Origin of the sequence: Leucothrix pacifica (assembly GCF_003172875.1) — a bacterium.
Lineage (GTDB): Bacteria > Pseudomonadota > Gammaproteobacteria > Thiotrichales > Thiotrichaceae > Leucothrix > Leucothrix pacifica.
This window is the reverse complement of record NZ_QGKM01000019.1, coordinates 1-57,671: the sequence shown is the minus strand read 5'-3', so window position 1 is coordinate 57,671 and position 57,671 is coordinate 1. Positions and strand designations below refer to the sequence as shown.

Sequence of the window (57,671 nt, the reverse complement as noted above, 5' to 3'; positions counted from 1 at the left end):
CTGAGTAATACATAGCAAGACCTAGGCCAAAATTTGAATTTCACATAAGCAAGCTTTTAAAACACATTTTTTAACGCAGTCAGCGACCTTGAATCATCGACAAAACACACCTTAATCATTAATTAAATCACAAAAACGATTCATTTGGCACTATCTTTGTGCGCACCCATCGACACCAAGCACATACACAGTGCATTTAAACGATAACCGATAACACTCTACTGAAATTTTAATTTCATTGACTATTGGCCTCATGTTCAGCCTCGGAATGTCGTAAACTTGCAGACCGGCCAGATAACAAAAACAGTCATGACGCATAAAAAACACATTACGCTCGAAAGCATTATCGCTAAACACTACGATGCGCTTCCCACGGCGGAGCGAAAACTTGCCGACACGGTGCTGGAATTCCCGGGTGAATTGGCCGCTTACACGGCCACTGAACTTGCTGAAATTGCAGGCGTGTCAAAAGCAGCGGCCACGCGATTTTTTAAGCGACTGGGGTTTAATCACTTTGAAGAAGCCCGCCGTTTGGCAAGAGACTCAAAAAACTGGGGGTCTCCTCTGTATCTGCAATCCAAAGACGAGCAACCTCAGTCTGCGGATCAGCGGATCGCGCACTATCTGGATGAAGAGCAGCAGAACCTGAGAAAGACCTACCACAGCGCAACGCTCTCTGAGCTTGATGTCATTTGTGAGCAACTCGTAAAAGCCAAACGCGTGTGGTTGCTGGGATTTCGAAACAGCCATTATATTGCGTCGTATGCACGCTGGCAGTTCATACAATTTCGTTCAGACGTGCACCTGCTCCCTGCCAATGCCGGTGAAACAATGGCCGAGTACATTGCCGATTTGAGGCCGGATGACATGGTGATTGTGATTGGCGTGCGCCGTCGCGTAGACCCGCTCATCAACATCATGCAAGCCATAAAACAGACCAAGGCCCCTATCCTGTATTTAACAGACCCGACCGCCGGTAAAACTTCCGCTTACGCCCGTTGGACCATCAAAATCCCGGTCTCCAGCAGCTTTTTATTCGATAGCTACACTGCGCTGATGAGCTTTACCCGCTTACTCGCGATCGAGACCTTCCGGGTCTCAGGGGAGTCCGGGCGCAAGCACTTGAAAAACATCGAGCGCATTCATGACACACTTAATGAGTTTGAATAATGATACCCATCATAAACCTAAACGGACGCCATGTACTCTGTGGTGTAATTGATTAAGTGCTGCACGCGGCGGGGAACATGGCGACTGGATGGATACACCACATGAGCCGATATGTCCTGCGGCTGCCAATCCGGTAATACACGCACTAGTCGTTTTGCCAGCAAATCTTCTTTAATTAACCACGTTGGCAATAACGCCACACCCAAGCCCATACAAACGGCCTCACGAATACTTGTGACGCCTTCAGTGGTCAACACGGGCGACACCGTAATCGTCTGTTTGTCGCCATTTTGGTGATGCAACACCAGTGGGCTGGTTTCCCCAAACTGACGGGTGTTTAGAGATACCCAAGGCCAGCACGCGATGTCTTGCGGGGACTGAGGCACCTGACCATTTAAGCGCTCAGGCGCACAGACTATCAGCCTTTCAATCCGCCCAAGCGGTCTCGCAATGATGCTGTCATCCGTCACATCGCCGGCAATAATCCCCATGTCATAGCCCTCTTCAATCATGCGAATCGGACGGTTTGAGTACGACAGATCAATACGGATTTGGGGGTTGGCATCAATAAATCCGGCCAGCATGCGACTCACCACAGACTGTCCAAAGTCGATGATGGAAAAACATTGAATATGACCTTTGATCTGCGCCTGCTCGTCCTGCAACCTTGCATCAGATGCTTCTACCAATGCAATCACTGACTTTGCATCCGACAGCACCTGATGCCCCACGCTCGTAAGCTTCATCCGGCGGGTATCGCGGTTGAGTAAGGTCGTGCCCGCGGCTTGCTCAAGTGCTTTAAGCTGCCGGCTGATGGTCGGCTGAGTCGTGTTAAGCCGCCTTGCAGCAGCAGATAAGCTGCCACTCTCAATAACGCAGACAAACGTTCGTAATAACGGGATGTGATCAAATACATTCATACGAAAAGCGTATATCAGTTATTAGCTTCATGCACCTTCTAAATACCCACTCTCCGTGCGATATTTTTACTCCGAATACACACACTGATGAGGTGAAACTATGACTGCTCAATCTTCCCCAAAGGTCGCCATTGTGACCGGCGCATCCCGCGGTATTGGTGCGGCTATCGCAACGTCACTCGCACAGGATGGCTGCTGTGTGGTGGTAAACTATGTGAGTAATGAAGCAGAGGCCCATCAAGTCGTGGCGAGCATTGAGCACCAGGGTGGCCGGGCGGTTGCTATTCGTGCAAATGTCTCTGTGTTGGCCGAAGCGGCCGCATTATTTGATCAAACCACGGCTTTTTTTGGTGGTGTGGATGTCTTGGTGAATAACGCAGGCATTATGCAACTCTCGCCTATCGCAGAAGCCGATGAAGCAAGCGTCGACCAACAGATCGCCGTGAATTTGAAAGGCACATTGAATACCTTACAGCTTGCGGCTAAACGCCTGAGAGAAGGAGGCCGCGTGATTAATCTGTCCAGTAGCGTGGTGGGCCTGAAACTGGAAACTTACGGTGTATATGCCGCGACGAAGGCCGCGGTTGAGTCGCTGACAGCGATCCTATCGAAGGAGTTACGGGGCCGGAATATTACGGTGAACGCCGTTGCGCCCGGCCCCACGGCGACGGATCTTTTTCTGGAGGGTAAGCCACCGCAACTTATCGAGAAGTTATCTAAAATGCCGCCATTAGAACGACTGGGTGAACCGGAGGATATTGCCCGCACCGTGACTTTTCTGGCAGGCCCTGACGGCCGCTGGGTGAATGGTCAGGTGCTGCGTGTGAATGGGGGGATTGTTTGATCAACTCAGTGCACAACGCTAGAAAGCGCAGTTCATGAGTAGCGTAGCCCATCAATCAACAACATGGTAAGTTAACGATCCCTAAAACGCTTTTGGACACTGGACCTTGACCAAAAAACTCACCTTAAAAGATATCGCTAAATCTCTCGGTGTATCGACAACAACCGTCTCTAATGCATTTAACCGACCGGATCAGTTATCAGCTAAGTTGCGGGATCATATCGTGTCTTCGGCGAATGAGCTGGGGTATTACGGTCCGAGTGCTGCGGGTAGAGTTCTCAGAACCGGCCGCAGCAATACGATAGGTATTATCAATCATGCCGAATTTAGTTATGCCCTAAAAGATCCGTTGGCAGTGAGTTTTTTGCAAGGCGTTGCCAGTGTCTGTGACCGTGAAAACATGAGTATGATGTTACTACCGGGTATTGGTCGCTCTGATAAAGAATTCCCTGCATTTGATGCGATGGTTGACACCTTCATCATACAAAGTTGCTTCATTACTGATGACTTGGTCAAACGCGTTTTAGCACAAGGGTCACGAGCCATCATGGTTGATGGAAAAATAGATGGTCTCGCCCGTGTAACGATCAGCGATAAAGCCTCTGCCCATAATGCTGCTAAACACCTGCTAGACCAAGGTCATGAGCAATTTGCCATCTTATCTTTTCAGCTAAATGCTACAGAGCGTGACAATCTGTTCTCCTTAGAGAAGCTAAATCAATCCAGACACTATGTTGCGATACAGCGCCTTGAAGGTTACTTAAGCGCTTTTAAAGCTGCGGAAATACCGCAACAACAGATTCTGATCAAAGAGTGTGCAGAGAACACAGGTGACGCTGCCTATCAAGTGAGCCTGGAAATTCTGACTAAGAAAAAACGACCCACCGCCATCCTCTGTATGAGTGATCGTTTAGCCATCGGTCTCATGAAAGCAGCCAATAAACTTGGCATTCAAGTTCCGGATGATCTATCGGTTATCGGCTTTGATGACATTGAAGCCGCAACTACCTGCACACCACCACTAACGACCATTGAACAACTCGGTTACGAAAAAGGCCAACTGGCTGCAGAACTAGCAATAAGCGATGAACAGCCGGAAAGTATCGAGCTGCCAGCCAAACTTGTCATTCGTCAGTCTACCAAACCACCCAAGAAATAATTCTCTTTGAATTAACTTGAACGATAAAGAAAATACTGTTAGCTTTCATCTTAATCGATAAAGAAGCACATACAGGAAAGGAAATGACTTTACAAAGTACAACTACGGAAAGTAGCTGGTGGCGTGGCGCTGTCATTTATCAGATCTACCCAAGAAGCTTTGCGGACAGCAATCATGACGGCATTGGCGATATTAATGGCATTACAGAAAAGCTAGATTACATCTCTGATCTCGGTGTCGATGGTATTTGGCTATCGCCATTCTTCACCTCTCCTATGAAAGACTTTGGATACGACATTTCAGACTATCGTGATGTTGACCCAATGTTTGGTACATTGTCTGACCTCGACAACCTGATCAGTAAAGCACATGCACTCAACCTCAAGGTCATGATTGATCAAGTCATCAGCCATACATCCGACCAACACCCTTGGTTTATCGAGTCACGCAAAGACACTATCAATGACAAAGCAGACTGGTATGTATGGGCAGAGCCACAAGCAGATGGCACACCACCCAATAACTGGCTATCCGTGTTTGGAGGATCAGCCTGGACCTGGGAGCCCGCACGCAAACAGTTCTACCTGCACAACTTCCTGAATAGCCAACCCGATCTTAACTTTCACAACCCAGCGGTCGTCAGCCAACTACTGGATGACATGCGCTTTTGGCTGGAGCGTGGTGTTGATGGTTTCAGATTAGATACAGCAAACTTTTATTTTCACGATAGCGAGTTACGGAACAACCCACCACGACCCAAGAACCTTGCGGCAGGTGGCGATATGTCAAATGATGTGAACTTGTACAGCATGCAGTCGCATATTTATGACAAATCACGACCAGAGAATATCGGATTCTTAAAACAGCTTCGTTCGCTCATGAATGAATATGATGGCCGTACTACTGTCGGCGAAATCGGAGATGATCACTCACTAAAGCTGATGGCTGAGTACACTTCTGGTGGCGATAAACTACACATGGCCTATACTTTTGACTTATTAGCGCACGACTCTGGCGCGGAATACCTTGAGTCTGTTATCGACTCTACTGAATCCATGATTGGTGACGGCTGGCCCTGTTGGGCCATGAGCAATCACGACGTGATGAGAGTAGCAACTCGCTGGGCTGATGGAGAAAATCAGCAGCATCTTATCAAGCTACTCCATGCAATTTTATTTAGCTTGAGAGGCAGTGTTTGCTTGTATCAAGGTGAAGAACTTGGCCTTCCTGAAGCGGATATCCCCTTTGAGCAACTTCAAGACCCTTATGGCATAACCTTCTGGCCCGAGTTTAAAGGACGTGATGGTTGCAGAACGCCTATGCCGTGGAATTCCACCGACAATCACGCCGGATTTTCACAGAACACACCGTGGCTTCCCATCCCATCGGAACACATGGACTTAACGGTCGAACAACAGTCTGCACACGAGGACTCCGTTCTAAATCACTGCAAAGCATTACTTTCCTGGCGTCAGCGTAGCCCGACCTTAGTAAAAGGCGAGATTGAACGACTTGAAGCACCTGAGGGGATACTGGCATTTCATCGTCATCTGGACGAACACAGAGTCACTTTAGTATTTAACCTAAGCAATCAGACAAAGCTGATTGGCGAAGAGTTACTGCACAAGTGGGGACTGGATGATTACTCTGCAAGCCTGCCAATCCATGCTTTTGATGGTGCTTGGTTGGAGCATGACGGAGACAACAATTGGGTAAACTTTTCTCAATTAACTTAATCGTTACAGATTTTTTACGAATATTAACTTAAACGTTACAGTTAATATTTGATAGTACGGGCATGTGACGTCTGTTCATGCCTTCAATGTGAAACCCCAGTATTGATTATGGGTGAGGAGGAGAAATAAATGACTATATTATTACGCCGTATAGGCATACTGCTAGCTGTTAGTAGCGCAGTAAGCACTGTTCAAGCAGCGGATGACAACTTAGAGTTTCATGGATACTTACGTTCCGGTATTGGCTCAAATAGCGAAGGTGGAGATCAGGCTTGTTTCAAGCTAGATGGCGCTGCGGCTAAATACCGTCTTGGTAACGAGTGTGAAACCTACGGTGAACTGTCTTTTGGTAAGAAAGTCTGGAAAAACGATGATGGGGCTTACTTCAATGTAGGGACACGTCTGGCGTTTTCCGTAGACCAAGCACAGGACTGGGAACAAGCAGACCCAGCTTTTCGCGAAGCTTACGTTGAAGCAGGTAACCTTTTTGGAGGTGTCCTTGAGGGGGCAAAGTTTTGGGCTGGTAAACGTTTCTACAATCGCCAAGACGCACACATCAATGACTTTTACTTCTGGGATAATTCCGGCCCTGGTGCAGGAATAGAGAACGTAAATGTAGGTATAGGTAAGTTATCGTATGCCATGCGCCGTAACACTTCGGATGATGATCGAGCAATCACTAGCCACGACTTCAAACTCAGTGGTATCAAAACCAACAAAAACGGCTCTCTGGATGTGGGCGTCAACATTCTCCGCTCCGATGAGAGTCAGGATAATTTTGAAGGCACTAATGGTAAGCAGTTTCACCTGATGCACACACAAAGCAATGTTCTGGGTGGCTTTAATAAACTCGCCGTTCAATATGGCTCAGGCTCAGGTGTAGGTTTAAACCCTTACCCCAATGACAGCGCAGACCCAGACGACAAAGTATTTCGCGTAACAGAGCAAATGGTTTGGCAAAAAGGTGAGAAGTTCTCTGGAATGGCCGAAGCGGTTTACCAAAAAGTTGAAGATGGTGACACGTGGATGTCGGTTGGCCTTCGCCCGACTCTGCATATTAACAAGCACTTCGGCGTGGGCTTAGAATTAGGTCATGACCGAGTAAAAGATAAAGACGGTGAAGTTCGCTCCCTAAACAAAATTACCTTAGCACCTTACCTGTCGCCAACTGCAAATTTTTGGTCTCGTCCACAGCTTCGTGCCTTTGTTACCTATGCAGACTGGGACGATGAAGCTCAGGCAAAAGGGGTTGCTAACGGCGTATTCGGAACGAATACCCATGGCATGAGCTATGGCTTTCAACTGGAATCTTGGTGGTAAAAAATGGCCCAAGTCACCTTACGCAACATTTGTAAATCATTTGGCGATATAGAGACCATTCACAATGTTGATCTGGACATTGAGAAAGGTGATCTTTGTGTGTTTGTCGGCCCGTCAGGCTGTGGTAAATCAACCATACTTCGCCTGATCGCCGGACTTGAAGAAATCACCAGCGGCGACTTAAACATGGGAGGTGTGCGCGTTAATGAATTGCCACCAGCAGAGCGTAGTATCTCAATGGTGTTTCAATCGTACGCGCTCTACCCTCACATGGACGTGTTCCGCAATATGGCATTCGGCCTGAAGATCGCGAAAAGGCCGACTTCCGAAATAAATGAAAAGGTGAACTGGGCTTCAAATATATTGGGACTTAACTCATATCTGGACGCCAAGCCAAAGTCACTCTCCGGAGGTCAACGCCAGCGAGTGGCAATTGGCCGGGCAATTGTCAGAAATCCCGACTTGTTCTTGTTTGATGAACCACTATCAAACCTTGATGCTGCGCTACGTGTACAGACTCGCATGGAGATTGCTCAGCTTCATCGTAAGCTCGGTGCCACCATGGTCTATGTTACACATGACCAGGTGGAAGCAATGACGCTGGCAACCCGGATGGTGGTATTACGAGCAGGCCGGGTCGAGCAAGTCGGCAAGCCAATGGATTTATTCCGTCGACCTTGCAACAAGTTCGTCGCGGGATTCATAGGCTCACCTAAGATGAACTTCTTAAAGGTGACGTTGATGCGTGCCAATGAGAAGGAAGCGATGGTACGCGATGAAGATGGAACCCTACACCATGTTTCAGTCGAAGCCACAAAGCTTTCATTGGGGGAGAAACTAACCTTAGGAGTACGCCCTGAACGTCTGGACTTGGTTGACTCCGCCACTGACAACACCATCAAAGGATGCATCTTGATGGTTGAACGCCTAGGTGATCAAACGCTCATCCATGTCAAAACAAGCTCTTCGACGGATCACTGCATAGCTCGTATACCCGCAGAATCAAAAGTTGAGCTTGGCGATACGGTATACCTCAAGGTTAAAAGCCACCATTACCACTTATTTGATAAAGACGAACAAGCTTGTCATCGCTTACTGCCCGATGAAACTTAAGCGATTAAGCACCGTTCGATTCATGACAATCATTGAAGGAAATCACTATGATTAAACTAAAGAAAATAGCATCCGCCATCGCAATTACTTTCACTCTGGCGACCGCAAGTACTGCATATGCACTGGATGAAGGAAAACTCCTTATCTGGGTCAATGGCGACAAAGGATACAATGGAATTCAAGCAGTTGGTGACGCCTTTACCAAAGAAACCGGTATCGAAGTCAAAGTAGAACACCCTGAAAATGTCACTGCAAAGTTCCAACAAGCAGCTAGTGCCGGTAAAGGCCCTGATATCTTTATCTTTGCCCACGATCGCATCGGAGAATGGAACGGCAGTGGCTTGCTTGCCAGTATCAACCCAAGCAAAGAACTCAAAGCGTCGATTAGCCAAAAAGGCTGGGATGCTTTCACAATCGGTGACAAAGTATTTGGTTATCCGATCTCTTTTGAAGCGGTAGGATTAATCTACAATAAAGACTTAGTCTCCACGCCACCAACTAACTTCGATGAAGTGCGTCAGCTTGATAAGGAGCTGATGAAACAAGGTAAAAAAGCAATTCTATGGGATTACAACAACACCTATTTCACATGGGGAATGCTCGCTGCTGAGGGTGGCTACGTTTTTAAGAAATCAGATGACGGATACGACACTACCGATATTGGTGTAAACAGCGATGGAGCCATCACCGGTGCAGCGGCTCTGTCTCAACTAATTAAAGATGGCGTTATGCCCAAAAACGCTAGTTACGCTGATATGGAAGCTGGCGTCAACCAAGGCAAGGTTGCCATGATGATCAACGGCCCGTGGGCATGGTCCAACCTAGAGAAAAGCGGTATTAACTTTGGAGTAGCACCCATTCCAGCCGTTAAAGAGCAACCCGGTAAACCCTTTATTGGCGTACTCGGTGCGATGCTGAATCGTGCGAGTCCGAATAAAGAACTTGCCGTTGAGTTCTTAGAAAATTCACTACTTACCGTTGATGGTTTAACGACAGTTGATAATGATGTTGCATTGGGTACACCGGCTAACAAAGCATTTTTTGAAAAGCTTTCAGGCAATGAAAACATAGTCGCCACCATGAAGAATGTGGAACTAGGCGAACCGATGCCTAACGTGCCAGAAATGGGCAAGTTCTGGTCGTCAATGGAATCCGCACTACAGAACCTGACACAAGGACGGCAAACTGCAAAAGAAGCTATGGACCAAGCAGCTAAACGTATTGGTGCCTCACCAGAAAAAACCGCGAAGAAGTAACTACTTAACCCTACTTGGTGGCAGGTGCTTTTCGCCTGCCACGTTTTTTTTGGAGCAACACCCTAAATGAGCAGTGTACACCCCTTTCCATTACAACCTCGTGTACCGTTTGGTAAATACCTTTTGAAGTGGTCTGCGCTACTCTTTAGTAGTCTGATACTGCTATACATCGTTTCAATCATTTACCTAACGGGTTACTTCGTACTCGCTTTTATAACATTAGTCATATACTGTCTGACGCTATACGTCTACTTGCACAAACCTTTAACAGCCTACCGCTACTTGTTGCCAGGCCTGATCGGCATAAGCGTGTTTGTTATTTTTCCACTGGTTCATACCATCAATATGGGACTGACGAACTTCAGCTCCAGTAACCTTTTAGACTATCAACGAGCAAAACAGTATTTCTTAGATGAGCGATATATCTCAAGTGACAATCAGCTTGCATTTACCTTGCATAAACACAGTGATGGCTACCAACTTAAGTTGAGTGGTGAAGACAAAGTCTACACATCACCACCCATTTCGTTGGGCGGGCCACAGCAGATTACACTGAGAGAGCAAGATGAAAATTCGTCATTTACTCTCGGTGACGAAATACCAATGGGCCAGATCATCAAACTGCGTGAATCAATAAAGCAGCTTAATTTAACCCTACCTAGCGGCCAACAGCTTGGCATGCAAGGCCTGCGTCGTTTTGCTATGAGCAGCCCGCTTTATAAAGTATTTGAAGGTGAGACACTAATTAACACACAAACAAATGCCATTCTTACACCTAATTTTGACACTGGTTTTTTTGAAGATGAGAACAAAAAGCGGCTTACACCCGGATTTAAAGTATCAATCGGATTAGATAACTATTACCGAATATTTGGCAGTGCAGACTTTCAAGAACCCTTCATAAAAATCTTTCTATGGACCGTCGTATTTTCAGCATTGACTGTCCTGTTCACACTAGTGATTGGGGTATTACTTGCAGTGCTGCTTAACTGGGATGCACTGAGATTCCGTACACTTTATCGCACACTATTATTCCTACCCTACGCTGTACCAGGGTTCATCTCAATTCTGGTTTTCAAAGGGCTCTTTAATGAAAATTTTGGTGAAATCAACCTGATATTAAATAGCTTGTTTGGAATTAGCCCGGGTTGGTTTAGCGACCCAACGCTGGCCAAAGTTATGCTGGTTCTCGTGAACACTTGGCTCGGCTACCCCTACATTATGATCCTCTGCACAGGGTTATTAAAATCCATTTCAGGGGAAATCTATGAGGCAACTGCTATCGAAGGATGCAGTCCGCTTCGAAATTTCTGGAGCATTACCTTACCACTGATCATCAAACCGCTTTCACCCCTGTTGGTTGCGTCGTTTGCATTTAATTTCAATAACTTTGTACTGATTTCATTGCTGACGGGTGGTCGCCCGGACTTTCTGGACTCACAAGTACCCGCAGGAACAACCGATATATTAGTCACCTACACCTATCGTATAGCCTTTGAAGACTCTGGCCAAAACTTTGGCTTAGCCGCAGCAATCTCAACCATCATCTTCGTTATGGTCGCGATAATGTCAGTCATTAACCTCAGAATGGCTCGTGTAAATGAGTCTGGCAGAAAACCGTAGGAGTACATAATGGCAATTGTTACAGGTAAAAGAAACTTACTAAGCCACCTTGCTGCACATGCTGGAATTCTCATATTTCTGGCACTGGTGCTTTTTCCTTTCTTCATGATCATTTCAATCTCATTGAGACCAGGAAATTTTGCAGTCGGTAGCTTAATCCCTCCCGAAATTAGCTTTGAACACTGGAAGCTTGCGCTGGGAATTTCTTATGAAGATGCACATGGAAACTTAATTAACCCGCCTTTTCCGGTACTCACCTGGCTCTGGAACTCGGTCAAGATAGCGACAATCACAGCATTCCTGATTCTCGCCTTATCGACAACATCGGCTTACGCCTTTGCTCGCATGAAATTTCGTTTTAAAGGCGCTGTGCTAAACAGCATTTTATTGCTTCAGATGTTCCCTGCTGCACTCACACTGATCGCTATCTTTTCTATTTTTGATACCTTGGGAGAGTATATACCCTGGCTCGGAGTCGATACACATGGTGGTTTAATCCTATCCTATCTAGGTGGTATTGCTCTACATGTCTGGACTATCAAAGGCTACTTCGAGAGCATCCCAGTAGACATCGAGGAAGCAGCGAGCGTTGATGGGGCGAATACCTTTCAGACCTTCCTTTATGTATTGCTACCGATGGCTGTTCCAATTTTAATGGTTGTTTTTGTTCTGGCATTTATTGGAACACTGATCGAGTATCCCGTAGCATCTATTTTACTGCACCAAGAAGACAACTTAACGCTTGCCGTTGGGTCTAAGCTTTTCTTATACGAGCAGAATTATCTCTGGGGTGACTTTGCAGCTGCTGCAGTACTTAGTGGCTTACCGATTACAGCGGTGTTTTTGCTTGCTCAGAAATGGATTGTCTCAGGGTTAACTGTTGGGGGTAGTAAGGGGTGAATGCCCCCCACTGGTCACTTGCCAGCAACATACGTTTTTTCTGGTTTTTAGAACATCGTGTTGTTGTTGGCTGACTCTTTAGGAACCTCTTGGATTGAATCCCAGTGCTCTACAATTTTTCCTTTTGAATCAAAACGAAAGAAATCCATTGTGACGTATTCATCACCACCCGGCCACATTTGCCTTGTGTGAAGCGCAACCAGATTATCCTCTGCGATTGTTCTCAAAAATTCGATGTCCTTATTTGGGTACTCTCGCGACATCTGTTCAAAGTAATCTATAAAACCTTTTTTGCCATCCGCAACGACGGGGTTATGCTGGATATAGTCATCTCCTACATAAAGCTCTACCGCTTTCGCTGGCTCTCCCAAATACGCCATTTTATAAAAGGCAACAGCACTTTTTTTATTCTGCTCCAGACTTGAACTCATGACCCAATGCGTAAGTCCTACACTGTTTACAAGTTGGTGGAAAATGTTTTGAAGTCCTTTGAATGATCTTCGTGAGAGGCATAAAACTCATGCCTTAACGATAGCCAACAACAACTCATTCGCTATAATACCCCACACTAATCCAGCCCGGCATACACCATGAATACCCTAAATGAAGCAATATCCAGTCTGACAGTCGATGAGCTAAAAAAGTACCTCTATCTCGTTCCTGACGAAAAAGGCGGCAGTAAAAAAGCCCAGCTGGTAGAACGTATTAGTAATGGATTGATCGGATCTAAATTGCAGGCTCAATATCAACAGCTGGATCAGCTGCAAAAGCTGGCAGTTGCAGAGGCACTGTATGATTCAGAGCTGCGTTTAAATCTAGATCGGTTCAGTGCCAAATACAAGGATTTACCAGAACTATCGATTGCACCGGAAGGGCGGAGTTATAGTACCTATAATTATATCCCCTCACGCTTGCGCCTGTTTCTATATGGTACTGACCGTTACAATTTTCATCGTACCGATAATCTGTATATACCTCATGATCTGGCAGAGCAGTTACGAGCCTTTGTAGCAAAGCCGGCTGCCTTCAAACTTAATAGTTATCAGGTACTACCCACGGCTAATGACGACGAAGAAAAATTAACCATTCGTCTTTGTGAACAGGAGGCTTTAATTGATCTGCCAACTATTTTCAATTTGTTGCAACAAGGCAAACTGAAAGCCAGCGCAAAAACCGGTCGCGGCTCTGCAGCCACTAGCAAATTACTGGCAAATACACTGCACAACGGTGATTTTTATTCGGAAACCGCAGCTGATGCGCAGAAAGCCTTTGCCTGGCCGTTATTATTGCAAGCTGCCAAGCTCGCGCAGGTCAGTGGTAGTAAACTGGAGCTCAGTAAAACAGGTACCCGCCAACTCGCCCGCGACTCCGCTGACACGCTGCGTTTATTGTGGCAGCGTTGGCAAAAAAACACCTTGCTGGATGAGTTCAAGCGTATCGATGAAATCAAAGGCCAAAACGCCAAAGGTCGGGTAATGACAGCTGTTGCACCACGACGTAAGGTAGTGGCTGAAGCATTGACTCACTGCCCAGTCGGAAAGTGGGTAGATGTTGATGACTTCTTTAATTACATGGTTGCTTGTGAGTTAGATTTTGAAGTCACTCATGATTTGTGGAAGTTATACATCTGCGATCGTGAATACGGCATGTTAGGTTATTCAGGCTTCCACGATTGGTCATTACTACAGGGCCGTTACATTCTCTGCCTGCTGTTTGAATATGCTGCAACACTGGGCATGGTCGATGTGGCCTATGTGTCGCCGGATAATGCGCGTGATGACTTCCGAGGAAATTGGGGTACGGATGATCTGGACTACCTGAGCCGCTATGACGGACTGTATTATTTCCGCCTGAATAACCTTGGTGCTTATTGTCTGGGTTTGGCTAGCAGTTATGAACCACCGGAAAATAAGTCGGATTGCACATTCAATGTATTGCCCAGCTTGCATGTGAACCTGGCTAGCGGGCAACCGACACCAGAAGATAAATTACTCCTCGATACTTGGGCGATCGAGGAGGCGGACAATAGCTGGAAATTGGATAAGGCAAAAACTATTCTGGCGTTGGAACGCGGGCATGATATTGATACCTTGCAAACTTTCTTGCAGGGTAAGGATGATCAACCGTTACCGGAAGCTGTCGAGGCCTTTTTAACTGTGTGCCGAAAACAAGGCACTGCGCTGAAAATGCTCGCCCCCGCCCTACTCATAGAGTGTAGTACCACGGCAATCGCCAAAACACTGGCAGAGCATAAGGAGACAGCACAGCTGTGCCAGCGTACTGGTAAGAAACAACTGGTGGTGAAGCAGATACACGAGGAAAAATTCCGCACAGCAGCGCGTATTGTTGGGTTTGGCATGGTGTAGGAAACATCAAGCAACTCTTACGTTGATGGGTTATTCGATGCTATTCAGACGAGCAAGAATTAGTGGGTTTTCTCCACCTCAAACCCCACCACATTGCGCTCATCTTTACTAAATTCCACCCCAATCAAGTAAATCGGTTGGTTTAGCTGGCGATACTTATCCGCATAGGCTTTATCTTTAATTTGCTGAAGCGCATTACCTTCTGGCACTAATTCCACGACCTTAAATTCAAAGATATACACCTGATCATTAAACTTAAGCGTCATATCAATACGTCCAAGGTTAGTGCTGTCTTCAACAGTGACATTCAGACCTAGTGCAGCAAAGTAAGAATAAAACACACTGGCGTAATACCCTTCATAGTTCTGAATCTCATTCCGCGAATACCACTGATGTGGAATACTCGCAAAGAAGCCGCGAAACAGTTGCTTCAACCCATCAAAATCATTCGCCAATAATAAGCGGTAAAGCTGACCACTCTGCACGGCTTGACCGGATTTATCCTTAACCAATGCGGAGAGCAAATTCTCGTTAAGACTTTGGTACACTTCGCGGTTGGGATAACCCAACGAGTAATAGAGCTGCCCTCCTAAGTTATCTTCCTCTTTGATTGTCAGATAACCAGTTTGAAATAGCAGAGCCTCCGTAGTGATGTCATCCACATCAAAACTCGAAAGCATGGCGCTACTGCTGTACAGATGATTGAGTTTAAGTGTTGGGATCTGACGCTTAAAAAGTAGATCAACCAAAAACGTTGGAGTACCGGTTTCAAACCAGTAATTGTCAAACTTGCGATTATCAAACAACTTTAAAATATCAAACGGGTTATAAACGCCTTCGCCCAACCAGTTATAGCCGTTATACCACTCTTTGATTTGTTGACGATCCAGCCCTGCTAACTCAGGAGCAAACACTGTATCAATATCGTTGTCGGTATATCCGCAAATAGTGGAGTAGCGTGAGTCCATCGTAATGTCATTCAGATTATTCAGACCTGAAAACAAGCTCACTTTTGAAAACTTACTGACACCCGTTAAAAAGCTAAATTTGATGTGTGCATCGTAGTCTTTGATGGTGCTATAGAAGCCGCGCAGGAAGTCACGGTTTTCTCTGGCTAAATCAGGCTGGTTTATTGCGTCTAAAATCGGCTTATCGTATTCATCAATAAGAACGACTACAGGCTGACCTACTCGTTTATGAATCTTCAAGATCAAGTCTGAAAAGCGACTACTTGCATCCTCAAACCGGCGCTCCGTGCCAAATGATTCCTCGAACTGAGTCAGTTGAGAGTGTATTGAATCATGCACGCCTGTTTCGCTGCTGTAGTGCTTACTACCAAAACTAAATCGAAGCACAGGGTACTTGATCGACCAGTCCCAATGTGGGTGTACCGCTAAGCCTTGAAACAGAGGCTCGTTTCCTTCGAATAATTCTTTTAGAGTGTCAATGAGAAGGCTTTTTCCAAAACGGCGTGGGCGCGACAGAAAGTAATGTGTGCCTTTTTCTATCAACGATAAAGCAAGATCAGTTTTATCTATATAATAGTAATCTTTCTGGCGAATTTTAGAGAGTGACTGAATCCCAAGAGGAAGCTGCTTTTGTGATGCCATGATTGTTGCTTAACCTTCAAGTAAGTAGCCTTAGTTTATCACGACTCCCCGTGACACGCTTATCAAACAAAGGCAGGATATAATTCAATCTAAGTTAGCAGCGATAAGTCTAACAGGTGCATAAACAACGCACAGATATCCTAACAACCATTAAATGTGACTAATCTGTCATGTGATGTTAAGGGTAGGTGCTTGATAAACGTAGTATTCTCCGCGACTGAAACATCAGCTTCATTTTGCTAGGGGGTAAACATGAAACGGGCGATTTTTTCTATTCTATTCACTTTTTCGGTAACGACAGGGGCTTATGCCGCGTGTCCGTGGCAGCACGTTGGTGCGGTCGGTATGGATATTGAGCAAGGGCGTGATTTACTAAAAAACTACGGTGCATGTCGCACTAACTGTAAAACCTTACAGGCCAAACTCGACAATAGCGTTCGCAAGCTTAGGCAAGCATCTGCTTGTGGCAGGCATATCGTCAGCGCACAGGATAAGGAGATGATTGATTTTATTTCCAGCCGTTCCCGACTGATAAAAAAACAAAAACAAGGACAGGTTTGGGCATTAAAATCGACACCAACACCCGCAGCCAAACCGATTGCGATTCCAAAGGATGATCCGGTTACAACAGAAGCGGCATTTGTACCGGTAGCACCTGCTGCCAATGCGAAACCAACACCTGCCACAACGTCAGCGATGAAACCACAAGCAATGCATGCACCGCAAATGGCAGCGGTTGCATCAGCCACACCACAGCAAGTAAGGCCAGCTGTCAATACTGCTCCGGCAGTACAACCTCAGGCACAGACTGCTCCGGTTGCTACAACAGCACCTTCCAGACAACCACAAGTCGCTCAGGCTCGCTCAACTACGCCAGCACCTCAACAAGCGGTTGCGGCCAAGCAAACTAAAATGGCGATTTCGAAAGAGGCTTATTCCGCGCTGTTTCTGGAGGAAGACAAAACACCACAGAAAGCCCAGCAGGCTCAACGCAACGCTGCCGCTCAACAGGGTTTGACCGCACAGCAAAAAGCGCAAAGACAGGCAAAACGTGACGCACAGATCAGAGCAAAGCAGCAAGCGAACCGCGAGGCCAAACTCAGACAAGTAGCTAAACAACGAGCCGATCAGCAACGCAAGCAAGCATTAATCAAGCGACAGCAGCTAAACGTGATTAAGGCAAAAAAACTGGCGATGCAGAAGCATTTGATGCAGCAGCGACTGGCTAGACTACGTTTGCAAAAACAGCGTGCATTACTGGCGCATCAAAACAGACTGCGTGTTAAACAACAGAGACTTGCCAGAGCACGTCGTCAGTAAAGGCTATGAGTGGGATTTGACCGCGGTAATGGGCCTTGCAATCAATGCCCAAAGACCGACCAGCCGGTGCGCTGCGTCAGCATTTCTAATGCGATGGTGCCCAAGTGACTATTACCAACTCGATCTAAGCCGGGCGACCACACGGAAATCGAGGCTTTGCCCGGTGCAACGGCCATAATGCCACCACCGACGCCACTTTTGCCGGGCAAGCCGACCCGAAACGCGAATTCGCCGGAGCCGTCATAGTGACCGCACATCATCATTAATGAGTTGATGCGGCGGGCACGTTGCTCAGACACAACACGTGCGCCGGTGCTCAGGTTCACGCCATCACTCACCAAGAACAGCGCGGCTTTTGCCAGTTGCTCGCAGGTCATGGCAATGGAACAATGATGGAAATACGCGCCCAGTACATAGTCCACCGGGTTTTTAAAGTGACCGTAGGACGCCATAAAGTGCGCAAGCGAGGCATTTCTGTCGCCAGTCAGCAGCTCGGATTGCGCGACTTTTTCATCGATAGCGATGGTATTGTCATCGGCAATAAATCGCACGAATTCTAAAATTTCTGCGATAGTTTCTTTCGGCAGGTGACCCATCATAATGGCGTCAACGACGGTAATCGCACCGGCATTAATAAACGGATTACGCGGCTTACCATTTTCCATTTCCAACTGAACGACGGAGTTAAACGGATCGCCGGATGGCTCACGCCCTACCCGTTTCCAGATAGCATCACCCAGTTTGCCAAGCGCCATTGTGGTGGTAAAGACTTTTGAAATACTCTGAATAGAGAACAAGGTGTGCGCATCGCCCGCACTAAACACCGTGCCGTCTGGCAAGGCCACGCAGATACCGAACTGATCCGGATCGACACAGGCCAGCTGTGGAATATAAGTGGCGACTTTGCCTTTATCAGGCATAGCCGTGACTTTGGCGGTAATGTCATCCAGTATCGCTTGCATATTGTCCATTGCGGAACTCACCCCATTGAATAAGCCCGCAATGGTAACGTGATTTTCATGACTTGCTAAGGGTTTTCCTTATCGAAGGCATGCTGAAGGTCTAGGCGTTTTCTATTTTTTCCTGCGCCAGCCATGCCTCGGCCTCAGCCACCTGATCAAGACTAAAAGCTTTGATTTCCATGCCCGGAATCACCACACCTTTGAAACCACTAACGGTTTTAATCCATTTTTCATCAGTGACAACAGCGGCTTTTTTGAATTTAAAGGCCAGACTAAATAATGATGGCAGGCGTGAAAACTCCACACCAATTGCCCCAAGTGATGGCCAGTGGAAATCTTTGACGGTGTACAACATTTTGCCCCCGCTGATATTGGCTGAGTGCTCTGCCAAATCATCCAGCGCTTGCCTCATAATGTCAGCGTCGATGTCGCCGTTCAGTTCGATATCGACACGGTTGTCGCCATTGGGCGTGACTGTAAACATAATCGCTCCTTGTATTGCCTTATATAGTTTGGACAAGTGATTCGGCAATTAGTTGTTGTATGAGGTTTGTGAGTCTGCGCCCTGACCATTAATTATTTATCTCAGGCTTAGGACTGGTTGCTCTGTTGCTATTATCGTCAACCTAACACAACTCTAATACCAACTTACTCCTCCCAAATCTTGATTAACTCCAACGTCGCAGCCTGATAATCCTCCGCTTTCGTAATGGCCGTAATCATCGCCACCGAACCCACGCCAGTTGGCTTTAACGCTTTCGCCCGCTCCCGATCAATTCCCCCAATCGCCACCAATGGATAATGCCCGTCCAGCAGCTTCACCCAACGCTCAACCGCAGCAGGGCCTTGCGGAACCCACGGCATATCTTTGCTGGTTGTGGCATAAATCGGCCCCAGTGCAATATAACTGGGATTCACCCAACGTGCTCGGGCCACTTCGGTATAACTGTGTGTGGAAACGCCAAGATGACAACCTGATGCAGCGATTGCCTGATGGTCCGCATCATACAAATCCTCTTGCCCCAAATGAATGCCATACGCACCGTGCTTAATCGCCAGCTGCCAGTGATCATTAATAAACAGGCGAATATTGCGACCTGCACAAACCTTCACCGCGGCTGCAATTTGCTGATCCAACTCATCCCACGTTGGAGGGTTTTCAACATCCGTTTTTAAGCGCAGTTGGATAGTTTTGATACCGCAATGAATCAGCTTCTCCACCCATTCCACGGAGTCAACGACAGGATAAATGCCTAGTCTTTGGCTGTCACACGCTGGCAATTGCAGACGCGGTGTTTCCGGTGATTGCGGCGTCATTAATGGAAAATCCTGATAATCCACGCTCCAGTCATTCGGGTCGATATCACCTAAACGCGCCTGATAAGCGCCATTGGCAAGCACAGCATTGCGAATACCCCGACTCACTAAAGTTTTGGCCAAGACAATGGCATCAGTAATGGCGTAACCTTGCGCAGTTGCACACGCCATGGCGGTGGCCAATAGACAGCCAGTGCCGAGCACATTAGCCTTATCAGGCCAACGCTTTCCGATGAGCCAGAAGTGCAATTCCTGACTGTAAAAATAGTCGCTGGATTCCTCGCTATCGGCAGAATAATGACCGCCTTTGAGCAGTACAGACCTGACTCCGATGGATAATAATTGCTTTGTCGCTGCCTCGATTTCTTCAATATCGGTTACTGGCATACCCGTTAACTGCGCCAGTTCATTCAGGTTTGGCGTCACCACATCTGCCAGAGGAAGCAGACGTTCAAGCAGCATATTTTCGCCTTGCTGCGTGAGCAAACGCGCACCAGAGCTCGCCATTATCAGGGGATCAACAATCACACGCGGCGGCTGACCTTGCGCTTGCAATGCTGCGATTCCTTCACACACCGCCGCAATAGCAAACTCATCCCCCAACATACCAATTTTAATCGCAGCGAGCGGTAAAGCATCCTCTCTAAGCAAGGCTTGTTGCACGCTTTGGAACTGCGCGCTTATCTTTGTTGCACCCAACACGCCCATATCGCTGACACTGGTGGTGTTTTGTGCGGTCACCGCGGTCACCACCGTATACGCATGCATGCCCAGCGCATGGACTACGCGCCAGTCTGCCTGCAGCCCTGCACCACTTGGGTCAGTGCCGCCAATTAATAATACCGAGGCTGCGGCTTGTGGCTTGGAAACGGATAATGAAGTGCTCATAGTTTTCTCTAGAATGAGTTGGTTTTAATTCAGAGGGTTCGCTGGGGTCGCAGGCTATTTTCAAGCTTTTGTCAGGCTCATTAATCTTTTCAGGTTCATCAGTTCTGATGCCAGAACGGCATGCCCAAGGTCGGTGTACTGGCTGATGCTGCCGCACGCGCTTCTATCATTCCGCTTAACCAGGCACTTCGTCCCGCAGCAATAGCATTGGCAAACGCTTCCGCCATCACCACCGGATCATGCGCTTGTGCCACAGCAGTGTTTAATAGCACCGCATCAAACCCCAGCTCCATCGCGCGACAAGCATCTGAAGGTTTACCCAGCCCCGCATCAACCAGCAGAGTCATATCCGGCAAACGTTCGCGAATCGTGGTCAGCGCATGCGGATTTAACAGACCCAAGCCTGTGCCGATTGGCGAGCCCCAAGGCATCAATACTTCGCAGCCGACATCCCGCAGTTTTTGACACAGCACCAAATCATCCGTGCAATATGGAAACACTTTAAAACCCATTTTTACCAAGGTTTCAGCAGCTTCCAGTGTCGCGAATGGATCGGGTTGTAAATTGTAATCATCCCCAATCACTTCCAGCTTTATCCAGTCCGTTTGAAATAGCTCCCGCGACATTTGTGCCAGGGTCACGGCTTCTTTGGCGGTATGGCAGCCCGCTGTATTGGGCAACAACTCGCAGCCACTGGATTTAATCAATTCCCAGTAATGATTACCGCCTTGCTGCTGCGGGGATTGGCGACGCAATGACACCGTGACTACCTCGGCTTTGGAGGCAGCAATGGACTGTTGCATGACCTCTGGCGATGGGTATAACGCCGTGCCAATAAAAAACCGGCTGCTGAGCGTTTTGCCATACACGTCCCAGCTGTCACTTATTTCAACTTGAGTTTCACTCATAGCGTCCTCTGCTCCTGTCGCTTCCATTTCCTTATCGACAGCCATATCAACCACCGACAATGGGCTGCAAGATATCAATTTTATCTGCGGCTTTGACTTCGGTATCCGCCCAGCGATCACGCGGTACAAAGGTTTGATTCACCGCAATCACCAGCATATCGTTGGGATCAAATCCCCATTCCTGCATGGCTTGCTCAAGCACTTGCGCGGGAGCGATGGTTGCGCGCTCACCATTAACACTGACTTCTAACATATCGACTGAATTACCTCATCCACCAACGCAGGCGCAAACAAGTAGCCATGCCGGAATAATCCATTAACCCGGATCAACTGCTGCTCTCGCACAATGCGCGGCAAATTATCATTAAACGCCGGACGCAATCCGGCTTGCAAAGATTCGATTCGGGCCTCTGAAAACCCGCTGTGCAAACTGTATAAGGCAGACAGCAACTCCAAGGCGGAACGCACCGTCACTGCGCCGCTATCATCACTTTCGATCTGTGTTGCACCGATGACGTAATGGTGGTTCGGACGTGGCGCGATATACAGCGGATAGCGTGGATGCATCAGGCGGATGGCGTGGCTTAGATTTACCTCGGGAGCACGGACACGTAGCACTTCACCACGCACTGATCGCAGATTTGAAAGATCGGCTTTACTGTCATTCCCCCGACAATCAAATACGTAATCAAAGTGTGATTTGCAGGCAGCGAGATAACCGTTTTGTGCGCTGAGTGTATTACTCTTAACGCGACCAATACTACTTTTATCGCTCACACCGCGAATGTCACCTTCCGGAAAATTCTCACATTCCAAACCTTCCAGCCAAGTGATCTCAGGCGCCTCATCAAACCATTTATTCAGCGCAGTATAGAGCGAGGCATTATCAATCACGCCCTCTTCCGGAAAGTATAAAGCCTGACGAAAAGCACCTGATAACTCTGGCTCAGTCTGCTGCACATCCAAAGCCGTCAAATATCGCATCGCACCAGCGGGTGCATCCAACTCAGCTTTATGCTTGAAGCGTTGCCAATCTGCCAAATCAGCATGATGTGCGACCACCAGTGTGCCTTGCTGATTAAAGCGGATTATTTCACCAGTATCCGCTTCCAGTTCCGGCAACCATTTGCGCCATAAATCCCACGACACCACACCGAGTTCCCGCGTTGCCGGATCAGTCGTCACCGCCTCGGTATAAGGTGCGACCATCGCCGCTGCGACCAGCCCCGTCCCAACAAAATCCCGCGACTGCCGATCACACAAAGTGACCGACACATCGACACCGAGATTCCGGCAGTGACTCACCAAGCGCCAGGCCAACAGACGTCCTGCCAGCCCTGCGCCAACAATCGCTAGCTTCATGCGTTTGGTGTGCTCTGCTCGTCTGGTGCGCGATAAATCACGCTGCCTTGCTTCACAAATTCAATGGATTTTTCTTCCATGGCTTTTTGAATCTGTACGCCTTGCACAACTTGCTCTTCACCCGTGCCAAACTCGTCACGAATTTCCTGAGTGATTTTCATGGAGCAGAACTTTGGCCCGCACATAGAGCAGAAGTGTGCCACTTTAGCTGACTCTTTTGGCAAGGTCGCATCGTGATAAGCACGCGCTGTATCAGGGTCTAAACCGATATTGAATTGATCCACCCAGCGGAATTCAAAACGCGCTTTTGACATCGCGTCATCACGTGCCTGTGCTGAAGGGTGGCCTTTGGCTAGATCCGCTGCATGTGCTGCGATTTTGTAGGTGATAATGCCAGTTTTCACATCATCACGATTCGGTAAACCCAAGTGTTCTTTTGGCGTCACATAACAAAGCATCGCCGTGCCGTACCAACCAATTTGTGCCGCGCCAATGCCTGAGGTGATGTGGTCATAACCCGGTGCGATATCCGTTACCAGTGGGCCAAGCGTGTAGAACGGCGCACCGTGACATAGGCGTTCTTGCTCTTCCATATTCTCCTTGATCTTGTGCATCGGCACGTGCCCCGGCCCTTCGATCATCACCTGAACATCATGCTCCCAAGCCATTTTCGTCAGCTCGCCCAAGGTTGCCAGCTCAGAGAACTGCGCCTCGTCGTTCGCATCGGCAATACAACCCGGACGCAAACCATCACCCAGCGAAAAGCTAATGTCATAGGCTTTCATGATCTGGCAGATCTCATCAAAATGCGTGTACAGGAAGTTTTCTTTGTGATGCGCCAGACACCATTTCGCCATAATCGACCCGCCGCGCGACACGATACCGGTCAAGCGATTCGCCGTCATTGGCACATAGCGCAGTAACACACCGGCATGTAGTGTAAAGTAACTCACCCCCTGCTCGGCTTGCTCGATCAAGGTGTCACGCACCAACTCCCATGTCAGATCTTCAGCCACGCCATTGACCTTTTCCAGCGCCTGATAAATCGGCACGGTTCCAATAGGTACGGGTGAATTACGCAGAATCCATTCGCGGGTTTCATGGATGTTTTTACCGGTTGATAAATCCATCACGGTATCGCCGCCCCAGCGCGTTGACCACACCATTTTTTCCACCTCTTCTTCGATGGATGAGGTGACGGCCGAGTTGCCGATATTGGCATTGATTTTCACCAGAAAGTTGTGACCAATAATCATTGGCTCAAGCTCTGGATGATTGATATTGGCAGGAATGACCGCACGACCCGCGGCCACTTCATCACGCACAAACTCTGCGGTGATTTCAGCCGGCATGCCCATGGAATTTCGTTGCGCGATTTCCGTTTGTGAGAGTTTAGCCAAGCCCATATTTTCACGGATGGCGATAAACTCCATTTCCGGCGTGATAATGCCCTGACGTGCATAGTGCATCTGAGATACATTGGCGCCAACTTTGGCAACTCGTGGTAATGGTTTATTGCTGAAAATCGGCAGGTCAGATTTAGCCTCTAACTGCTCACGGGTGAAGGTTGAGCTGAATTGTTTGAGTGGTTGCGTATCGTCCCGCGCATCAATCCATGCCTGACGATGGCGCGCTAAACCTTGCTGCAAATCAATGTCTGCCGTTGGGTCGGTATAAGGGCCGGAGGTATCGTAAATGCGTAGGGGTGGGTTTTCTTCGTATTCTGCCGTATCGCCTGAGCCACGTAACAGCGTTGGACTGAGCACCACTTCGCGCATCGGTACCTGCACAGTTCCGGCTTCATTGCTGACATAAATACGGCGCGAACCGGGTAAAGGGGTACGGGTAATTTCGTTAACAACAGTGGATTGCTGTATCTCGAGGGGTGTAACTGAACTCATTTTCCGACTCTCCGACAATCAATAAGGGGATTACTATTGTCGGAGCGAAAAACATGCGCGACGCACCAGAAATTTATTCCAGTGTGATGGTGGCATGGCAGTCGTCTGCCTTGTTTCCTACGACGGTACGAACCGTATCAGGTGCAACGGGTATGAATCTCAGCCCTTCACGAAAACGTGAGGGCACCCCGACAAGTATTATTTAAAATAGCAGAGAATTTTTAAGCTGGCTAGTGATATTAAACCACTATTATATATACAAAACGTATGGTTCGTCCCGTTGTTGCAAGAACATTTTTCGATGACGGGAGTGGGTCTGCGCTAATGTATTCGGAGTCCTTGTTGGGACGCCTTTGCATTCCCGCTCCACGATGAGTTCCGCGCCGGATTAACCGGAGCGCCTGTCTTATCAGGCTTAGATAAAATGGCACGCGCATCATAGTCCTTACATTCTCCCTACTACTATTGATGAGGCATTTTATTTCATCAATTTCGCCATAAGAGAAATTTTTAAGCCACTACAACTTAAATACTTAAATTAAATCTATAATGATTAAAATGAAAGAATCCGACCTATACCTCCCTCTAAAACACTACCTCGAAGGCCAAGGCTATGAGGTAAAAGGTGAAGTCCACCACTGCGATGTAGTCGCTGTTCGCGCCGATGAATCCCCTGTTGTTGTCGAACTTAAACTGTCTTTTAATCTCAGCATATTGCTACAAGTCGTCGAGCGCTTATCCCTGACTCCTACTGTTTATATCGGCATTCCGCTGGACACTACTATTTTGCGTACTCGCCGCAAACACGTCTTGAAGCTGGTCAAAATGTTGGGGCTCGGTTTGATAGTAATCGACCCAAAAGCGGGCAGTGTAAATACATTATTAGATCCGCAGGAATACAAACCCCGTGTAGTGAAGCGCAAGCAACAGCGATTACTGGGTGAGTTCAGCGCACGCGTCGGTGACCCGAACACCGGTGGCCAAGCCATGAAAAAGGGTCTCATGACCGCCTACCGGCAGAAAGCATTAAATATCGGTGACTACTTATTACAACATGGTGCCAGCCAACCCAAAGTAATCGCTGCAGCGATTGCAGAGCCAAAATCACGTGATATTTTGTACCGCAACGTTTATGGCTGGTTTGAAAGTGTGTCCCGGGGTGTTTACGACGTCTCTCCCAGAGGCAAAGAGGAGATCCCTGTCTGGCTGGAACAGCGACACAAACCTGCTAAGCTTGATGGCACCACCTGATAAGATCGCATTAAACCCCAAACCATCATTCTCCATCATTCTCTTCCTGCACCGACAACAATCGCTGCTAGTAAATTCTGGTCAACTTCCGCCCACACCGCTCCCGCCTTGCTTCGTGCTCTCTACTTTATTCCCTCTTGTTACCACTTTTCTTATTTACGTCACTGTTTTGACACGTTGATAAGTGACACTGTGACAGATAAACGCGTCGTTAGCTGACACTTAGCCATTATGTGCTAACACAACACCATCACTAAAAAACATGAATAATCATATTAATTAATAACTTACATTATTTTAAGAAAAGTTGGCACGGCATCTGCAACCTACTAATCAACAACAAAACAAAAATAACAACATAATAATAAAATTTACCAGCAAGCCCCCGAGAAGATCGATCTACCAATAATAAAAATAAGATCATCGACAATCTCAACCCCGAGCGCTCTTAGTTTCCCCCGACTAAGGGCGCATTTTTTTGCCTGGTCAAACATAAATCCCTATCATCCCCTCATACTATCGGCAGAAGACCTTCTGACTGAATAATTGACGTGTGGAATAAATGGAATGAAGGAATCTGACCTATACCTGCCATTAAAGCAGTATCTGGAAGGCCAGGGTTATACGGTTAAAGGCGAAGTCCAACACTGTGACGTGGTTGCCGTGCGCAGCGATGAATTGCCTGTAGTCGTTGAACTGAAGCTTTCATTTAATCTCAGCATATTGCTACAGGTGGTCGAGCGACTGTCACTTACCCCAACGGTTTATATCGGTATTCCTCTGGACACCACGATTCTCCGCACTCGCCGCAAGCACGTTATGAAACTCCTGAAAATGCTGGGATTGGGACTGATCGTTATCGATCCAAAAGTAGGTAGCGTCGACACGCTGTTAGACCCGCAGGAATACAAACCTCGTGTGGTGAAGCGCAAACAGCAGCGTTTACTAGGTGAATTTTCTGCGCGCGTCGGTGACCCTAATACAGGTGGGCAAGCCATGCGCAAAGGCTTAATGACAGCGTATCGGCAAAAGGTATTGAATATTGGAGATTATCTTATGCAGCACGGAGCCAGCAAACCCATGGTGATTGCAGCAGCACTGACTGAGCCAAAAGCCCGGGATATTTTATACCGTAATGTATACGGCTGGTTTGAAAAAGTATCACGAGGCGTTTACGAACTCTCACCCAGAGGCAAAGAAGAAATTCCCAATTGGTTAGTGCAGCGACACACCACGACAGACGTTAGCCCAGATCAATAATAGAATCAGAACGTTGTAGATTGAATTCCGGATAATCATTCACTACCTCTGGTCATGGATTTATAGACCAACGGTCTTGCTCGAGGTTTCTGTTTGCCGACAAGAGACTAGGATGGAGTTGGCTCTCGCCCCCTACTACATCAATATCATAAGAAACGGGGCTGGCCTAAATTCAACTACAAGGATGTATTATCATGGTAAAACCAGTACCGAAAACTCTCCTTTCTTTGGCATCTATTATCTTGGTTACACCCGCAATGGCAGATTGGCCTATCGCTGTGGTGGATGAGTTTGTTACGCACCAAAGCTACGGTATAACTCGTCTTGATTTGCTTAAGAACGATATTGGAAGCAACTTAAAAATAGTTTCTGTTAACGAATGGTCAGAAAATGGAGCCCGAGTTTCTCTGAGGGAAACAGCTGTTAACAACCGCAGTTATGCATATGGCAATATTTCATATAACCCTGCAGCTGACTTTGTTGGCAGTGATGGCTTTTGGTATGTGATCGAGGACGATCAAGGCCGGAAGAATGCAGCAAGGGTTGCTGTCGAAGTAAAGCCTGCGAGCTTACCTCTACCGACTTCCCTACAAGATTTTATTGATATCCCGAAAGATACACCAACCAGAATAAACCCACTGGCACATGACTTGTTTACCAACATGACTCCCCGTATCTCGGAGACATTTCGTGGCAAGATTGTTGACTATAATTTTTCTTCTGCAAACGGCGGAAAAATAGAGAAGGTAGAGGTTTACCCTGAGGACTATTTGCAAATTGGTGGCTTACAAAATGGCCAGTTTCTTGTGGAAAATACCTTTAAATACCAACTGAAATACACACCTCCTGCCGGATTCGTGGGAACCGATAGCTTTACCTATGCAGTACAAGACTCCCGAGATGGGAATGATGAAGTCGTCAATGACACTGTAAGTTGGACTAAAGTGACGCTGAATGTTGCTAGTAGCTCTTCTAAGGGACCTTGGCCTGCTGCGTCACCCGATGAAACCGTGGCTACCATCAGTCCATTCAATTTCGAAAACACGCTCGATGTATTAAAGAATGACATAGGCAAAGACTTGATAATCAAACTTCCTAGCGCTTATTCTGAAAAAGGCGCCAGACTAAAAATTCTTCCTAACCACCCGAATAGGCCCACTATTTTGTATAGCGGTGGCCCAGTAGGCCAAGTGGATAGAGTGTGGTACGTGATTGAAGATACCTATGGCCGACAAAACTATAGTTACATCGATGTAACCGTAGAATTTCAGTCTTAATGCATCACTAGCTTCATGAGGTGTTCTTACCTCATCGCTCAAATAACTCAACAACCACCTGCATTAGCTAGTGGTTGTTAGTTTGCCTTGATTATTAACCGACAAGAGTTGGTTGATATATGACATAGCAGCAAATCGTTACGTCACTTGCTGACATATTGTCAATATACCCTCCCCATCAGCACCTCCAAAAAAACCATAATTCACAACATATTCAATAACTTAGGGTTAAACCGAAAAGTTGGCACGTCATCTGCCTATTACTTTTCAACAACAACAGAATAAAAATAACAACATAACAATAAAATTTACCAGCAAGCCCCCGAGAGGATCGATCTACTAATAATAAAAATAAGATCATCGACAACATCAACCCCGAGCGCCCTTTGTTTACCCCGACATAGGGCGCATTTTTTTGCCTGTTATTTTCTTAGAGCCTCCAAATATTAGTAAAATCATCCACTTAGTGGACGATTTTACACTCTTGAATGGATGAATTTAATAATTTAAACTGGCGATATGCATATTCGACATATCACATCATTCATCAAAGAAGCGCTCAGCGATACCCCTGTCGTATTGCTTAATGGACCAAGACAAGCAGGTAAAAGCACCTTAGCTCAAACACTTGATGAAGCCATTCCGCGCCGATATTTAACACTGGATGACCAAGTTACTCTGTCCGCAGCAACCAGTGACCCTGATGGCTTTATCGCAGGTTTAACTGGCCCCGTCATATTGGACGAAGTACAGCGTGCGCCTGATTTATTTCTTGCCATCAAAGCTTCTGTAGATCGCGATAGACAAGCTGGGCGTTTCCTTCTGACTGGCTCAGCCAATGTTATGTTATTACCCAACATCTCAGAGTCCTTAGCAGGTCGTATGGAAGTATTATCGCTGTTGCCCTTATCCTGCGCTGAAATAAATGACTCACCACAAACAAACCTGGCTGACTGGTTGTTTGATGGAGACATAAACGCTCTAAACGTGCTCCCTTGTGACAGAGCTGAGTTGGTTGAAAAGCTAATTTCTGGCGGCTACCCAGAGGCCATCGAACGTAAAACGCCACGCCGTCGAACAGGTTGGTTTGATAACTACTTACAGGCAATTTTATACCGAGACGTCCGGGAGTTAGCACAGATAGAGCAACTGACAGAACTACCAAACTTACTCAGCTTAATCGCACACCGCAGTGGTAATTTGCTCAATCATGCTGAGTTATCAAGAACCAGCGACATAACTCAAACGACATTGAAGCGCTATTTCACATTACTAGAGACATTGTTTTTGGTTTATCGGCTACCAGCTTGGTCACGTAATGCAACGAAGCGACTCGTTAAAGCGCCCAAGGTATTTATCCCCGACTCTGGTCTGATGGCTAATTTAGCAGGCTGGTCAGAAGATCGTTTATCACCAGGCACAGGCTTACATGGTGGACTAGTTGAAACTTTTGTACTCAGTGAGCTATTGAAGCACTTAGCCTTTTCAGAAAAGAGCCTGACTTTGTGGCACTACCGTACCCAAAATAATATCGAAGTTGATTTTATACTTGAAAACCGAGCAGGTGAGCTTACGGGGATTGAGGTTAAAGCGAGTAGCACGGTTGATGGGAAAGACTTTAAGGGCTTGAAGCATTTGCAGGAGACGGAAGCTAAGGCCTTTAAAAGAGGCATCGTGCTTTACAGTGGGCGCGAAATTATTCCGTTCGGGGAAAAGCTGTTTGCCGTACCTTTGTCTATGTGGTGGGCTATAGAAAAATGACCTGAAACAAAAAAGCTCCTAATCTGATTAAAGACTGAGGAGCTTTTTCGGTTTATCTGACATTGGCTAAGTTCAAACTATCGATACACCGAGTCGAACCTAGCCTCTCACAGAATAACTTTTGCCAGCTAATTTACTTATCAAAAATCAACTGATCTTCCAGCACGTGAACTTTGATTTCATCACCACTCATAAAGGCACCTGACAAAATCTTATTGGCCAGCGGATTCTCAATTTCCTGCTGAATCGCACGCTTCAATGGCCGCGCACCGTACACCGGATCAAAGCCTGCTTCCGCAATCAGATCCATCGCTTCATCAGAGAAGCTAATCGTCATATCGCGTTCGCCCAAGCGCTTAACCAAGGTACTCAACTGAATCTCAGCAATCAAACGAATCTCAGCTTTATTCAGCGGATGGAATACAACAGCATCGTCAACACGGTTGATGAATTCAGGACGGAAATGCTGTCCCAAAATTTCCATTACCGCCGTTTTCATAGCGTCGTAATTCTCTTCGCCATTCAGCGTTTGAATCACATCCGAACCAAGGTTCGAGGTCATGATAATCACCGAGTTTGTGAAATCAACCGTGCGTCCCTGACCGTCAGTCAAACGTCCATCATCCAATACCTGAAGCAGGATATTGAACACATCAGGATGCGCTTTTTCCACCTCATCCAGCAAAATCACTGAGTAAGGCTTACGGCGAACCGCTTCGGTCAAATAACCACCTTCTTCATAACCCACGTATCCCGGAGGCGCACCGACAAGGCGTGACACCGCGTGCTTTTCCATAAACTCTGACATATCGATACGCACCATCGCGTCGTCATCGTCGAATAAGAAATCCGCCAGCGCTTTGGATAACTCCGTCTTACCCACACCGGTTGGGCCGAGGAACATAAACGAGCCCATCGGACGATTCGGGTCAGACAAACCAGCGCGCGAACGACGGATCGCATTGGACACCGACTGAATCGCTTCCTGCTGACCAATCACGCGCTTCTTCAGCAGTTCTTCCATCTGCATCAGCTTGTCGCGCTCGCCTTCCATCATTTTGGACACCGGAATACCCGTCCATGCAGACACGACATCAGCGATTTCATTTTCCGTGACTTTATTACGCAGCAGCTGATTTGGCTCGCCGCTTTCTTCGGCTTGTGAGGCATCTTCTAGCTGCTTCTCAAGTTCCGGAATACGTCCATATTGCAGCTCAGACATACGCTGTAGGTCACCGGCACGACGTGCAGTTTCCATCTCGATACGAATCTGATCCAGCTCTTCTTTGATGTGCTGAGTGCCTTGAACCGCAGCTTTCTCCGCATTCCAGATTTCTTCCAGATCCGAATACTCACGCTCCAGCTGTTCAATCTGCTCTTCTAAATCAGCCAGACGTTTTTTAGACGCATCATCATCTTCGTTCTTCAAAGACTCACGTTCGATTTTCAGTTTGATGGTGCGACGATCCAGCTTGTCCATTGACTCCGGCTTGGAATCGATCTCCAAACGAATGCGTGAAGCCGCCTCATCCACCAAGTCGATAGCCTTATCCGGCAGCTGACGATCCGTAATATAACGGTGCGATAAGGTTGCCGCCGCGACAATCGCTGGGTCCGTAATATCCACCCCGTGATGCACTTCGTAACGCTCTTTTAGTCCACGCAAAATCGCGACGGTGTCTTCAACCGAAGGCTCATCCACCTGAATTTTCTGGAAACGACGCTCCAGCGCAGCATCTTTCTCAATGAACTGGCGATACTCATCCAAAGTGGTCGCGCCGATACAATGCAACTCACCACGCGCCAGCGCAGGCTTCAGCATATTACCGGCATCCATCGCGCCTTCAGCCGCTCCCGCACCCACCAAAGTGTGCAATTCATCAATAAACAGAATCACATTGCCATTGGTTTTAGCCAAGTCATTCAGCACTGCTTTTAGGCGCTCTTCAAAGTCACCACGGAACTTTGCACCGGCTAATAATGACGCCAAGTCCAGTGATAACAGGCGCTTGCCCTTCACACCCTCCGGCACTTCACCATTCACAATGCGCTGCGCCAAACCTTCAGCAATCGCTGTTTTACCAACACCCGGCTCACCGATAATGACCGGATTATTCTTAGTACGACGCTGCAAAATCTGCACCGCACGACGAATCTCCGCATCACGCCCGATAATTGGGTCAATCTTTCCCTGCTCGGCGCGTTCGGTTAAATCGGTAGTGTATTTATCCAAAGCTTCGCGCTGATCTTCCGCATTGGGATCGTCCACATTCTGACCACCACGAATATCATCAATCGCTTTTTCCAAGATTTCCTTGGTGCCGCCATTGGCTTTGAGGACTTGCCCCAGTTTTCCTTTATCTTCTGACGCCGCCAGAATAAAAATCTCGCTAGAAATATATTGATCATCACGCTTTTGCGCGAGCTTATCGGTGATGTTTAATAAGCGATTCAAATCACTTGAAACATGCACGTCACCTGCATCGCCACCTGTGACAACCGGTAAATTATCGACTTGCTCGCCCAATTGTGAGCGCAGTGCATTAATGTTCACACCGGCTTTGCCGAGTAAACCACGCGCCGAACCGCCTTCCTGATCGAGCAATGCGACCATGACGTGTACCGGCTCCATGTGCTGATGATCATGGCGCAATGCGAGCGATTGCGCATCTTGTAATGCCAGCTGAAACTTGCTGGTTAGTTTGTCCATTCTCATAAGGATGTACCCTAATAAATTTCTGATATACCCTAACTATGTGGGGAAATCTGAGCAATTCAATTGATTAAAATCAAGCTTTGCTGAGAGATCATCGATAAAGAATGCAGACCAGATGCGCAATTGAAGCAAACGATCATCCACCCGGCGCAATTCGTGACGCAGTGAGCCACGAATTGGAAAAGCACGATAAATCAATCAGCTATACTGGAATCTGACTGATTACAACTCTCTCAGTATCGTCTTTCTGAACAACAAAGCACCGGCATAGCGCGCCCCAGGCTCTGTTAAATGCCAACCGTCATAAGAGATCAATTTACGATTATTGGTAAACACCTGACACTGCTTATCTGAACCATTGCACAAGACTTTTTGCTGATCGATAAAGCGCGCCCGTGTACCTGTGAGTCCGTTTTTTAAGGTCGCATTCACGGTACGAATATGGCGAGGCACATCGTTGTTTTGCTCCAGCAATTTTTCCGGTGACATGCGTAAATATTTCCGGATGCTAATCTTGCCGAAGTTTTTATTCCCCAACACAATCACCCGTTGGTTTGCCCGCAGCTTCATATACTTCAAAGTATGCGGCAAGGCCTGAGCCGCTTTTGGTTTCCAGCGTGCAGCGAAAATGATGACATCAGCGTTTTTTATCTGATCTGCCGCCAATCTCAGATTATCAACACGGGCTTCCTGAGCACAAAGCGACCGGTCTTTGGGCGCGATCACATTGTGATCAAACGTTGGCTAGCAACTATACGGGATGTAGCGCAAGCTAACTTGGTAATTATTGAGACTGCCTGTTTCGACAATGCCGTTGTAGAAATCACAAGCCTGACTATCACCAATGATCAACACCTTGCGTTTGGGCGCTTTGAGGTCGAAAGGTTGTTTGGTAATCGCCTTGCAGTGGCGAAATGTATACTCGCCGCTGTAGTTGGGATTGGAGTAGTTAATTAATTCCTGGCGCAGCCCACCAGCATTAGCAGTCCCTACCGAGGTCAGGAGCACTATACTTGCCAGAGCAGGCCCGGATACACGTGCTATGAATCCATTCATTGTCACATCCGTTATTTTATGATTAAAGTGATTTCGTAGCATAGCAGGTACGATGGATAATTAGTGTATTAGCAATAAGCATCTACCTGAGGCCAGACCAACTGCCTCACTTTGTCCGGAGCTTAGTTTGGTTTGCAATACAAAGAAATGGTTATGAATTTAGAACCGACACTCACCTCCGTAAATGGAACCCAACTCGAATATGTGGACACGGGAGAAGGCGCACCTATCATTTTCGTCCACGGTCATCTGTCAGACTATAGAACTTGGGTTGAATTATTTGATCTTTTTTCCGATAGCTTTCGATGTATCGCATACACACAAAGATACTTTGAGCCGAACCTTGCTAATGCAGACAATATAATAATGAGCGTGGACGAACACATTGAGGATCTTTGCCAATTTATCGAAACACTCGATTGTGAAGCCGTTTTTTAACCTAACTCACTCTGCTACTCCTCTCACACGAGAGCGTATAGCAAAGATGAAAACTCCCGCATTATTGGGTGGTGGGGAGCTGTCACTACCGTTTTACGCCATGGGATCAGATGCGCTAGCAAAGTATTTGCCAAACGGTTTTGGTGTAACAATGAAAAATGTGGGTCATGGTGGAATTGCTTTAAAACCAGAAGAGTTTGTTAAGAAAGCAGAGTCATTCATAAAACTTACCAAACAAGGCAACTGATTTAAGCAAATAAGCGCCTTCCGACACCGCTAACTTCTATCGCATCTACGACTGAATTAGCAGGAGGCGAAGCGTTTTGATTAAATCAGTTGCCGCCGCCCTCAAGAGGAACTATGAAACGACTCCACAGGATAAAAAAACACGTAAAGCAGTATCCCGGCTCCTATATCTTCGGTTTATTCGTTCTCACTTTCGGGACTTATATCGCGCTCCCTGAACCGCCCGATCTAGTCGTTTATCAAATATCGCCGCCACACAGATTCAACAACATAAACCGACTCACTCCCCCGCAGCTCGGCAATCCACTCCATGACAGCGCATACGCCTGTGCTTTTATGCAGCAGCAAAAACCAACGTATGATTGCTCATCAAACATACCTGATAATATTCGCTATGGGCTTGATAAACACAAGGATACTCAAGAGTTATTGTTGACCGATAAAACGCTCGAAGAGTGCATCGCCTCCGCTTGCAATATTTGGTTAATACAAACGACACAGCAGAAAATTGATACGTTCATGGAGGCAAAAGAGCAGCAGGTTGGCGACAGTGAGAAGCCACCGGTTGATGCCGTGATTATTGGGTCATGGGAAAATATTATACCTCCTGTTAAGGTCATGCTTACCATAACAGGTGACTGGAGAGATTTGCTGTTGACTGATATAGATGGCGGTGAAATAAGGTGGCCAGACAATGACATTAGTCAATAAAATCAGGCACCAGCTGAGACTTAACATCCCGCTCGGCATCTACGTGTTGCTTATCGCTGCAGCATTCCTGTTGCCCGCATCACTCATCATTTCTGTGCTGATATTTCTAGTCCTTTCCTATTTTCTGGCAAACGTTCTCTGGCGTCGCTATCTGAAAAAGCGCGGCGAATTAGGCGACTCAAGCACTGGTTTGCTTTTGCTTGTAATCGCCTGGCTGATGGCTGCCTATATCTATTTCGATGAATCTACGCCCGAACCACCTCAAATTGCTTTGTACGAAACCACAGACCCCGAATACTTTAGCAGTACAGATCCGCACCCTGCCCCAGAAGCAACAAAAGAAAGTGACGAAGCCAAGGCCGCAACAAGAGGCCTTCGCAGAGGTCGGTTTAGCAGTATCACAGGGAAGCTCGCTGATAAAGTGGAGAGTCTTCATGATTCAGGATTGGCGTGTGCTTTTCTAAAGCAGCATAAGCAAATTGAGCAGTGTTCATCAGATGTGCTTCAGGAAAGCCTGCGTGTGGAGGTTGATAATAACTCGGCAACGATTGAGTTATTGGTTTCTGAAAAGGAGCCGGTTAAGTGCATTGAAGCCACCTGCCAAGTTTGGTTAATTCAAACGACACAGCAGAAAATTAATCAGTTCACGGATATCCGGCTTGAGAACGAAGAGCTGGGAAAAGCTCCACCAGTTGCTGATGCGTCGCTGATTACTCAGTGGGATGATGTGATTACTCCCGTGATTGTGTTGAATGCTTCATCGAATGGCTGGCGTCATGTGCGGGTGAGTGATCAGCTTGGGAATATTTCGGTTTGGTATGGGCCTGCTTTGTAATGCCCCATCAAACCTATTGCTTGATATTCACACCCTCATAAAGCTCAGCTACTGACAACTCAAGCTCTAACGAACCTAGGCTGATCGTCGCATCTGGTTCGCGGTATTCATGTAACAGCCACTCATCCTTATTCTGTCGGCTATAATGCTCGATATAAACAGACTCAGAATCAACTAACAGAAAGTCTTGTAAGCTTGTAATTGAGCGGTAGTGCCAGAACTTATCACCGCGATCATAGTTTCTAGTCGAGGGAGATAGTACCTCGATGATAACGGAGGGATTATTTAGGGTTCTGTCCTTATCCGTTAATTCTGGCTCACCACAAAACACCGAAATATCGGGATAAGTATCAAGGCCAGAAGGTGTGTGAACTCGCATATCACTATTCATTGGCTCACAAGGTTTGCCACGAAGTTGGTTTTGTAATGATGTGGCAATATTCAAGCTTATTTTGGCATGGCTGAACGTACCACCAGACATAGCGAATATTTCACCCTTGTAGAACTCATGCTTCAATTCCGAAGCATGGTCGTACTCAAGGTATTCTTCTCTACCAATATCTGACTTTATCGCTTGCATGGTTATTTCCTTTGGTTTTAACCATCATAAACCAGAACTAAATTTCCTGCCACGCAAGACCTATGACGAAACAATGCACCGATGGCGATATCAAGTGGCCAAATAATTCTATTTAACCACGGTTCTCCACTTGCCACTCCTGCAGCCCAATGACACCATCAGAGCACCCTAAAAAAAGGAGATCACAATGCCCTATTCAGCAGCTGAAGACCGTTACGAACAAGGTCAATACCGTTATACCGGAAATAGCGGCCTGCAACTTCCCTTAATCTCACTCGGCCTCTGGCACAACTTTGGTGGTGTAGACTCACTGGAAAACCAACGCGCCATGTTGCGTCGTGCCTTTGATCTTGGTGTCACTCACTTTGACCTCGCCAATAACTACGGCCCACCTCCGGGATCATCCGAGGAAAACTTTGGCCGTCTGATGAGAGAAGACTTTCTGCCCTACCGTGATGAGCTAATCATCTCCAGCAAAGCAGGTTACAGAATGTGGCCTGGCCCTTACGGTGAGCGCGGTTCCCGCAAATATCTACTCGCTAGCCTCGACCAAAGCCTGAAAAGAATGGGACTAGATTACGTCGATATTTTCTATTCACATCGCTATGACCCGCACACTCCACTGGAAGAAACCATGGGCGCATTAGACACCGCAGTCCGCTCAGGTAAAGCGCTGTATGTTGGCATCTCATCCTATCCACCGGAACAAACCAAAGAAGCCGCTCGCATTTTGAAAGAACTTGGTACGCCTTGCCTGATCCACCAACCATCCTACTCCATGTTTAACCGCTGGATTGAAGATGGACTGACCAAAGTACTGGAAGAAGAAGGCATAGGCTGCATCGCTTTTTCACCACTGGCTCAGGGCTTATTAACCAATAAATACCTCAATGGAGTGCCTGAGAAATCACGTGCTGTCACGGCGGGTAGCTTCCTTGATGAATTCCTCAGCGACGATAAATTGGTACATGTCAGAGCCTTAAATGACATCGCTCAACAGCGTGGACAAACGCTGGCGCAGATGGCTATCGCTTGGGTATTACGTGATGAACGCATTACCTCAGCACTGATCGGCGCCAGTAGCGTTAAGCAATTGGAGGATAGTTTGGCAGCAACAAAACAGTTATCATTTAGTGACGCTGAATTAACCACTATTGATAAGCATGCACAAGATATGGGTATCAATATCTGGGCGGTTCGCTAAGCGCTAATCGCTATTCCACCGTACATCCAAACCTGCCCGTGGCCAATGTTAGCTTCGGGCATTTTTTTTGAGACATCTCATGCTAACCAACTTATTATTCGCGCTCGAAGTCACTGCTCCTACCTTTTTGGTGATTTGTATCGGCATCTACCTCAAACGTACGGGCATCATCAATAACGAGTTTGCGGATATCGGTTCTGAGCTGGTATTCAAAGTCACCTTGCCCTGCATGTTGTTTGTCAAATTAGTGCAAGTCAGTTTTGAAAGTATCCCTCTGACCTTGGTGGCCTGCGGCCTGATAGGGACAACTTTAAGCTATTTGATACTCGAATATTTAATTGCGCCTCGCTTGGATAAAGCTGACCGGGGTGCATTTGTACAAGGCTCATTTCGCAGCAATATGGGGATCGTTGGTATCGCCTTTTGCTTGAATGCCTACGGTGACTCGATAATCGCTACCGTGTCTATCTATCTGGCCTTTGTAACGATTCTCTTCAACGTGTTGTCACTCATGACGCTAACGAAACATGGCCTGAAAGACACTGATAAACTGACCTTTGCCTCAACGCTAAATCGCATCGTGCGTAACCCATTGATTGTTGCGATTGTACTGGCAGTCATTTTGTCTTTATTGCATATAAAAATCCCAAAACCATTACTGGATACCATGGGCTATCTGGGTGCAATGAGTATGCCGCTGGCGCTCTTATGCGGTGGTGCCGCCATTCGCTGGCGTGACTTCAGGGTCTCTGCCAATCTTTACTGGGCGACCTTTGCCAAGCTAATTGCAGTACCTGTCTTTATAACACTCGGGGGAATTCTGGTTGGTTTACGTGGTGAAATGTTAGGTGTGCTTTACCTCATGTGCGCCGCACCAACCGCTGGAGCGAGCTATCCCATGCTAAGGGCAGTCGGTGGTAATCATTATCTGGCCGCTGCAATTATTGCCAGTACCTCGTTGGCATCGGTGGTTGCAATTACATTGGGTTTATTCCTCCTTAGAGCCTTTGGATTGATCTGATTTACACACAGCTTTCCTTGATTTTTTATGGCCCAAAACAGAACCATTTCGCTTAACCTTGCGACACACTGCAAACAATTGAGGACATATTATTATGGGCTATAAAATACACGCATATCTTCTTGCAGCCGTCATGCTGTTCACGGCGGGCTGTTCATCCAACCCTGCATCACTGGATCGCGCAGCACTTAAACAAAACAAAATCGCCGCTATAGACTTACGCTCATCACAAAAGCTAGGCTTTGAACCGAGTAACCGAGGCTCAACCACTGGTGGTGCATTCGGATTAGCTGGCAGTTTAATTGGTGCGGGTGTGGATGCGGCAGTCAATGCCAACCGTGCCAAAGTACTAGGCCCTGTGCTGGCATCCATGGGAAACTACGATGTACGGGAAGTCTTTGCTAAGAAGCTAAAAGCGATGCGTGGAGACAGTTTTGCACCTGCGATTACCGTTCACGCAACCACTGAGCCAAAAGAGAGTGCAACCAATGTGCTAAACGTTGTCTCGTCTTACGCCATTCAGCCAAACCACCAGTCGGTTAAAGTATCGGCAACTACCGCGATTAAGCCAACCAAAGAATCGGCTGTCTATAAACGTGGCTTTTCTGCGATATCCAACATTGACATGGGGAATTTGGGCGACAAGAAAATCAACGCAACGCAATACCTTATTGCAAACCCTTCCAAGCTGAAAGTAGCCATCGAAAGTGCTATGGATAAGGTTGTCATGCAAATCGCTCACGATATCAATTCAGGCAAAACAGACAAGACTTACTAAGTAATATTCAGCGCCTCTGTTTTGTATGAGAGGCGCTTTTCCCCTCAACTGAGCCATCATTTCATCTCACTTTTGTCGCCCTCTCTTATCTACTCAATAAAAAAAACTATCGTATTAACCGAGCATAAACCGCGATTCCTCACTAAAATTAAGGCACAATACTCACTTAAACGTGCCAATAGCATCCCCCTTGGCTATTGCTCACCATAATCAGTGTCTGCAAATTAAAGTAAACCCATTTTAGTTTGCTGGTAAAAATAAAGGCTGTTGAGGTTACTTATGCCAACTTACAGACTCTCAAGTGTTAGTGATCGCTACCAAAATTCGGCGAATCCCCCGGTGCTCGACAAAGTCGTATTCACACTCGACCATATTCATGCCGGAAGTCAAAGTATTTCCAGCACCTATGAAGTAGTCAAATATTTGGTGGATCATGGTATTCCTGTGGTGGTTTTCTTTCAGGCCACCAGCCCGAGTCATGACTATGAGTTTGATCGTGACAACGCCCGTTTAATCTATAACCTCGCGCCGCATTTAGTCACACTCGGAGTGCATCCTTTACCAAAAGGTAATACTCAGGCAGACCAGACAAGAGTGTTCAATGTGCTCAGCGGCATCATTCAAACGGTGACAGGGAAAAAGCCTCAGGTGCTGTCTTACCACGGCAGTGGTGCAGGCCCGATGCCGGGCATCAGCTTTCCGGGAATTAAGTACGCCAGAGGGATTGGCAGTAGCTGGACACCGGGTACGGGTAACCGCTTAGACACGCCGGTTATGCCATTAAATTCAGTTCAGCGTGCATTTGACTATACGACCGAGAGAAATGCGGCGGGCTTAACCTCGACGCTGTTTCTACACACCAGTGAACTTGCACCCGGCACGACGAAAAAGAAAATTTTTGATACCTTTGTGACAGAAGTAAAGGCTCAACGCTTGCAGGCATTGCCTTACTTCGATGCAATGGCTGAGGACTTTAATGACGCCCCATCCAACGGTGGCAGCGGTGGCGGTACCGGCACGGGTGGAAGCGGGCCAGGTGGAAGTGGCTCTGGTGGCTCCGGAACCGGTGGCAGCACACCACCAACAACGCCTACCACTGAAACCGGTAGCTTACGCCTGTCTGCGTCGGAGTCACCTAGCAGACGTCCGCTTAAAGCTAACTTCAAGGTTCAGAAAATCACTGGCCAGCTGGTTGACTCAGCGAATAATCTGACCACTAAGCAATTTATTATTCCGGTTGGCAAATACCGGGTAAGTGCAACAGCGCTTGGTAAAACGGAAACTAAAGAACTGGAGCTTACCAGAGCCAAAGGGCTGCATCATATCTTTATGATTTCGGCAGCGTCTGGCGGTTCAGGAAGTACACCGACGACGCCGTCAACACCGCCGCCTTCAGTGACTGGCGCACAGGGAAGCCTGCGTTTGTCAGCGTCTGAGAAGCAGACCCGTCGTCCAATCAAAGCCGACTTCCTGATTCAGGATTTATCCGGCAAGTTGATTCAAAGCGCGACCAGCACCACCAGTCAGTTATTCCGTTTACCGCCTGCCAGCTATCAGGTGAGTGCAATAGTGGGTGGTGAAAGTGTAAGTAATGAGATAACACTGACAGCAACTCAGGGAATTCACCATATATTCCTGGTGCCGACTGCTGGCTCGTCTCCCTCGACACCAAGCCCTACACCGACGCCAACACCTAGCACTGCCGGCATGGGAAGTCTGCGTTTATCAGCCTCCGATAAAATTACGCGACGCCCACTGTCTGCTGACTTCCTGATACAGGATATGAGCGGTAAGTTGGTGGATACCTCTGCTGACACTACGACTTCGCTGTTCCGCATTCCTGCCGGACAGTATCAGGTGAAAGCGCACTCTGGTGGTAAGTCAGTGACAGCGACGATTAACCTGACGCGTACTCAAGGGATTCATCATATCTTTTTGATTCCGTCTTAAGCGGCTAGCGCCAGCCTAGCCCTATTGGCATTGGCATTGGCACGATAGTTAATCATGACTATTGTGCCAATTGTTTTGGCTAGTACAGAAAACCAAATAGCCACAGCGGGATTTTTTGTTGTGCGCCGATTTCAATGTTATCGGCAACAACCCATGCATTTTCCAGATCTTTAATTTGTCGCATCGACTTCGACCTGCCTCCAACCTCAAAAACGTAACGCTCATCCACCATAAAATCACCGCCCTTAGGGTAATTGAGCATGTGCTGATAACTCAGCATAGACGCAAAAAAGGTCTCTCTGCGTGTTCCCGCTTTTGACTCCCCACAAAAAACTGAAAACAAATTTGTGTTATCCAGATACAGTTTTTCAGGCTTGGAAATAATACTAATTCCGCTCGATTTAGCTCCAAGTACGCGCAACAAACCAGCAGCCTGCAGTAAGCCCAGATACTTGTATAACGTCTTCTGATTTAGCTCAACTGCACCGCAAAGCTTAGAAATATTAAGATCAAACGGTTCACTCTGGCAAAGCATGACCATGAGCTTTTTCAGTGCATTCACCTTGTCAAAATCAATGGGATAAAGTGCAGGTATATCAGTCTCAATCACTTGCATTGATGCACTAAGCAAGCGTGACAGATAGGTATCGCCAGCCTCTTTATAGAAAGGATAAGCACCGTGCTCAAGGTAGGAAGGGAAATGAGCCAGTGGCTTGATCTCACTAACGACATCAATCGCTTTTTGTGGGTGATCCTTAATAACGTCCTCAAGTGAAATCACATCAAATTGCTGACCGGTTTCCAGCTCTAGGTATTCTCTGAATGACAAAACGGGCAAGTGATAAATTGCCGCACGACGACTGAGATCAGCTCTGGCATGGTTAATCGCGGCTGCAGATGAGCCAGTGAAAATTATTTTTAGATTAAAGAAACTGTCATAGATGAGTTTAAGATCCGTTTCAAAGTTAGACGATTTATGAATCTCATCAATGATCAATACCTCCCCACCAATTTGCTGAAACGCATTGGCGATTTCAAATAGACCATGCTGTCCTACTAAGGGATGATCCGAGATAATATACAGGGACTTTGTTGCAGCATTCAGAGACTTTAAATACTGAAGCAACAATGTAGTTTTACCAGCACCACGCGCTCCCATTACTCCAATGAGGCGCTGCGTAAAATTGATTTTCGAGAAAAGGAATCGCTGATATTCCGGCACTGGCTGCGATTGAATTTGTGCGGAGAGCTGTAATAGTGGGGTTAACATTTTTGTACTCAGATATAGATTAAACTCTAATTTTTTAGTATTGTAATACAAAAAATAGAGAACTTCCTTATAAACCCAGTACAAGATTTATTAATGGGAATTCAGATATCACCACCACCACCCTGTCTCACGACAAGAAAAAACTAGTTAACCAAAATAACTTACGTCAACAAATTCCTCGGCTTACCCGCCACAAACGCCTCAATATTCCCAATCAATTGATCCACCAGTGTTTGCATACCGCCCACACTTGCCCAAGCCACATGTGGGGTCAGCAAGACATTCGGCAGACCCGCCACCTGCATCATCGGTGAATCAATCGGTGCAGGCTCAACCTCAGTCACATCAATTCCCGCTCCGGCAATCTGGCCTTGCTTGAGTGCTTGCGCTAAGGCTTCTTCATCCACCAAACCACCACGCCCGGTATTGATCACCAATGCGGACTCTTTCATACCCGCTAAGAAATCAGCATCAATGATATTCTGTGTTTCCCGCGTAAGCGGACAGTGCAAAGTCAGAATATCCGCCTCATCACGCATTTGCTCCAGCGATACCAACTGCCCATGATCAGGCGCAGTTCGGATGTGTTGATTCAGATACATCACCTTCATGCCAAACGCCAAGCCGATGCGGCCGACAGACTGCCCCAAAGCACCTGCACCAATAATGCCAAGGTTAGACCCTGCTAAATCACGAATGGGACGATTGAAAAAGCAGAATTGACCTGTGCGCACCCACTCACCATCCAGCACTTGCTCGCGGTATTCAATAAGGTTGCGTCTTAGCGCCAGAATGAGTGAAAACGTGTGTTCCGGCACGGTATTCACCGCATAACCCCGTATATTGCAAACGGCAACACCCTGCGATTTACAGGCTTCTAAGTCCACGATGTTGTAACCTGTCGCTGCCACGGCGATAATTTTTAGCTGAGGCAATTGCTTAAGCATATCAGGCGTAATCGCGACTTTATTACTGATACAAATAGTCGCATCAGATAAACGGGACACGACCTCTTCGGCCGCAGTGCGGTCATATTCCTGCCACTCGTGAGCAAAGTCAGGCCGACCGACAGTAACACCGGGACCGATGGTTGATGCATCCAGAAAGACGATTTTTTCAGACATGGCGGCCTCTTTGATAGGTTGATGAGTCATGGATTGAAACGCAAGTTTATACACGGATTAATAACGGATCACAGCACTCGACTGTAGGCTGATTAATGTGAGTATTGATAACTGGTTCGTCAGTAAAATGTATCACGCACAGAGCAACGATGAATAGCACTCAATCAAACAAGCCCTCTGCCATTTCCTCAATAACATTAGCGGCAGTGCGCGCACCGGTATCTGCTTCGCGAATCAAATAATCGAAGTGTTGAGTCAGCGCCTGAATCTGCTTACGCTCCCTAAACACCATGTAATAACGTCCGATATACACCACCGCCAAAAAGTGGCCAAAGACCGAAATCGGTGAGGAATAGACTTTCTTGTTATCACACAAATACACGCGCAGAGACGGGTATAACTCTCGGCAACTCTTAATCAGGTGTTCGATCTGCTCTTTTCGGGCCGCCAACGGCAAACCTTGCCAATAGCCCACACCGTTGATGAGCGATTCCACCATATGCGTAGAAATACAGATCTCATAATCCGAACCGGGCGCGCGCAACCACTGCAAGGTTTCATGCATGGCACTACTGGCTTGCTCGGGTGTTTTGTCGAGGAACTGCGCGTATTCAAAACTCAAAACCGCTTCAGTTTTTAACAGATCAGGAAACGTGGCTGGCACATGACGAATTTTGTAACCCGATGCCTCACGATGCCATTCCAGAATTTTATCGTCGGAGGGAGTACGCTCTGCATCGGCAATTTCACAGGCTGTTGATAATAATCCCGCACTGGTCTCACTGCGCTCTGTCAGTCCCAATAACCAGTCGGTACTGACCTGCAATGCTGAAGCACATTCTGCGGCCAGGTGTGCATTTGGTAGGCGCACATCATCCGTATTGAGTAACTGCGCAATGGTCGAGCGATCAACCAAACACTGGCGCGCTAACTCGCTGCGGCTCATGCCTAGCTCCATCATGCGTGACAGCAGGCGTTCGCGAAACATCAGTGTTCTTTGTTGCTTTTTCATAGTGGTGACTAAAATAACCCAAGTTTACTTTAATCAACTTTAACGGATTTTGTTGCCAATGTTCAGAATTACCGTGACCTATATTCTCTTGATAGACTTTGCAGCATGACAAAGCAGCACGAAAACTACGGATAAGCATTATCACCACACCTCAGCATCGAATAAGGAAAACCATGGAAACCACACAGCGCACTATTGTTAAGACCATCAGCTGGCAAAGCCTCGGTATCATCGTAATGAGCATCATCGGCTATCTTCACACCGGCTCACTGACTACCGCGCTGTCATTAGCAGGCAGCACTGTGCTTATCAGCTCGGTGAGTTATATTTTTCATGAAAAATTATGGCAACGTATCTCCTGGGGCAAGACAGTCCAACACTAAGCTTGTCCCAGCAAATACGCTAATGAAGCATGATCCTGATTGAAATAAGCCTCCAGCGCTTCGGGGGTGTCGAAGTCCTTCAGCACACCGGGGTCCATCGATTCAAATGCCTGCACTTGGTCAGGATATTGCTGAATCACTCCCTTAGCCCCCTGATCACCTTGTAATGCCAGGAGATCCTCGCGGTAGCGCATGGGGAAGCACACCGGATGACCGGCCTGTCCATTGAACTCAGGCCTGACAATATGATCATCGGTCAGCCGCAGCATCATTCGTTTATACGTCCTCTCACGAATCACCGGCATATCCGCCAGCGCAATCACCCATTCCGCCGCTAGTGAACGCGCTGCAACGCCTGCCCGTATGCTTGCGCCCATGCCTTCCTCAGCATCATCACAGATCACCGTGCTAAAGGAAGCTTTGTGCAAAAGACCACGCAGCCATTCATCTTGAGGCCGCACCACACAGAGCACCTCATCAACGATTGTCGACAAGTTCTCAGCACTGCGCACTGCCATTGGCACACCGTCTGGCAGTCTCGCCAAACACTTATCGCCGCCAAAACGCGTGCCAGCACCTGCTGCCAGCAAAATGCCGACTATTCCGCTTGATTGCGCCACGAACAATTCCTCGTTGAATATATTACGCTATAATCGCCACGCAAACGCGATTCGTCAATTTTACCCTCAGAGGCATCCGGTCATTTCCAACTACACACCCAAAGCAAAACGCGAACCGGTAAAGTCACCACTCCCCATGCGCGATGGTGTCTCAGCAAGCCGTACTTGGCTGCCAAAATCCGGTAGCTCAAAAAATGCCACGGAGGTGTATGGCAGCTGGGAGACAATTCTGGAGTTTTTGGTCGAGCGCTTTCCGTTTATCTCAGAAGATATTTTTCGGGATCGCCTGAAACGTGGGGATATTGTCAATGAATCCGGCACCCCTTACCGCGCTGACAGCCCCTATGTTGCAGAGAGTTTTCTGTTTTATTATCGGGAAATTCCGGGCGAACCCACCATCCCGTTTACCGAAACGGTTTTATATAAAGACTCCGACATTATCGTAGTGGATAAGCCGCATTTTATCCCCGTCACACCCACCGGACGCTATGTGAAAGAAAGCTTATTATCACGCCTGAAACACCGCTTCCAACTCGAAGACATCAGCCCCATTCACCGACTGGATCGTGAAACAGCCGGAGTCATGTTATTTAGCTGCAGTAAAGAAGTACGCGCGGGTTATCAAAGCCTGTTTCAGAATCGCCAGGTCAGCAAAACCTACGAAGCCATTGCACCGCGCTCTACGCTGGACTTCCCCTATACACACCGCAGTCGTATGGTGAAAGGTGATCCTTTTTTCCGAATGCAGGAGTCAGACGGCGAAGCAAACTCAGAAACGCTAATGGATATTCTGGAAACCAAGGGTGAATTAGCGCGTTATTTGCTGAAACCAGTCAGTGGCAAGCAGCATCAATTACGGGTGCATATGGCATCAATTGGCTGCCCTATTTTAAATGACCCGTTTTATCCCGAGCTGTTGCCCAGCAAGGACGATGACTACTCGCAACCGTTGCAATTACTAGCCAAATCGATTGAATTTGTTGATCCGGTATCCGGCGAATTGCGACGGTTTGAGAGTCAGCTTAGCTTGGAGTTTTAAGCCCGACTTAAACTGATGGACCAACACCCGGATTACGCTCCCACGCACTGGCATCAATCACTTCCTGATACGCATGCCAAGTGGCATGACCAATCACCGGCAATATCACCACCAAGCCGATAAAGCCCGTGACAATACCCAATAATACACTGCCGATAATCACCAGTCCCCATACCGCCATTGTGAACTTATTTTTCAGTACCGCAGCAATAGAGGAAAGCACCGCTGTCACCGCATCCACCGTGCGATCCATCAACATCGGAATCGAGAACGCACCAACACAAAACACTACCGCTGCAAAAATCGCCCCTACAATCGTGCCAATCCCCAGAAACTGAGCGAGGTCTGAAAAAGTCGCATTGCCAAAGCTAGGAAAGAAAATATGCACCATCGACGCCGCCCTTGCCCATAGCAAAAATACGATTAAGAACATCAGCGATAAGACCAACTCATTGCCCATATTCTTACGCCCTTCACGGATACAGCGCATCAACATCGGTTTGACACCGCTGTCCAGCTGACGACTCATGGAGTAAAGGCCAATCGCTAATGCCGGCCCGATAAAAAAGAAACCACCTGTTAATGCGATGGCCACCACCAGGCTCTGTGCCTTCCACGCGACCCAGGCGATTAACAGGGCGATAATTAGCATGACCAAGCCATAGCCAAGGCTCAGTTTCGGGATACTTTTGAAGTCTTGCCAGCCGAGTTTTAGCCAGCGCAAAGGTGCATCCAAACCGATGGTTCTGGATGGCGCAATCATGGGAAGCATATCCTCTTCTCGTAGATCACTCATGATAACCTCTCCTTTTTGTCCTCTTCACTAACAGCTTAGCGCATTGCGTGGTAATCCCCAATCACAACACGTCAGTATTTCACTCACCATTACGATGTGCCTAAGCTTGATGTCTCACAAGGCTTCACACTGACAACTAATTCCGGAAAAAACGATGACATCGTTCTATAGTTAAGCAATGAATATCACACAACTCATCATCCGCTTTTTTCTGGTCATCACAGGCATCGCACTACTGGCGGTATGCGCTGGCTTTTACCTACAACATGAAGCTGCGCTGGCTCTCTGGCCATGGCCGGACGGACGACTCTCCTACATATTCATCGCCTCCATTTTAGCCGCCATCGCCACGCCGGTGATCTGGATGGGTCTTAGCGGAGAACTGGCCGCCATGCGCGGTGGGGCACTGGACTTTGCCACAACTTATCTCGGCTTAACCGGCACACTATTACTCGCCGGTGTTGCCGCGAGTGAGCTGGTTCCCATGCCGCAAACACTTGTTGCTGTAGTCGCGGCCACTCTGTTCAACCTCGTATTATTTTGGATTAGCGAGCACTTTGAATTCAAAGACCGACGCCCTGTTCCGGCATTGGTTCGCCTGTCATTTATTATCTTCACCTTATTACTCATTGGCGTCGGCGTCACACTCATTATGCGCATGCCAGCGATATTCCCGTGGCCACTGCAGCCGCAAAGCTCAGTCGTATTTGGATGGGTTTTCTTAGGTGCAGCAATGTATTTTCTGTATGGTTCGATCAAACCAGTTTGGGGAAATTTCCGCGGTCAGCTAGTGGGTTTTCTCGCTTACGATCTGGTATTGATCCTGCCATTTATCGAGCACTTAAATACCGTCAAAGCCGAGCACCAGCTCAGCCTTTATGTCTACACCGGCGTGATTATTTACAGCGCGGTGCTTAGCCTGTACTTCTTATTCATCCACCCAACAACACGCTTTGGCTCGTATTATGACGAGCTGGATTTTGTATAGAGTCTCTGGAAACACCGCTGCAAATCCGGCGCTGACTCCAGCGCCTTCAAACGCGCTTGAATCACAGCATCACAACGTTTTTGATCTTGCTTTAAAGCATAAGTTCGCCAGCTAATCACAGGCAGATCTTCCTTCTGCAACACCTCAACTGCACCCTCTAAAACCGTCTGCGCCTCATCATGATTCCCCTGCCCTATTCTGCTTTGTGCTAAGAAATAATCCGCCATGACCGAATACGTTAGCTCGCCAGAGCTGTCTGCCTGTGTTTTTAATTCTATCGCCGCAGACGCCGCATCCGACCATTGCTCCCGCGCAAGGTAAAAAGCCGCCAAGCCTTGTTGCAGGGGAAAACGAAGTACCCAGTCAATGGCATTCGGCTCAGCATTTAATCGCTGCGTGATTTCTGTGACATAAGCCTGCGCTTTGTCCACATCCTCACCTACCTGATCGCTCACCTCTTCGCCTACCAGATCGCCAACCTCTTCGCTCACCTCACCACCCAGCGCCACTTCCAGCTGCAGCAAAATAATCACACTAAAAAAGTACAAACTCCCTGTGGGCATTAATTTCGCCTGATCATACACCGGCTGACATAACGCTTTCGCACCTTCAAAATCACCCGCCTGCAACAGTAACCAGGCTTTCTGAATCGTAAAATGTGCCACCCAAGGGCGATGTTCATTCTTAGTCGCCAGCGCCAATGCAGCCTCGATCACTTCCAGCATCTCCCCCCACTGCCCCTGATAAAACAGCGCCCAGGCATGGAAGAATTCACAGCTTAAATAGCTCACCGCATCGCCATTATCCAGTGCCAGCTGCATGGCTCTAGCGGCTAAATCATTCGCCTGCTGATAGCGTGAACGAATAATCAGATAATACAAATGACGCGGATAATGCACACACTGCAAAGCGACATCACCGCTATCCTCTGCAAGCTTAAACGCCGCCTCATAATCCGCCGCATAAGCCGGTTGATAGCCTTCAACCACACTGGAAAAATGAGCGAGCTTGCCTTTGGTATGGATTTTACTAGCCTCATCATCACTGGCTTCGGCCAATGCTACCGCGCGTTTTCCTGCATCTAAACAAGCCTGCCGGTCAATCCAAAACAAAGCATCCGCCATACCCAGTGTGGCATCGATTTCAGCCTTGGAATCCGCCAGCGCTTGACTAGCCTCAATTAACGATTTGTACTCCTTTACCGTCTCGCCCAGCTGCCCACTGGCCAGCAAATAGGTACAGCGTCTTTTTCGTGACGCCAACTGTAACTCAGGCTGTTCCAGACGCTCACTCAGCGCGATGACGTTGCTGATATGCGCAATCGCCTCCCGATAAGCAAAGCACTGCGCGGCATGTTGACTAGCTTCCTTAGAAAACGCCAACGCCCGCGGCAAGTCGCCACCGGCTTCAAAGTGATAGGCTAATTGCGAAGCCAACTCGCTGACCTTACCCAAATAGCCTGATAGCAAACGCTCCGCAAACCGCAGGTGATAATGACGGCAACGCGCCGCCGAGAGGTTTTCATAAAAATACTGGCGATACAGCTGATGCCAAAAGCGGTAAGACTCAGAAATCGACCCATCCGGCCAGCTTTGCGAACCTTCCGGTGCTAACCACTGCTCATGAAGTAACTGATCCTCGCAGACCTCCTCGATTTCCAGCACATCCTGCTGCATCACCGCTGCGAGACTTTCCGTGGCAAATGCCGCAGAAGACACACTAGCCGCCTCCAATACTTGTCGATCCTGCTTACTCAGCTTAGCCGTCTTCAGACTCAGTAACTGCTTTAGCCCACCGGATATCCCCTGCTCGATCTGCTCTGGCGTAATCGCAGCGGCCTGCTCATCCATCAAGCCCATCTGCTGTAAATGATCAGATACGGCCGTCAGCAATAAAGGATTGCCCTCGGTGTAACGGTAAAATAGCTGGGTATAAACCTCACTTCGCAATGTTTCAGGCAGTGCCCGCGCCATCCACTGAGCGACGCCAGCTTCATCCAAATTAGTTAGCGGTAACGTCTGGCATTGCTGATGGAGTGTTAACTGGCTGTAAACCACCTTCAACGCAGACTCATCCTGTTGTAAGGCTGAGGAACGAAAACTGCCCAGCAGCATAAACCGCGCACTGGACTGCCGCTGCGCCAAAGCCATGATCAAATCCAGACTTGCCGCATCGCACCAATGCAAATCCTCAATACACAGGAGTAACGGCGTACTTAGACTGAGCGCATCCACAAAGTCGACAAACTCGCGCAGCATGCGCTGACTGGTGACACCGAATAATTCCTGCTTTAACTGCGCCTGATCCTGCTCCGGAATCAACGACGGGATTTGCAATAACCAACTCGGCGCATACCGACGCAGACATTGCTTCACGGCATCCGCCTGCGCACTTTGCAGCAAAGTCCCCAAAGCACTCAACACGGGCCAGTACGGCTCACCACTGCCGTGTTGATCAAAACACACCGCATTGGCTAATAAACACGGCGAGGGATTATCCGCTTCAAAAAACTGCTGCTTCAACCACGCCTGCACCAATGCTGTTTTGCCCACGCCCGCCTCAGCCGAGATGAACAACAATTGCTTTTGACCCGATTGCGCCAGCGCCCAATGTTCACTGATGGTTTGCAGCGCATCATCACGCGCAATCAAGGTGGTAGCTTGCGTGGAAATAACCGGCGCAGGTACGGAGTTTTCAAGGGTAGTTTGCGCGGCCTGAGCAGTCTGCAGTTCACCAATAAAACGATAGCCCCGCCGATGTACCGTCTCGATAAATTGCGGCTGCTTAGGATGGTCATTGAGTACTTTGCGCAACTCACCGACCGCGACTTTTAACACTGCATCCGTCACAAACACCTTGGGCCACACGGCCGTGAGTAAATCTTCCTTGGTCACCAACTGCTGATGGTGCTGGTGCAGATAGGTCAGCACGGCAAACGCCTTGGGCGACACTTGCGCCCGCTTACCCGCTATTTCGAGTATTTGATTTGCCGGATCGAACACGATTGTTTGCGCCATTCCCATCCCTCTGAAGCAAGCCTAGGTTCACTAAGACTAGCACACGGCAGGCCACTTACTTTGAGTAATTGGCCGCTAATTACGCGAGCAGTCCTGCTTATCAAACCCTAAAGCCCTTTACCGCAATCCTTACCAAAGCTTTACCGCTTCCTTATGACTGAAAAACCTCCGCTACCTACACTGAACTCAGCTTCAAAAGAAGTGGCACATTCACACTGACCGAGGACGTTCATATGGATACCATCACCCGCAGCAAACCACAGCCATTGCCCGCTTCGCTAACCACAAAAACCAAAACCGCTAAGCCCTCAAAACTGCTGGACTCCGTGTGCAATAGCGTCACCATTAGCCTGATCGAAGCGCCTTGGTGGATCGCCATGTTGACCTTGGTTTTTGCTGGCCCGCTGCAAGCTTACCTTGGTCTGGGGTCGGTGTATTTAATCGCGGGGTCAGTCATCTCCATGACAATCGTCGCTTACTTTAGCTCATGGAAAGGCGCTATCTGGATTCCTCAGGATGTGCCCACCGCCATGCTGGTCTTAATCTCAGGCAAAATGCTGGCCGAGATGCCCGGGAGTGTGAGCATGGACAGCAAATTTGCCACGGTGATCGTCAGCTTTGCCATCGCCTCCATGTTGACAGGACTGGGCATGTATCTGGCGGGCAGCTTAAAACTCGGTAAATTTGTCAATCTGCTACCAATGCCAGTGGTTGCCGGATTCCTCGGCGGCACCGGCTGCCTGCTACTACTGGGCGGCATCAAAAGTGCAACGGGCGATCTAGCCTCAGGCGACTTACTTGCCACTGACGCCGTCATACGCTGGTTACCCTGTGTGGCTCTGGCCTTATTCATCTACGTCGCCGGACGACGCATTAAACACTCCCTGTTGATACCAGCCAGCATGTTAGCCGCCTCGCTATTACTGTTCGCCATTAGTGGCTTGATGGGCGTGTCAGTGGGTGAACTGATGGCAGAGGGCTGGTTATTTAACGCAGCGGTTGTAGCGGATGACTTCAGCTTACTTAAGCCAAAACAACTCCATGGAATCCAGTGGTCAGTGATCTTTTCACAATCTCATCATTTGCTGATTTTAGTAATCGCATCAGTGATTTCTATGCTGCTGAATAATAGCGGTTTTGAACTGTTCGTCGGTCGAAAGCTGGATCATGACAAAGACTTACGCACCACTGGCATCGCGAATCTACTAGCAGGCATGGTTGGTGGATGGCCCGGTTATATGTCGCCAGCGTGGTCTTCACTGAACACCAAACAGGGTCGCCAGTTGCCACTAACCGGCATTCTAGTGGCAGTGTTGAGCGGTTTGATCCTTTGGTTTGCGGCTGATTTTTTAGCGTATATTCCGCGCTTTGTGGTTGGCTCGGCAGTGGCTTATGTGGGGGTGAGTTTTTTGTTTGACTGGGTGGTATTTCCGGTTAAGCGTCTTTCCTGGAAGGCGTTTTCGGTAGTGGTTTGTGTGATGGTGGGAGTGGTGGTTTTGGGTGTTTAGTCATTGTTGTTATGACTAGCCCAATCGGATTTTTTGAGCTTTGTAATTTTTTGATCCAGCTCTTCTGCCGTGCAAGCATAGCCGTTTTGCTCTGCGTCTTTTAGCGCATAAATTCCAGATTGCAACCATGCTTTTTCATCTTCAGCTGGATCGACTGATTCAGAGAATTGATTTTTTGGTGGAAATGAAGTGTTGTCTGACATGAGAGAAATCCTTAGCTATTGGGGTTTATGAAAAGGGATTGATCACCGTAATACCACAGGATAGAAAGTCTTTTTCATTTCTGGTCACTAACGTCAGGTTATGCACCGCAGCGGTCGCTGCAATAATCATATCTGCTTGAGTACGAGGCTGCCCCTGTGCCTGAAGTGCCCCCCTAACCTCACCTGCATAGCATGCGATTTGATCTGTTACTGGCAACACGGTGCAGTAGTCCTTGAGAAAGCCATCCAGCCACAAACGAATCCTTGGGTTTGGTCGCCATGAAAGACCAAAGTAAAGCTCATCGAGTGTAATTGTGCTGATTTGGATATTTTGATGCTGGCTGGCCCAAGTCCAAACGCCCGCATTCGGTTGTGGTTTGGCTAACTCACTAATAATATTTGTATCGCACAGCATTATTGTAATTGGTCCGCAAAAGGGTTCGGGCGATTCTCACGCTTAATCTCAGGAAATGGATCATCGTCTAAGCCAAGCTTATGTAGTACCTCGAAAGCATCACACAAACTTTTCTTCGCAGACTGCTTTTTATGACGCACTAATTCTAAGAGCGCAAAATTGATCAGCTCGCGCTTGGTTTTCAAGCCCGTTAAAGCAAATGCCTCATTCGTGAGGTCATCATCCAACACAATATTAGTTCTCACTCTCTACGCCTCTTAAAAACACCAATACACCTAAATAATACACCTATACACCAAAAATGTAAAAGTCAGGCAACAATCAACCTTTACCAAACCCTTACCGTTTCCTTATGACTGATTTTCGGCAGCTCGTTAATCTACAACCATCGCTTAACAACACAGCGACTACCAATCAAACCATAGAGGATACGACCATGAAAAACGCAACTATTATCACAATGACTATCGCTACTTTACTAAGCACTGTTATGTTTTCAGGCACTGCCGCTGCCGCTGCCGCTCAACAATGTGCGGCACGAGTGACCGTCAGCGGAATCGCAGCAGCAGGTGCTTTTGCCGGAGCCAGAGAGCGCCGTGCTACCCGCCGCGCCAAACGTGCATGGGAAGCTTATGTTACCGGTCAGTCAGGCCCATCGATTCTATCTAGCTTCACCAGCACTAATCATTCTTCTTTTGGCTTGGGTTCACGCTTTGCTGATTTGGATAATGCTAAGGGTGTGGTGGTTAACTGTAAGGGTGAGGGTCGAGGTTTGACGCGTTGTACGGTGACGGCTACGCCTTGTACTAAATAATTTCACTACACCGCTATCACCCAGCCCGCTATTTCAGCGGGCTTTTGTTTGTCTATGCGCAAGAGTTTGGTAATAAACCAGTCATTCGAAGATCACCCCACTGTTCATTATTTTACTCTGTTCATTTTTTTTGAACTCTGTAAAATAGTGAACGTGAACTATTCGAGCTACCGCTATGAACGAGAATGCCATACTAGATGAAGCCTTACTGGCACTTAAAAATAATACCGATATAGAGTCCGGGAAGACGAACGCCATTAACAAAAACGGCAATGAATTACACTATGATTTCGCACTTACCTTAAAACAGCGTGATGCAATTCAACACTACCATGTGCTCATAAAACAACGGCCTTCATTAGTTCAGCTCGCCTTGTTAATTGATAATGACAAAGAAGATATCGTAAACGATACAACCACACGCAACGACGGTGCAAAAACGTTGTTAGTCGCCGATTATGTGGATACCAAAGCTTCAGAGTTTTTGAAGAATCACCAGTGTCACTTTATAGACAGTGTCGGTAACGCCTATCTCAATTTCGGTTCTGTATTTGTTTATATAACTGGCAATAAAGCACCTAAAAAACCTGCCGAATCAAAGCCATCAAGGGCATTTCAAAGTACGGGGCTAAAGTTAATATTTAATCTGCTCTGCCACCCCGATGACATCCTCAATCGCAGCTATCGGGATCTCAGTGAAATTTGTGGCGTCTCATTAGGCTCTATCGGCTGGATTATCAATGATTTAAAAGCAGCAGGGTATTTGTCCTTAACAGAAAACGACCAACGAAAATGGGCGGATCGAAATGGCCTGATACAACGCTGGGTTGTTGCTTACGCTGAAAAGCTTAGGCCTAAACTGCTATTGGGTTACTACAAATCACTTCAGCGGGACTGGTATAAAACCGTTGATCCTAAGTCTTTTTCTGCATCATGGGGCGGTGAAGTTGCCGCTGATCATTTGACTCATTATTTAAAATCAGAGTTTTCAACGATCTACACTGATGAGAGCCTTGGCAAATTGGTTCTTTTGAATGGTCTGAAGGAAGTGCCGGAGAAAAGCACTGCCAATGTTGAGGTGCTTCAGAAGTTTTGGCACTTTGACAATCCTAAGACACCAGACTTGGTTCCGCCACTACTTGTTTATGCTGATCTAATCGCTTCGGGGGATTCCAGAAATATGGAAACTGCAAATATCATCTACAGGGAATTTCTTGATGACCACCACTAACCATCTTGATCCAGACTGGATTTCAGCATTGAGTATCATTAAGAAACAGGCAGATCATCTTGATATTCCTTTTATGGTTATTGGGGCGTCAGCACGCGACATACTCCTCGATGCTTCAAATATTTCACCAATCCGTGCAACTCGCGATGTTGACCTGGCAATAGAAATTGCTAACTGGGAACGCTTCGGGGAATTAAAAGCAGCACTGATTGAGACTAAATCGTTTAAGCCAGACAAAGCGATGCAAAGGGTTATATTTGAAGATCATCTGCCGATAGACCTTGTGCCTTACGGTGCTATTGAAACTAATGCTGAAATTTCATGGCCACCAGATCATGTCATTTTGATGTCTGTTGCAGGCATGACAGACGTTTTTGATGCCTCGCTTAGCCTGCCAATAACAAACTCCCCAGAGGCGTTGGACATAAACGTTGCGTCATCCACTGGTATAGCGTTACTCAAGCTGCTTGCATGGGAAAGTCGCAAAGCAAGCATCACAAAAGATGCAGAAGACCTGTACTTTCTCATCCGTCATTATATTGATCTTGGCAATCAGGAAAATTTGCAAACTAATCACGAAGATTTGTTTGATGACATTGATACGGCGCATGCGCGTTTGCTGGGAAGAGACCTATTAGCACTTTGCAGTCCTCAGACCTTATCCACAGTGAAAACGATTTTAGACAGAGAAACTGACGACTCTAATGAATCAGTCTTGGTACGAAATATGCTGCCCAGACATGCTGATTCTAATCAGGCCTCCCAGTGCAGAGCATTATTAATTGCCATAAGAACCGAGTTATCAGGGGTGAATCCTTCGTGATAGTGCCTTTTTTCACGGTCATTTTCTCCTAACAACCACCACAAACCTGACACACATCAACTCCAAATCCACCAACCGCATTATGCTGTAAAGCACGACAAATAGCGGAGGACTCCGACATGAACCAAGACATGCTGGATACACAAAAAGCGACGTTACTGACACGAGAAGCAGAGCTGTCAGAGCGCTTGGTAAGCCTGCAAGCGGATATGATGAAACCTCACGATCAGGACTCCTCAGAGCAAGTGGTTGAGCGGGAAAATGACGAAGTGGTAGAGCAACTTGCCCATGAAACGCAGGATGAGTTAATTCAGGTGAAACACGCCTTGTCCGCCATTGAATCAGGCCACTACGGGGAGTGCGAACAATGCGGCGAAGACATTGCGCCCGCACGACTGGAGACTCTTCCTTATGCGAGCAAGTGCATAAAATGCGCCTGAGCCGAAACGACTGAGTATTATTTCGGCTCTTGCTGCAAGAATTTCTGAGTGGCTACACGCTTAGGCCGAGTCGCAAACCATCGCGAATCGCCTCATGAATTCCGCGACTCGACACCGCATCACCACAACGATACAGGCAATAGCCTTCACCGACTTTATCAGCGAATAGTTGTGGCTTGGCTTGCAGCAGCGCATTGATTTCAGCAACGCCCAGGGCAATCGCTTGAAA

The 57,671-nt window shown here is 47.5% G+C and carries 53 protein-coding genes and 1 riboswitch; of the genes, 30 read left to right on the top strand and 23 right to left on the bottom strand.

What is annotated here, in order from left to right:
• The first annotated feature begins 309 nt into the window (after positions 1-309).
• A complete protein-coding gene (locus DKW60_RS09010) occupies positions 310-1,170 on the top strand; it encodes a MurR/RpiR family transcriptional regulator (RefSeq protein ID WP_109837327.1) in 861 nt (286 codons plus the stop codon).
• A 17-nt stretch (positions 1,171-1,187) separates the two neighbouring features.
• Here the strand turns inward: DKW60_RS09010 and DKW60_RS09005 are convergent, their stop codons facing one another.
• Positions 1,188-2,090, bottom strand: a complete 903-nt coding sequence (locus DKW60_RS09005) for a LysR family transcriptional regulator (protein WP_109837326.1) — start codon at positions 2,088-2,090, stop codon at positions 1,188-1,190.
• A gap of 100 nt (positions 2,091-2,190) precedes the next feature.
• On the opposite strand from DKW60_RS09005, the gene DKW60_RS09000 reads away from it, so the two are divergent.
• From DKW60_RS09000 to malG, 8 genes are all read left to right on the top strand, one after another.
• Positions 2,191-2,934, top strand: coding sequence for an SDR family oxidoreductase (locus DKW60_RS09000; protein WP_109837325.1), 744 nt, complete (start codon positions 2,191-2,193; stop codon positions 2,932-2,934).
• Positions 2,935-3,040: 106 nt separating this feature from the next.
• Positions 3,041-4,093 (top strand): LacI family DNA-binding transcriptional regulator, encoded by a 1,053-nt coding sequence (locus DKW60_RS08995; RefSeq protein WP_109837324.1) that lies wholly within the window; start codon positions 3,041-3,043, stop codon positions 4,091-4,093.
• An 83-nt stretch (positions 4,094-4,176) separates the two neighbouring features.
• On the top strand, positions 4,177-5,829 hold the full coding sequence (locus DKW60_RS08990; protein WP_109837323.1) for an alpha-amylase family glycosyl hydrolase: 1,653 nt from the start codon (positions 4,177-4,179) through the stop codon (positions 5,827-5,829).
• Between the two features lie 129 nt (positions 5,830-5,958).
• Complete coding sequence (locus DKW60_RS08985; protein ID WP_109837322.1) at positions 5,959-7,149, top strand: maltoporin; 1,191 nt, start codon at positions 5,959-5,961, stop codon at positions 7,147-7,149.
• 3 nt (positions 7,150-7,152) lie between these two features.
• Entirely contained in the window at positions 7,153-8,262 is a 1,110-nt protein-coding gene (locus DKW60_RS08980) for an ABC transporter ATP-binding protein (RefSeq protein ID WP_109837321.1), read from the top strand.
• A 47-nt stretch (positions 8,263-8,309) separates the two neighbouring features.
• The gene (gene malE, locus DKW60_RS08975; protein ID WP_109837320.1) at positions 8,310-9,518 is read left to right on the top strand and encodes a maltose/maltodextrin ABC transporter substrate-binding protein MalE; all 1,209 of its coding nucleotides are present in this window, start codon (positions 8,310-8,312) and stop codon (positions 9,516-9,518) included.
• A gap of 66 nt (positions 9,519-9,584) precedes the next feature.
• Positions 9,585-11,141: a maltose ABC transporter permease MalF gene (gene malF, locus DKW60_RS08970; protein WP_109837319.1), complete on the top strand. Its 1,557-nt coding sequence runs from the start codon at positions 9,585-9,587 to the stop codon at positions 11,139-11,141.
• A 9-nt stretch (positions 11,142-11,150) separates the two neighbouring features.
• Positions 11,151-12,041, top strand: a complete 891-nt coding sequence (gene malG / locus DKW60_RS08965; protein ID WP_109837318.1) for a maltose ABC transporter permease MalG — start codon at positions 11,151-11,153, stop codon at positions 12,039-12,041.
• Between the two features lie 47 nt (positions 12,042-12,088).
• Here malG and DKW60_RS08960 read toward each other — a convergent pair whose 3' ends face one another.
• Positions 12,089-12,472 carry a nuclear transport factor 2 family protein gene (locus tag DKW60_RS08960; RefSeq protein WP_109837317.1) on the bottom strand — a complete coding sequence of 128 codons (384 nt, stop codon included), beginning with the start codon at positions 12,470-12,472 and terminating at the stop codon, positions 12,089-12,091.
• A gap of 159 nt (positions 12,473-12,631) precedes the next feature.
• On the opposite strand from DKW60_RS08960, the gene DKW60_RS08955 reads away from it, so the two are divergent.
• Positions 12,632-14,407 (top strand): hypothetical protein, encoded by a 1,776-nt coding sequence (locus tag DKW60_RS08955; RefSeq protein ID WP_109837316.1) that lies wholly within the window; start codon positions 12,632-12,634, stop codon positions 14,405-14,407.
• 59 nt (positions 14,408-14,466) lie between these two features.
• Here DKW60_RS08955 and DKW60_RS08950 read toward each other — a convergent pair whose 3' ends face one another.
• A complete protein-coding gene (locus tag DKW60_RS08950; RefSeq protein ID WP_109837315.1) occupies positions 14,467-16,017 on the bottom strand; it encodes an ATP-binding protein in 1,551 nt (516 codons plus the stop codon).
• A gap of 252 nt (positions 16,018-16,269) precedes the next feature.
• Here DKW60_RS08950 and DKW60_RS08945 point away from each other — a divergent pair, with 252 nt between their 5' ends.
• Entirely contained in the window at positions 16,270-17,337 is a 1,068-nt protein-coding gene (locus DKW60_RS08945; RefSeq protein WP_109837314.1) for a hypothetical protein, read from the top strand.
• 41 nt (positions 17,338-17,378) lie between these two features.
• Here DKW60_RS08945 and DKW60_RS08940 read toward each other — a convergent pair whose 3' ends face one another.
• From DKW60_RS08940 to thiC, 7 genes are all read right to left on the bottom strand, one after another.
• A complete protein-coding gene (locus tag DKW60_RS08940; protein WP_219988687.1) occupies positions 17,379-18,308 on the bottom strand; it encodes a glutaminase in 930 nt (309 codons plus the stop codon).
• 91 nt (positions 18,309-18,399) lie between these two features.
• Positions 18,400-18,783, bottom strand: a complete 384-nt coding sequence (locus DKW60_RS08935; RefSeq protein ID WP_109837313.1) for a SpoIIAA family protein — start codon at positions 18,781-18,783, stop codon at positions 18,400-18,402.
• Between the two features lie 164 nt (positions 18,784-18,947).
• Positions 18,948-20,504, bottom strand: a complete 1,557-nt coding sequence (thiE, locus tag DKW60_RS08930) for a thiamine phosphate synthase (RefSeq protein WP_109837312.1) — start codon at positions 20,502-20,504, stop codon at positions 18,948-18,950.
• A gap of 98 nt (positions 20,505-20,602) precedes the next feature.
• Positions 20,603-21,412 (bottom strand): thiazole synthase, encoded by an 810-nt coding sequence (locus tag DKW60_RS08925; protein WP_109837335.1) that lies wholly within the window; start codon positions 21,410-21,412, stop codon positions 20,603-20,605.
• A 46-nt stretch (positions 21,413-21,458) separates the two neighbouring features.
• Positions 21,459-21,665, bottom strand: coding sequence for a sulfur carrier protein ThiS (thiS, locus tag DKW60_RS08920; RefSeq protein WP_109837311.1), 207 nt, complete (start codon positions 21,663-21,665; stop codon positions 21,459-21,461).
• Positions 21,659-22,774, bottom strand: a complete 1,116-nt coding sequence (locus DKW60_RS08915; protein ID WP_109837310.1) for an FAD-dependent oxidoreductase — start codon at positions 22,772-22,774, stop codon at positions 21,659-21,661. Before DKW60_RS08915 ends, thiS begins: the two co-directional genes overlap by 7 nt.
• Positions 22,771-24,675 carry a phosphomethylpyrimidine synthase ThiC gene (gene thiC, locus DKW60_RS08910; RefSeq protein WP_109837309.1) on the bottom strand — a complete coding sequence of 635 codons (1,905 nt, stop codon included), beginning with the start codon at positions 24,673-24,675 and terminating at the stop codon, positions 22,771-22,773. The genes DKW60_RS08915 and thiC overlap by 4 nt, the downstream gene beginning before the upstream one ends.
• A gap of 97 nt (positions 24,676-24,772) precedes the next feature.
• Positions 24,773-24,876: riboswitch (TPP riboswitch) on the bottom strand.
• A 357-nt stretch (positions 24,877-25,233) separates the two neighbouring features.
• Between thiC and DKW60_RS08905 the strand changes: the two genes are divergently transcribed.
• From DKW60_RS08905 to DKW60_RS08890, 4 genes are all read left to right on the top strand, one after another.
• Positions 25,234-25,926: a DUF2161 domain-containing phosphodiesterase gene (locus DKW60_RS08905; RefSeq protein ID WP_181389633.1), complete on the top strand. Its 693-nt coding sequence runs from the start codon at positions 25,234-25,236 to the stop codon at positions 25,924-25,926.
• 567 nt (positions 25,927-26,493) lie between these two features.
• Entirely contained in the window at positions 26,494-27,186 is a 693-nt protein-coding gene (locus DKW60_RS08900; protein ID WP_109837307.1) for a DUF2161 family putative PD-(D/E)XK-type phosphodiesterase, read from the top strand.
• Positions 27,187-27,380: 194 nt separating this feature from the next.
• On the top strand, positions 27,381-28,463 hold the full coding sequence (locus DKW60_RS08895) for an Ig-like domain-containing protein (protein ID WP_109837306.1): 1,083 nt from the start codon (positions 27,381-27,383) through the stop codon (positions 28,461-28,463).
• A 519-nt stretch (positions 28,464-28,982) separates the two neighbouring features.
• The gene (locus tag DKW60_RS08890) at positions 28,983-30,224 is read left to right on the top strand and encodes an ATP-binding protein (protein WP_109837305.1); all 1,242 of its coding nucleotides are present in this window, start codon (positions 28,983-28,985) and stop codon (positions 30,222-30,224) included.
• Positions 30,225-30,357: 133 nt separating this feature from the next.
• Here DKW60_RS08890 and clpB read toward each other — a convergent pair whose 3' ends face one another.
• From clpB to DKW60_RS08875, 3 genes are all read right to left on the bottom strand, one after another.
• On the bottom strand, positions 30,358-32,940 hold the full coding sequence (gene clpB / locus DKW60_RS08885; RefSeq protein WP_109837304.1) for an ATP-dependent chaperone ClpB: 2,583 nt from the start codon (positions 32,938-32,940) through the stop codon (positions 30,358-30,360).
• A 222-nt stretch (positions 32,941-33,162) separates the two neighbouring features.
• Complete coding sequence (locus DKW60_RS08880) at positions 33,163-33,666, bottom strand: SGNH hydrolase domain-containing protein (protein WP_109837303.1); 504 nt, start codon at positions 33,664-33,666, stop codon at positions 33,163-33,165.
• Between the two features lie 18 nt (positions 33,667-33,684).
• On the bottom strand, positions 33,685-33,996 hold the full coding sequence (locus DKW60_RS08875; protein WP_109837302.1) for a hypothetical protein: 312 nt from the start codon (positions 33,994-33,996) through the stop codon (positions 33,685-33,687).
• Between the two features lie 484 nt (positions 33,997-34,480).
• Between DKW60_RS08875 and DKW60_RS08865 the strand changes: the two genes are divergently transcribed.
• The 3 genes from DKW60_RS08865 to DKW60_RS08855 all read left to right on the top strand — a co-directional run bounded on the left by DKW60_RS08865 (position 34,481) and on the right by DKW60_RS08855 (position 36,226).
• Positions 34,481-34,681, top strand: a complete 201-nt coding sequence (locus DKW60_RS08865) for a hypothetical protein (RefSeq protein WP_109837300.1) — start codon at positions 34,481-34,483, stop codon at positions 34,679-34,681.
• Positions 34,682-35,016: 335 nt separating this feature from the next.
• Positions 35,017-35,391 (top strand): hypothetical protein, encoded by a 375-nt coding sequence (locus tag DKW60_RS24000; RefSeq protein WP_146203457.1) that lies wholly within the window; start codon positions 35,017-35,019, stop codon positions 35,389-35,391.
• Positions 35,375-36,226, top strand: coding sequence for an NfeD family protein (locus DKW60_RS08855; protein WP_109837298.1), 852 nt, complete (start codon positions 35,375-35,377; stop codon positions 36,224-36,226). The genes DKW60_RS24000 and DKW60_RS08855 overlap by 17 nt, the downstream gene beginning before the upstream one ends.
• 13 nt (positions 36,227-36,239) lie before the next feature.
• On the opposite strand, the gene DKW60_RS08850 is transcribed toward DKW60_RS08855, so the two are convergent.
• A complete protein-coding gene (locus DKW60_RS08850; protein ID WP_109837297.1) occupies positions 36,240-36,806 on the bottom strand; it encodes a Uma2 family endonuclease in 567 nt (188 codons plus the stop codon).
• A 187-nt stretch (positions 36,807-36,993) separates the two neighbouring features.
• Between DKW60_RS08850 and mgrA the strand changes: the two genes are divergently transcribed.
• The 4 genes from mgrA (at position 36,994) to DKW60_RS08830 (ending at position 41,759) form a co-directional block, all read left to right on the top strand.
• The gene (gene mgrA, locus DKW60_RS08845; protein WP_109837296.1) at positions 36,994-38,010 is read left to right on the top strand and encodes an L-glyceraldehyde 3-phosphate reductase; all 1,017 of its coding nucleotides are present in this window, start codon (positions 36,994-36,996) and stop codon (positions 38,008-38,010) included.
• A gap of 79 nt (positions 38,011-38,089) precedes the next feature.
• Positions 38,090-39,031 carry an AEC family transporter gene (locus DKW60_RS08840; protein ID WP_109837295.1) on the top strand — a complete coding sequence of 314 codons (942 nt, stop codon included), beginning with the start codon at positions 38,090-38,092 and terminating at the stop codon, positions 39,029-39,031.
• Between the two features lie 94 nt (positions 39,032-39,125).
• The gene (locus DKW60_RS08835; RefSeq protein ID WP_109837294.1) at positions 39,126-39,809 is read left to right on the top strand and encodes a hypothetical protein; all 684 of its coding nucleotides are present in this window, start codon (positions 39,126-39,128) and stop codon (positions 39,807-39,809) included.
• A gap of 279 nt (positions 39,810-40,088) precedes the next feature.
• Positions 40,089-41,759 carry a hypothetical protein gene (locus tag DKW60_RS08830; RefSeq protein ID WP_109837293.1) on the top strand — a complete coding sequence of 557 codons (1,671 nt, stop codon included), beginning with the start codon at positions 40,089-40,091 and terminating at the stop codon, positions 41,757-41,759.
• 79 nt (positions 41,760-41,838) lie between these two features.
• Here DKW60_RS08830 and DKW60_RS08825 read toward each other — a convergent pair whose 3' ends face one another.
• From DKW60_RS08825 to DKW60_RS08815, 3 genes are all read right to left on the bottom strand, one after another.
• The gene (locus tag DKW60_RS08825; protein ID WP_109837292.1) at positions 41,839-43,029 is read right to left on the bottom strand and encodes an AAA family ATPase; all 1,191 of its coding nucleotides are present in this window, start codon (positions 43,027-43,029) and stop codon (positions 41,839-41,841) included.
• Positions 43,030-43,190: 161 nt separating this feature from the next.
• On the bottom strand, positions 43,191-44,153 hold the full coding sequence (locus DKW60_RS08820; protein WP_109837291.1) for a D-2-hydroxyacid dehydrogenase: 963 nt from the start codon (positions 44,151-44,153) through the stop codon (positions 43,191-43,193).
• A gap of 160 nt (positions 44,154-44,313) precedes the next feature.
• A complete protein-coding gene (locus tag DKW60_RS08815; protein WP_109837290.1) occupies positions 44,314-45,165 on the bottom strand; it encodes a helix-turn-helix domain-containing protein in 852 nt (283 codons plus the stop codon).
• 173 nt (positions 45,166-45,338) lie between these two features.
• Between DKW60_RS08815 and DKW60_RS08810 the strand changes: the two genes are divergently transcribed.
• A complete protein-coding gene (locus DKW60_RS08810; protein ID WP_109837289.1) occupies positions 45,339-45,548 on the top strand; it encodes a DUF2061 domain-containing protein in 210 nt (69 codons plus the stop codon).
• On the opposite strand, the gene DKW60_RS08805 is transcribed toward DKW60_RS08810, so the two are convergent.
• Complete coding sequence (locus DKW60_RS08805) at positions 45,545-46,168, bottom strand: nucleotidyltransferase family protein (RefSeq protein ID WP_181389632.1); 624 nt, start codon at positions 46,166-46,168, stop codon at positions 45,545-45,547. The genes DKW60_RS08810 and DKW60_RS08805 overlap by 4 nt on opposite strands.
• Positions 46,169-46,181: 13 nt before the next feature.
• Here DKW60_RS08805 and DKW60_RS08800 point away from each other — a divergent pair, with 13 nt between their 5' ends.
• Positions 46,182-47,207, top strand: a complete 1,026-nt coding sequence (locus DKW60_RS08800; protein ID WP_219988686.1) for a pseudouridine synthase — start codon at positions 46,182-46,184, stop codon at positions 47,205-47,207.
• 7 nt (positions 47,208-47,214) lie between these two features.
• On the opposite strand, the gene DKW60_RS08795 is transcribed toward DKW60_RS08800, so the two are convergent.
• Positions 47,215-48,003: a DUF2189 domain-containing protein gene (locus DKW60_RS08795; RefSeq protein WP_109837286.1), complete on the bottom strand. Its 789-nt coding sequence runs from the start codon at positions 48,001-48,003 to the stop codon at positions 47,215-47,217.
• A gap of 178 nt (positions 48,004-48,181) precedes the next feature.
• Between DKW60_RS08795 and DKW60_RS08790 the strand changes: the two genes are divergently transcribed.
• Positions 48,182-48,991: a hypothetical protein gene (locus tag DKW60_RS08790; protein WP_109837285.1), complete on the top strand. Its 810-nt coding sequence runs from the start codon at positions 48,182-48,184 to the stop codon at positions 48,989-48,991.
• Here the strand turns inward: DKW60_RS08790 and DKW60_RS08785 are convergent.
• Positions 48,967-52,008 carry an AAA family ATPase gene (locus tag DKW60_RS08785; RefSeq protein WP_181389631.1) on the bottom strand — a complete coding sequence of 1,014 codons (3,042 nt, stop codon included), beginning with the start codon at positions 52,006-52,008 and terminating at the stop codon, positions 48,967-48,969. The two genes, DKW60_RS08790 and DKW60_RS08785, sit on opposite strands and share 25 nt — an antisense overlap.
• 233 nt (positions 52,009-52,241) lie before the next feature.
• Here DKW60_RS08785 and DKW60_RS08780 point away from each other — a divergent pair, with 233 nt between their 5' ends.
• Positions 52,242-53,516 carry a SulP family inorganic anion transporter gene (locus DKW60_RS08780; protein ID WP_109837283.1) on the top strand — a complete coding sequence of 425 codons (1,275 nt, stop codon included), beginning with the start codon at positions 52,242-52,244 and terminating at the stop codon, positions 53,514-53,516.
• Here the strand turns inward: DKW60_RS08780 and DKW60_RS08775 are convergent.
• From DKW60_RS08775 to DKW60_RS08765, 3 genes are read right to left on the bottom strand one after another with little or no spacing between them, the layout of a single operon-like run.
• Positions 53,513-53,719: a hypothetical protein gene (locus DKW60_RS08775; protein WP_109837282.1), complete on the bottom strand. Its 207-nt coding sequence runs from the start codon at positions 53,717-53,719 to the stop codon at positions 53,513-53,515. The genes DKW60_RS08780 and DKW60_RS08775 overlap by 4 nt on opposite strands.
• Positions 53,720-53,744: 25 nt before the next feature.
• Positions 53,745-54,134, bottom strand: a complete 390-nt coding sequence (locus tag DKW60_RS08770) for a type II toxin-antitoxin system VapC family toxin (protein ID WP_109837281.1) — start codon at positions 54,132-54,134, stop codon at positions 53,745-53,747.
• Positions 54,134-54,379 (bottom strand): type II toxin-antitoxin system VapB family antitoxin, encoded by a 246-nt coding sequence (locus tag DKW60_RS08765; protein WP_109837280.1) that lies wholly within the window; start codon positions 54,377-54,379, stop codon positions 54,134-54,136. The genes DKW60_RS08770 and DKW60_RS08765 overlap by 1 nt, the downstream gene beginning before the upstream one ends.
• A gap of 191 nt (positions 54,380-54,570) precedes the next feature.
• On the opposite strand from DKW60_RS08765, the gene DKW60_RS08760 reads away from it, so the two are divergent.
• From DKW60_RS08760 to DKW60_RS08745, 4 genes are all read left to right on the top strand, one after another.
• Positions 54,571-54,948 (top strand): hypothetical protein, encoded by a 378-nt coding sequence (locus tag DKW60_RS08760; protein ID WP_109837279.1) that lies wholly within the window; start codon positions 54,571-54,573, stop codon positions 54,946-54,948.
• Between the two features lie 175 nt (positions 54,949-55,123).
• On the top strand, positions 55,124-56,179 hold the full coding sequence (locus tag DKW60_RS08755; RefSeq protein WP_109837278.1) for a type IV toxin-antitoxin system AbiEi family antitoxin: 1,056 nt from the start codon (positions 55,124-55,126) through the stop codon (positions 56,177-56,179).
• Entirely contained in the window at positions 56,166-57,002 is an 837-nt protein-coding gene (locus DKW60_RS08750; RefSeq protein ID WP_109837277.1) for a nucleotidyl transferase AbiEii/AbiGii toxin family protein, read from the top strand. Before DKW60_RS08755 ends, DKW60_RS08750 begins: the two co-directional genes overlap by 14 nt.
• 119 nt (positions 57,003-57,121) lie before the next feature.
• Positions 57,122-57,442 (top strand): TraR/DksA family transcriptional regulator, encoded by a 321-nt coding sequence (locus tag DKW60_RS08745; RefSeq protein WP_245929653.1) that lies wholly within the window; start codon positions 57,122-57,124, stop codon positions 57,440-57,442.
• The last annotated feature ends 229 nt before the right edge of the window (positions 57,443-57,671 follow it).

Coding starts and splice junctions, on each gene's coding strand:
- DKW60_RS08905 (WP_181389633.1), top strand. CDS start 25,234: ATGAAAGAATCCGACCTATACCTCCCTCTAAAACACTACCTCGAAGGC.
- DKW60_RS08830 (WP_109837293.1), top strand. CDS start 40,089: ATGCCAACTTACAGACTCTCAAGTGTTAGTGATCGCTACCAAAATTCG.
- DKW60_RS08940 (WP_219988687.1), bottom strand. CDS start 18,308: ATGGACAATATGCAAGCGATACTGGATGACATTACCGCCAAAGTCACG.
- DKW60_RS08785 (WP_181389631.1), bottom strand. CDS start 52,008: ATGGCGCAAACAATCGTGTTCGATCCGGCAAATCAAATACTCGAAATA.
- DKW60_RS08840 (WP_109837295.1), top strand. CDS start 38,090: ATGCTAACCAACTTATTATTCGCGCTCGAAGTCACTGCTCCTACCTTT.
- DKW60_RS08760 (WP_109837279.1), top strand. CDS start 54,571: ATGAAAAACGCAACTATTATCACAATGACTATCGCTACTTTACTAAGC.
- DKW60_RS08925 (WP_109837335.1), bottom strand. CDS start 21,412: ATGAGTGAAACTCAAGTTGAAATAAGTGACAGCTGGGACGTGTATGGC.
- malG (WP_109837318.1), top strand. CDS start 11,151: ATGGCAATTGTTACAGGTAAAAGAAACTTACTAAGCCACCTTGCTGCA.
- DKW60_RS08855 (WP_109837298.1), top strand. CDS start 35,375: ATGACATTAGTCAATAAAATCAGGCACCAGCTGAGACTTAACATCCCG.
- DKW60_RS08790 (WP_109837285.1), top strand. CDS start 48,182: ATGAATATCACACAACTCATCATCCGCTTTTTTCTGGTCATCACAGGC.
- thiE (WP_109837312.1), bottom strand. CDS start 20,504: ATGAGCACTTCATTATCCGTTTCCAAGCCACAAGCCGCAGCCTCGGTA.
- malF (WP_109837319.1), top strand. CDS start 9,585: ATGAGCAGTGTACACCCCTTTCCATTACAACCTCGTGTACCGTTTGGT.
- DKW60_RS08955 (WP_109837316.1), top strand. CDS start 12,632: ATGAATACCCTAAATGAAGCAATATCCAGTCTGACAGTCGATGAGCTA.
- mgrA (WP_109837296.1), top strand. CDS start 36,994: ATGCCCTATTCAGCAGCTGAAGACCGTTACGAACAAGGTCAATACCGT.
- DKW60_RS08900 (WP_109837307.1), top strand. CDS start 26,494: ATGAAGGAATCTGACCTATACCTGCCATTAAAGCAGTATCTGGAAGGC.
- DKW60_RS08770 (WP_109837281.1), bottom strand. CDS start 54,134: ATGCTGTGCGATACAAATATTATTAGTGAGTTAGCCAAACCACAACCG.
- DKW60_RS08810 (WP_109837289.1), top strand. CDS start 45,339: ATGGAAACCACACAGCGCACTATTGTTAAGACCATCAGCTGGCAAAGC.
- DKW60_RS08750 (WP_109837277.1), top strand. CDS start 56,166: ATGACCACCACTAACCATCTTGATCCAGACTGGATTTCAGCATTGAGT.
- clpB (WP_109837304.1), bottom strand. CDS start 32,940: ATGAGAATGGACAAACTAACCAGCAAGTTTCAGCTGGCATTACAAGAT.
- DKW60_RS08820 (WP_109837291.1), bottom strand. CDS start 44,153: ATGTCTGAAAAAATCGTCTTTCTGGATGCATCAACCATCGGTCCCGGT.
- DKW60_RS08890 (WP_109837305.1), top strand. CDS start 28,983: ATGCATATTCGACATATCACATCATTCATCAAAGAAGCGCTCAGCGAT.
- DKW60_RS08990 (WP_109837323.1), top strand. CDS start 4,177: ATGACTTTACAAAGTACAACTACGGAAAGTAGCTGGTGGCGTGGCGCT.
- DKW60_RS08875 (WP_109837302.1), bottom strand. CDS start 33,996: ATGAATGGATTCATAGCACGTGTATCCGGGCCTGCTCTGGCAAGTATA.
- DKW60_RS08935 (WP_109837313.1), bottom strand. CDS start 18,783: ATGTTTACAGTCACGCCCAATGGCGACAACCGTGTCGATATCGAACTG.
- DKW60_RS08945 (WP_109837314.1), top strand. CDS start 16,270: ATGAAACGGGCGATTTTTTCTATTCTATTCACTTTTTCGGTAACGACA.
- DKW60_RS08755 (WP_109837278.1), top strand. CDS start 55,124: ATGAACGAGAATGCCATACTAGATGAAGCCTTACTGGCACTTAAAAAT.
- DKW60_RS08895 (WP_109837306.1), top strand. CDS start 27,381: ATGGTAAAACCAGTACCGAAAACTCTCCTTTCTTTGGCATCTATTATC.
- DKW60_RS08915 (WP_109837310.1), bottom strand. CDS start 22,774: ATGAAGCTAGCGATTGTTGGCGCAGGGCTGGCAGGACGTCTGTTGGCC.
- DKW60_RS08960 (WP_109837317.1), bottom strand. CDS start 12,472: ATGAGTTCAAGTCTGGAGCAGAATAAAAAAAGTGCTGTTGCCTTTTAT.
- DKW60_RS08745 (WP_245929653.1), top strand. CDS start 57,122: ATGAACCAAGACATGCTGGATACACAAAAAGCGACGTTACTGACACGA.
- DKW60_RS08950 (WP_109837315.1), bottom strand. CDS start 16,017: ATGGCATCACAAAAGCAGCTTCCTCTTGGGATTCAGTCACTCTCTAAA.
- DKW60_RS08985 (WP_109837322.1), top strand. CDS start 5,959: ATGACTATATTATTACGCCGTATAGGCATACTGCTAGCTGTTAGTAGC.
- DKW60_RS08850 (WP_109837297.1), bottom strand. CDS start 36,806: ATGCAAGCGATAAAGTCAGATATTGGTAGAGAAGAATACCTTGAGTAC.
- DKW60_RS09000 (WP_109837325.1), top strand. CDS start 2,191: ATGACTGCTCAATCTTCCCCAAAGGTCGCCATTGTGACCGGCGCATCC.
- DKW60_RS08795 (WP_109837286.1), bottom strand. CDS start 48,003: ATGAGTGATCTACGAGAAGAGGATATGCTTCCCATGATTGCGCCATCC.
- DKW60_RS08835 (WP_109837294.1), top strand. CDS start 39,126: ATGGGCTATAAAATACACGCATATCTTCTTGCAGCCGTCATGCTGTTC.
- DKW60_RS08815 (WP_109837290.1), bottom strand. CDS start 45,165: ATGAAAAAGCAACAAAGAACACTGATGTTTCGCGAACGCCTGCTGTCA.
- DKW60_RS09005 (WP_109837326.1), bottom strand. CDS start 2,090: ATGAATGTATTTGATCACATCCCGTTATTACGAACGTTTGTCTGCGTT.
- thiC (WP_109837309.1), bottom strand. CDS start 24,675: ATGAGTTCAGTTACACCCCTCGAGATACAGCAATCCACTGTTGTTAAC.
- DKW60_RS08825 (WP_109837292.1), bottom strand. CDS start 43,029: ATGTTAACCCCACTATTACAGCTCTCCGCACAAATTCAATCGCAGCCA.
- DKW60_RS08775 (WP_109837282.1), bottom strand. CDS start 53,719: ATGTCAGACAACACTTCATTTCCACCAAAAAATCAATTCTCTGAATCA.
- malE (WP_109837320.1), top strand. CDS start 8,310: ATGATTAAACTAAAGAAAATAGCATCCGCCATCGCAATTACTTTCACT.
- DKW60_RS08865 (WP_109837300.1), top strand. CDS start 34,481: ATGAAAACTCCCGCATTATTGGGTGGTGGGGAGCTGTCACTACCGTTT.
- DKW60_RS08980 (WP_109837321.1), top strand. CDS start 7,153: ATGGCCCAAGTCACCTTACGCAACATTTGTAAATCATTTGGCGATATA.
- thiS (WP_109837311.1), bottom strand. CDS start 21,665: ATGTTAGAAGTCAGTGTTAATGGTGAGCGCGCAACCATCGCTCCCGCG.
- DKW60_RS24000 (WP_146203457.1), top strand. CDS start 35,017: ATGCAGCAGCAAAAACCAACGTATGATTGCTCATCAAACATACCTGAT.
- DKW60_RS09010 (WP_109837327.1), top strand. CDS start 310: ATGACGCATAAAAAACACATTACGCTCGAAAGCATTATCGCTAAACAC.
- DKW60_RS08780 (WP_109837283.1), top strand. CDS start 52,242: ATGGATACCATCACCCGCAGCAAACCACAGCCATTGCCCGCTTCGCTA.